This is a genomic window from Citrobacter sp. Cpo148 (genome assembly GCF_030332375.1).
GTDB lineage: Bacteria > Pseudomonadota > Gammaproteobacteria > Enterobacterales > Enterobacteriaceae > Citrobacter > Citrobacter portucalensis.
The window spans coordinates 1-56,915 of sequence record NZ_JAOWHY010000044.1 but is presented as its reverse complement, the minus strand read 5'-3'; the positions used below and the strand labels follow the sequence as shown (position 1 = coordinate 56,915).

The 56,915-nt window shown below is 52.4% G+C and carries 59 protein-coding genes and 1 pseudogene (1 of these 60 running past the window's edge); 34 read left to right on the top strand and 26 right to left on the bottom strand.

Annotation, left to right across the window (positions count from 1 at the left end; translation table 11 throughout):
* A protein-coding gene (gene yiiM, locus OGY10_RS14400; RefSeq protein WP_020996113.1) for a 6-hydroxyaminopurine reductase crosses the window boundary here: on the bottom strand, window positions 1-652 show its 5' portion. The gene continues 23 nt to the left of window position 1, outside the view; 652 of the gene's 675 nt are visible here — the first part of the coding sequence; its start codon is at window positions 650-652; its stop codon lies off the left edge, out of view.
* A 152-nt stretch (window positions 653-804) separates the two neighbouring features.
* On the opposite strand from yiiM, the gene OGY10_RS14395 reads away from it, so the two are divergent.
* Window positions 805-1,701, top strand: a complete 897-nt coding sequence (locus OGY10_RS14395) for a dihydrodipicolinate synthase family protein (protein WP_048237085.1) — start codon at window positions 805-807, stop codon at window positions 1,699-1,701.
* 41 nt (window positions 1,702-1,742) lie between these two features.
* Here OGY10_RS14395 and kdgT read toward each other — a convergent pair whose 3' ends face one another.
* Entirely contained in the window at window positions 1,743-2,726 is a 984-nt protein-coding gene (kdgT, locus tag OGY10_RS14390; RefSeq protein ID WP_286576929.1) for a 2-keto-3-deoxygluconate transporter, read from the bottom strand.
* Window positions 2,727-2,959: 233 nt separating this feature from the next.
* Window positions 2,960-3,580, bottom strand: coding sequence for a superoxide dismutase [Mn] (gene sodA / locus OGY10_RS14385; RefSeq protein ID WP_003825239.1), 621 nt, complete (start codon window positions 3,578-3,580; stop codon window positions 2,960-2,962).
* Window positions 3,581-3,869: 289 nt separating this feature from the next.
* On the opposite strand from sodA, the gene rhaT reads away from it, so the two are divergent.
* Entirely contained in the window at window positions 3,870-4,904 is a 1,035-nt protein-coding gene (gene rhaT, locus OGY10_RS14380; protein WP_003825242.1) for an L-rhamnose/proton symporter RhaT, read from the top strand.
* On the opposite strand, the gene rhaR is transcribed toward rhaT, so the two are convergent.
* Both rhaR and rhaS read right to left on the bottom strand, forming a co-directional pair.
* Window positions 4,901-5,749, bottom strand: a complete 849-nt coding sequence (rhaR, locus tag OGY10_RS14375; RefSeq protein WP_008787014.1) for an HTH-type transcriptional activator RhaR — start codon at window positions 5,747-5,749, stop codon at window positions 4,901-4,903. The two genes, rhaT and rhaR, sit on opposite strands and share 4 nt — an antisense overlap.
* A 147-nt stretch (window positions 5,750-5,896) precedes the next feature.
* Complete coding sequence (gene rhaS / locus OGY10_RS14370) at window positions 5,897-6,745, bottom strand: HTH-type transcriptional activator RhaS (protein ID WP_008787013.1); 849 nt, start codon at window positions 6,743-6,745, stop codon at window positions 5,897-5,899.
* Between the two features lie 303 nt (window positions 6,746-7,048).
* On the opposite strand from rhaS, the gene rhaB reads away from it, so the two are divergent.
* The 5 genes from rhaB to rhaM all read left to right on the top strand — a co-directional run bounded on the left by rhaB (window position 7,049) and on the right by rhaM (window position 12,279).
* A complete protein-coding gene (gene rhaB, locus OGY10_RS14365; protein ID WP_048237087.1) occupies window positions 7,049-8,518 on the top strand; it encodes a rhamnulokinase in 1,470 nt (489 codons plus the stop codon).
* Entirely contained in the window at window positions 8,515-9,774 is a 1,260-nt protein-coding gene (gene rhaA, locus OGY10_RS14360; protein ID WP_008787011.1) for an L-rhamnose isomerase, read from the top strand. The genes rhaB and rhaA overlap by 4 nt, the downstream gene beginning before the upstream one ends.
* Window positions 9,775-9,917: 143 nt before the next feature.
* Window positions 9,918-10,745, top strand: a complete 828-nt coding sequence (rhaD, locus tag OGY10_RS14355; RefSeq protein WP_191226587.1) for a rhamnulose-1-phosphate aldolase — start codon at window positions 9,918-9,920, stop codon at window positions 10,743-10,745.
* Between the two features lie 74 nt (window positions 10,746-10,819).
* Entirely contained in the window at window positions 10,820-11,968 is a 1,149-nt protein-coding gene (gene fucO / locus OGY10_RS14350; protein WP_191226588.1) for a lactaldehyde reductase, read from the top strand.
* The gene (rhaM, locus tag OGY10_RS14345; protein WP_003825253.1) at window positions 11,965-12,279 is read left to right on the top strand and encodes an L-rhamnose mutarotase; all 315 of its coding nucleotides are present in this window, start codon (window positions 11,965-11,967) and stop codon (window positions 12,277-12,279) included. Before fucO ends, rhaM begins: the two co-directional genes overlap by 4 nt.
* A 57-nt stretch (window positions 12,280-12,336) precedes the next feature.
* Here the strand turns inward: rhaM and OGY10_RS14340 are convergent, their stop codons facing one another.
* The gene (locus OGY10_RS14340) at window positions 12,337-12,885 is read right to left on the bottom strand and encodes a helix-turn-helix domain-containing protein (protein WP_003825255.1); all 549 of its coding nucleotides are present in this window, start codon (window positions 12,883-12,885) and stop codon (window positions 12,337-12,339) included.
* 101 nt (window positions 12,886-12,986) lie between these two features.
* On the opposite strand from OGY10_RS14340, the gene OGY10_RS14335 reads away from it, so the two are divergent.
* Window positions 12,987-13,646 (top strand): AzlC family ABC transporter permease, encoded by a 660-nt coding sequence (locus OGY10_RS14335; protein ID WP_191226589.1) that lies wholly within the window; start codon window positions 12,987-12,989, stop codon window positions 13,644-13,646.
* Entirely contained in the window at window positions 13,646-13,969 is a 324-nt protein-coding gene (locus OGY10_RS14330; protein WP_003825260.1) for an AzlD domain-containing protein, read from the top strand. The genes OGY10_RS14335 and OGY10_RS14330 overlap by 1 nt, the downstream gene beginning before the upstream one ends.
* A gap of 42 nt (window positions 13,970-14,011) precedes the next feature.
* Here the strand turns inward: OGY10_RS14330 and OGY10_RS14325 are convergent, their stop codons facing one another.
* A complete protein-coding gene (locus OGY10_RS14325; RefSeq protein WP_003825262.1) occupies window positions 14,012-14,224 on the bottom strand; it encodes a YdgH/BhsA/McbA family protein in 213 nt (70 codons plus the stop codon).
* 129 nt (window positions 14,225-14,353) lie between these two features.
* Between OGY10_RS14325 and OGY10_RS14320 the strand changes: the two genes are divergently transcribed.
* Both OGY10_RS14320 and OGY10_RS14315 read left to right on the top strand, forming a co-directional pair.
* Window positions 14,354-14,875: a Crp/Fnr family transcriptional regulator gene (locus OGY10_RS14320; protein WP_191226590.1), complete on the top strand. Its 522-nt coding sequence runs from the start codon at window positions 14,354-14,356 to the stop codon at window positions 14,873-14,875.
* Window positions 14,876-14,933: 58 nt separating this feature from the next.
* Window positions 14,934-15,440, top strand: a complete 507-nt coding sequence (locus tag OGY10_RS14315) for a YgjV family protein (protein ID WP_048237092.1) — start codon at window positions 14,934-14,936, stop codon at window positions 15,438-15,440.
* On the opposite strand, the gene fdhD is transcribed toward OGY10_RS14315, so the two are convergent.
* A complete protein-coding gene (gene fdhD / locus OGY10_RS14310; protein WP_191215275.1) occupies window positions 15,407-16,243 on the bottom strand; it encodes a formate dehydrogenase accessory sulfurtransferase FdhD in 837 nt (278 codons plus the stop codon). The genes OGY10_RS14315 and fdhD overlap by 34 nt on opposite strands.
* A 194-nt stretch (window positions 16,244-16,437) precedes the next feature.
* On the opposite strand from fdhD, the gene fdnG reads away from it, so the two are divergent.
* The 4 genes from fdnG to fdhE are packed head-to-tail and all read left to right on the top strand — an operon-like array spanning window position 16,438 to window position 21,961.
* Window positions 16,438-19,488 carry a formate dehydrogenase-N subunit alpha gene (gene fdnG / locus OGY10_RS14305; RefSeq protein WP_165755497.1) on the top strand — a complete coding sequence of 1,017 codons (3,051 nt, stop codon included), beginning with the start codon at window positions 16,438-16,440 and terminating at the stop codon, window positions 19,486-19,488.
* A gap of 12 nt (window positions 19,489-19,500) precedes the next feature.
* Window positions 19,501-20,403 carry a formate dehydrogenase O subunit beta gene (gene fdoH, locus OGY10_RS14300; RefSeq protein ID WP_003825273.1) on the top strand — a complete coding sequence of 301 codons (903 nt, stop codon included), beginning with the start codon at window positions 19,501-19,503 and terminating at the stop codon, window positions 20,401-20,403.
* A complete protein-coding gene (fdoI, locus tag OGY10_RS14295; protein ID WP_003028686.1) occupies window positions 20,400-21,035 on the top strand; it encodes a formate dehydrogenase cytochrome b556 subunit in 636 nt (211 codons plus the stop codon). The genes fdoH and fdoI overlap by 4 nt, the downstream gene beginning before the upstream one ends.
* Window positions 21,032-21,961, top strand: coding sequence for a formate dehydrogenase accessory protein FdhE (gene fdhE, locus OGY10_RS14290; RefSeq protein ID WP_191226591.1), 930 nt, complete (start codon window positions 21,032-21,034; stop codon window positions 21,959-21,961). Before fdoI ends, fdhE begins: the two co-directional genes overlap by 4 nt.
* Window positions 21,962-21,997: 36 nt before the next feature.
* Here the strand turns inward: fdhE and OGY10_RS14285 are convergent, their stop codons facing one another.
* A complete protein-coding gene (locus OGY10_RS14285; protein WP_191226592.1) occupies window positions 21,998-22,372 on the bottom strand; it encodes a type II toxin-antitoxin system VapC family toxin in 375 nt (124 codons plus the stop codon).
* Window positions 22,372-22,614 carry a ribbon-helix-helix domain-containing protein gene (locus OGY10_RS14280; RefSeq protein ID WP_020996119.1) on the bottom strand — a complete coding sequence of 81 codons (243 nt, stop codon included), beginning with the start codon at window positions 22,612-22,614 and terminating at the stop codon, window positions 22,372-22,374. Before OGY10_RS14280 ends, OGY10_RS14285 begins: the two co-directional genes overlap by 1 nt.
* A gap of 205 nt (window positions 22,615-22,819) precedes the next feature.
* Between OGY10_RS14280 and OGY10_RS14275 the strand changes: the two genes are divergently transcribed.
* From OGY10_RS14275 to OGY10_RS14265, 3 genes are all read left to right on the top strand, one after another.
* The gene (locus tag OGY10_RS14275; RefSeq protein ID WP_286576928.1) at window positions 22,820-23,749 is read left to right on the top strand and encodes an alpha/beta hydrolase; all 930 of its coding nucleotides are present in this window, start codon (window positions 22,820-22,822) and stop codon (window positions 23,747-23,749) included.
* 84 nt (window positions 23,750-23,833) lie between these two features.
* The gene (locus tag OGY10_RS14270; protein WP_167820804.1) at window positions 23,834-24,145 is read left to right on the top strand and encodes a type II toxin-antitoxin system HigB family toxin; all 312 of its coding nucleotides are present in this window, start codon (window positions 23,834-23,836) and stop codon (window positions 24,143-24,145) included.
* Window positions 24,142-24,588 (top strand): helix-turn-helix domain-containing protein, encoded by a 447-nt coding sequence (locus OGY10_RS14265; protein WP_191226594.1) that lies wholly within the window; start codon window positions 24,142-24,144, stop codon window positions 24,586-24,588. The genes OGY10_RS14270 and OGY10_RS14265 overlap by 4 nt, the downstream gene beginning before the upstream one ends.
* A 17-nt stretch (window positions 24,589-24,605) precedes the next feature.
* Here OGY10_RS14265 and fabY read toward each other — a convergent pair whose 3' ends face one another.
* From fabY to OGY10_RS14235, 6 genes are all read right to left on the bottom strand, one after another.
* On the bottom strand, window positions 24,606-25,547 hold the full coding sequence (gene fabY / locus OGY10_RS14260; RefSeq protein WP_003825286.1) for a fatty acid biosynthesis protein FabY: 942 nt from the start codon (window positions 25,545-25,547) through the stop codon (window positions 24,606-24,608).
* Between the two features lie 44 nt (window positions 25,548-25,591).
* Window positions 25,592-26,029, bottom strand: coding sequence for a D-aminoacyl-tRNA deacylase (dtd, locus tag OGY10_RS14255; RefSeq protein ID WP_003825289.1), 438 nt, complete (start codon window positions 26,027-26,029; stop codon window positions 25,592-25,594).
* Window positions 26,026-26,898 (bottom strand): virulence factor BrkB family protein, encoded by an 873-nt coding sequence (locus OGY10_RS14250; RefSeq protein ID WP_008786998.1) that lies wholly within the window; start codon window positions 26,896-26,898, stop codon window positions 26,026-26,028. Before OGY10_RS14250 ends, dtd begins: the two co-directional genes overlap by 4 nt.
* Complete coding sequence (gene yihX, locus OGY10_RS14245) at window positions 26,892-27,491, bottom strand: glucose-1-phosphatase (RefSeq protein WP_008786997.1); 600 nt, start codon at window positions 27,489-27,491, stop codon at window positions 26,892-26,894. The genes OGY10_RS14250 and yihX overlap by 7 nt, the downstream gene beginning before the upstream one ends.
* A gap of 105 nt (window positions 27,492-27,596) precedes the next feature.
* The gene (locus tag OGY10_RS14240) at window positions 27,597-28,400 is read right to left on the bottom strand and encodes a DeoR/GlpR family DNA-binding transcription regulator (protein ID WP_079935076.1); all 804 of its coding nucleotides are present in this window, start codon (window positions 28,398-28,400) and stop codon (window positions 27,597-27,599) included.
* Window positions 28,401-28,433: 33 nt separating this feature from the next.
* Window positions 28,434-29,330: a sugar kinase gene (locus OGY10_RS14235; protein WP_191226595.1), complete on the bottom strand. Its 897-nt coding sequence runs from the start codon at window positions 29,328-29,330 to the stop codon at window positions 28,434-28,436.
* Between the two features lie 166 nt (window positions 29,331-29,496).
* On the opposite strand from OGY10_RS14235, the gene yihU reads away from it, so the two are divergent.
* From yihU to ompL, 8 genes are all read left to right on the top strand, one after another.
* Window positions 29,497-30,393, top strand: a complete 897-nt coding sequence (gene yihU, locus OGY10_RS14230; protein WP_048227546.1) for a sulfolactaldehyde 3-reductase — start codon at window positions 29,497-29,499, stop codon at window positions 30,391-30,393.
* A gap of 10 nt (window positions 30,394-30,403) precedes the next feature.
* Window positions 30,404-31,279, top strand: coding sequence for a sulfofructosephosphate aldolase (yihT, locus tag OGY10_RS14225; RefSeq protein WP_043018880.1), 876 nt, complete (start codon window positions 30,404-30,406; stop codon window positions 31,277-31,279).
* A 12-nt stretch (window positions 31,280-31,291) separates the two neighbouring features.
* A complete protein-coding gene (gene yihS / locus OGY10_RS14220; RefSeq protein WP_128317280.1) occupies window positions 31,292-32,533 on the top strand; it encodes a sulfoquinovose isomerase in 1,242 nt (413 codons plus the stop codon).
* Window positions 32,534-32,551: 18 nt separating this feature from the next.
* Entirely contained in the window at window positions 32,552-33,394 is an 843-nt protein-coding gene (locus OGY10_RS14215; protein WP_191226596.1) for an aldose-1-epimerase, read from the top strand.
* Window positions 33,395-33,442: 48 nt separating this feature from the next.
* Window positions 33,443-35,479 (top strand): alpha-glucosidase, encoded by a 2,037-nt coding sequence (locus OGY10_RS14210; RefSeq protein WP_191226597.1) that lies wholly within the window; start codon window positions 33,443-33,445, stop codon window positions 35,477-35,479.
* Window positions 35,480-35,524: 45 nt separating this feature from the next.
* Window positions 35,525-36,907 (top strand): MFS transporter, encoded by a 1,383-nt coding sequence (locus tag OGY10_RS14205; RefSeq protein WP_048227542.1) that lies wholly within the window; start codon window positions 35,525-35,527, stop codon window positions 36,905-36,907.
* Between the two features lie 46 nt (window positions 36,908-36,953).
* Window positions 36,954-38,375: an MFS transporter gene (locus OGY10_RS14200; protein ID WP_079935083.1), complete on the top strand. Its 1,422-nt coding sequence runs from the start codon at window positions 36,954-36,956 to the stop codon at window positions 38,373-38,375.
* A gap of 66 nt (window positions 38,376-38,441) precedes the next feature.
* Window positions 38,442-39,134 (top strand): porin OmpL, encoded by a 693-nt coding sequence (gene ompL / locus OGY10_RS14195; RefSeq protein ID WP_060683033.1) that lies wholly within the window; start codon window positions 38,442-38,444, stop codon window positions 39,132-39,134.
* A gap of 68 nt (window positions 39,135-39,202) precedes the next feature.
* Here the strand turns inward: ompL and typA are convergent, their stop codons facing one another.
* Window positions 39,203-41,026: a ribosome-dependent GTPase TypA gene (typA, locus tag OGY10_RS14190; protein WP_008786988.1), complete on the bottom strand. Its 1,824-nt coding sequence runs from the start codon at window positions 41,024-41,026 to the stop codon at window positions 39,203-39,205.
* Window positions 41,027-41,405: 379 nt separating this feature from the next.
* Between typA and glnA the strand changes: the two genes are divergently transcribed.
* The 4 genes from glnA (at window position 41,406) to OGY10_RS14170 (ending at window position 45,790) form a co-directional block, all read left to right on the top strand.
* Window positions 41,406-42,815, top strand: coding sequence for a glutamate--ammonia ligase (gene glnA / locus OGY10_RS14185; protein ID WP_008786987.1), 1,410 nt, complete (start codon window positions 41,406-41,408; stop codon window positions 42,813-42,815).
* Between the two features lie 282 nt (window positions 42,816-43,097).
* Window positions 43,098-44,147: a nitrogen regulation protein NR(II) gene (glnL, locus tag OGY10_RS14180; RefSeq protein WP_008786986.1), complete on the top strand. Its 1,050-nt coding sequence runs from the start codon at window positions 43,098-43,100 to the stop codon at window positions 44,145-44,147.
* 10 nt (window positions 44,148-44,157) lie between these two features.
* Entirely contained in the window at window positions 44,158-45,567 is a 1,410-nt protein-coding gene (glnG, locus tag OGY10_RS14175) for a nitrogen regulation protein NR(I) (RefSeq protein ID WP_003825317.1), read from the top strand.
* A gap of 112 nt (window positions 45,568-45,679) precedes the next feature.
* Window positions 45,680-45,790 (top strand): YshB family small membrane protein, encoded by a 111-nt coding sequence (locus OGY10_RS14170; RefSeq protein WP_020996121.1) that lies wholly within the window; start codon window positions 45,680-45,682, stop codon window positions 45,788-45,790.
* An 87-nt stretch (window positions 45,791-45,877) separates the two neighbouring features.
* Here OGY10_RS14170 and hemN read toward each other — a convergent pair whose 3' ends face one another.
* The 3 genes and pseudogenes from hemN to OGY10_RS14155 all read right to left on the bottom strand — a co-directional run bounded on the left by hemN (window position 45,878) and on the right by OGY10_RS14155 (window position 48,310).
* Entirely contained in the window at window positions 45,878-47,257 is a 1,380-nt protein-coding gene (gene hemN / locus OGY10_RS14165; RefSeq protein ID WP_286576926.1) for an oxygen-independent coproporphyrinogen III oxidase, read from the bottom strand.
* A gap of 188 nt (window positions 47,258-47,445) precedes the next feature.
* On the bottom strand, window positions 47,446-47,955 hold the full coding sequence (gene yihI / locus OGY10_RS14160; protein ID WP_003028627.1) for a Der GTPase-activating protein YihI: 510 nt from the start codon (window positions 47,953-47,955) through the stop codon (window positions 47,446-47,448).
* A 169-nt stretch (window positions 47,956-48,124) separates the two neighbouring features.
* Window positions 48,125-48,310, bottom strand: a pseudogene (locus OGY10_RS14155) (hypothetical protein).
* Between the two features lie 209 nt (window positions 48,311-48,519).
* Here OGY10_RS14155 and yihA point away from each other — a divergent pair.
* Window positions 48,520-49,152, top strand: coding sequence for a ribosome biogenesis GTP-binding protein YihA/YsxC (gene yihA / locus OGY10_RS14150; protein ID WP_071845249.1), 633 nt, complete (start codon window positions 48,520-48,522; stop codon window positions 49,150-49,152).
* A 227-nt stretch (window positions 49,153-49,379) separates the two neighbouring features.
* On the opposite strand, the gene spfP is transcribed toward yihA, so the two are convergent.
* From spfP to OGY10_RS14140, 3 genes are all read right to left on the bottom strand, one after another.
* Window positions 49,380-49,427 carry a small protein SpfP gene (gene spfP, locus OGY10_RS23820; protein WP_071892919.1) on the bottom strand — a complete coding sequence of 16 codons (48 nt, stop codon included), beginning with the start codon at window positions 49,425-49,427 and terminating at the stop codon, window positions 49,380-49,382.
* 166 nt (window positions 49,428-49,593) lie between these two features.
* Window positions 49,594-52,380, bottom strand: coding sequence for a DNA polymerase I (polA, locus tag OGY10_RS14145; RefSeq protein WP_048237100.1), 2,787 nt, complete (start codon window positions 52,378-52,380; stop codon window positions 49,594-49,596).
* 215 nt (window positions 52,381-52,595) lie between these two features.
* Window positions 52,596-52,931 carry a hypothetical protein gene (locus OGY10_RS14140; protein ID WP_224759913.1) on the bottom strand — a complete coding sequence of 112 codons (336 nt, stop codon included), beginning with the start codon at window positions 52,929-52,931 and terminating at the stop codon, window positions 52,596-52,598.
* Between OGY10_RS14140 and yihG the strand changes: the two genes are divergently transcribed.
* Window positions 52,816-53,679: a 1-acylglycerol-3-phosphate O-acyltransferase, YihG family gene (yihG, locus tag OGY10_RS14135; protein WP_225624899.1), complete on the top strand. Its 864-nt coding sequence runs from the start codon at window positions 52,816-52,818 to the stop codon at window positions 53,677-53,679. The two genes, OGY10_RS14140 and yihG, sit on opposite strands and share 116 nt — an antisense overlap.
* A 13-nt stretch (window positions 53,680-53,692) precedes the next feature.
* On the opposite strand, the gene dsbA is transcribed toward yihG, so the two are convergent.
* From dsbA to OGY10_RS14120, 3 genes are all read right to left on the bottom strand, one after another.
* On the bottom strand, window positions 53,693-54,316 hold the full coding sequence (gene dsbA, locus OGY10_RS14130; protein ID WP_003028621.1) for a thiol:disulfide interchange protein DsbA: 624 nt from the start codon (window positions 54,314-54,316) through the stop codon (window positions 53,693-53,695).
* A gap of 16 nt (window positions 54,317-54,332) precedes the next feature.
* Entirely contained in the window at window positions 54,333-55,319 is a 987-nt protein-coding gene (locus OGY10_RS14125; protein WP_100271695.1) for a serine/threonine protein kinase, read from the bottom strand.
* Between the two features lie 76 nt (window positions 55,320-55,395).
* Complete coding sequence (locus OGY10_RS14120) at window positions 55,396-55,665, bottom strand: YihD family protein (RefSeq protein ID WP_003028616.1); 270 nt, start codon at window positions 55,663-55,665, stop codon at window positions 55,396-55,398.
* Window positions 55,666-55,734: 69 nt separating this feature from the next.
* Between OGY10_RS14120 and mobA the strand changes: the two genes are divergently transcribed.
* Window positions 55,735-56,319, top strand: a complete 585-nt coding sequence (mobA, locus tag OGY10_RS14115; protein WP_003028614.1) for a molybdenum cofactor guanylyltransferase MobA — start codon at window positions 55,735-55,737, stop codon at window positions 56,317-56,319.
* Window positions 56,301-56,819 (top strand): molybdopterin-guanine dinucleotide biosynthesis protein MobB, encoded by a 519-nt coding sequence (gene mobB / locus OGY10_RS14110; protein ID WP_100271696.1) that lies wholly within the window; start codon window positions 56,301-56,303, stop codon window positions 56,817-56,819. The genes mobA and mobB overlap by 19 nt, the downstream gene beginning before the upstream one ends.
* The last annotated feature ends 96 nt before the right edge of the window (window positions 56,820-56,915 follow it).

Here is a 56,915-nt window from a genome sequence, read left to right as displayed (position 1 = left end):
AATTGTCTTCGATCTTGCCGCTTAAACGGCGCTTTTGCATCGTTCTGGTCCAGCTTTTTGATAACCCAGCAGCCGACAGTAAACGGTGATATTGCGAATCATCAAACGGCATATGCCAGGCGATAGCAATGGCCTCCCGCACGCTGACGTCGCTCACGCGTGACGCCAGGATCAATGGCGCGTCTGCTGACACCTGACCAGGCGCGATGACGCTACACAGCCAGCCCGTCTTGCCCGCATCCTGCATCTGGCTGGCCATATCGCTGATGCCAAAATGGAAATTCAGCTTAAAGCACGGCGAGCGCGGCTGCGTGACCTGAATCAGCGCCTCTCCCCACTGGAAAATGTCGCCAATATACACATTATCTTCAGTCAGCCCCTCAGTAGAGAGGTTCTCACCAAACGCGGGGGCGACAAATAGCTCCGCCTGCTCCGGAAACGCTTGTCTCCAGTGCTGATAGTGTTCACGCGGATAGTGACACAGCGCGCGATCCGGCCCGCCGTGAATTTTCGTTTCCGCTTGTTCATCCCCCGTCAGCCCCAGTTCGGTCAGCATCAACTCACCGTCAATCTGGACTTTAGCAATCGCGCTGGGACGGCTTCCCGTGTAGTCCCGAACTTTGCCTGTAAAAACATCGACCGGATATCGCATCTGTTCCCTCTCCCGATAAATTTCCCCCATTACACCACATTTATTTTACCCCAGTCGCTCAAAATGAGAGCACGGTTCACATGAAACTTAGGGACACATGCTATCAATGTAATCTGGTTTTGAAACATCATTTCAAATAAGGAGTCGACAACGTGACTGGTCAATCGCAATTTGCTGGCGTCTGGTGTCCTTCCATTACGCCAATGGACAATGATGGCAAGATCGATCTCAACGGTCTAAGCCAACATCTCAAACGCCTTACCGAGGCCAAAATCGACGTGATTTTGCTGATGGGCAGCATCGGGGAATTTGCCTCCTTCACGCTCGAAGAAAGACTGCTGCTGATCCGCGAGGCCCGCGCCATGAGCTCGCTGAAGATGGTCGCCAACGTCTCATCCACCTGCCAGAATGATGTTTTATTGATGGCGCAGGAAGCGTATCGCTCAGGTTACGATGCCGTGATGATCCTGCCGCCCTACTACTACGGACAAACAGCGAAACAGCTGCTGAGCTACTTCCGTCAGTTGGGGCAGACACTCAGCGGCAAATGGTTTGCTTATAACTTCCCGGCACGCACCGGCTGCGATTTAACTCCCGAACTGGTAGCCACCCTCGCCGCCGAGTTCCCGAATTTCGCTGGCATTAAAGACACCGTCGACTGCCAGTCCCATACCCGCAGTATGATTCAGACCACCCGCGCCGTGCGGGAGGATTTTGCCGTGCTGTCCGGCTATGACGAATACTACATTCCCAACCTGTTAGCAGGTGGCGCGGGGATTATTTCAGGGTTGAACAACGTCATGCCGGAACTGTTTGTCAGCGCGCGGGAAGCGTTCAAACAGGGCGACCTGGCAGCGCTTCGCGATATTCAGGACCAGATTGGCACCTACATGTCCATCTATGCCATCGGCGAAGATTTTGTCACCACCATCAAAACCGTGGTATCGCGTAAGTTTGGCTATTGTACCAGCGTGTCACGTAATGCCGGTGGAGAGTTGAACGAGAGTGAGTGTCGAACAATCGATGAGGTGTTTGTCGTCAAAGGGTAAATAATTAAGCCGGATGGTGCAGACCATCCGGCTTAAGAGACTTACTTCACGGTGCCACGAATATCAATTTCTGCCGCCCTTGCTTTGGCCCTTTTCGACCAGATAGACGTGATAATCGGCACCAGAATGGAGGTCACAATCACCGACGTGGCGACCAGGGAAGTTGCTGCCGGTGCCATCGGTTTAAATGCCGGAACCATTTCAGCAATCAGCACAGGCGTAGCAACCGCCGCCCCCGCAGAACTGGAAGCGGCAATCCCCGCCGTACCATCGCCACCACCAATCAGTTTATCGGCGATAATCAATGGAATACCAGTGATAATAATCACCGCCACGCCCAGCAGAATACCCAGCACGCCGGTCTGCGCAATCACGCTCAAATCAATGGTGTTACCTAATGCGAAGGCAAAGAACGGGATCAGCGTCTGCACCGCTTTGCTGAAGAACTCCCGCAGTTCAGGGTCCAGATTCCCCAGCGCAAAGCCAATCAGGAACGGCAATACCGCACCAACAAATACGTGTGGTTCAAACGACGCGATCCCGGCGGTTCCCAGAATCACCATGGTCATCAGCGGGCCAGACTCCAGCGACATCAGGACAAACGCCCCGGCCTCTTCTTTGGTGCCGTACTGCTGCATAATCGAGGCATACAGCCCGCCGTTGGTCATATCCATCGCGGCCACCAGCGCCAGCGTAGACAACCCAGCGAAGAATCCGACCTCTACACCATGTTCCGGCAGAATGCGTGAAGCAATCGCTGCAACCACCCACGCCACCAGAATCTTGGTTATGACTAACGTACCTGATTTGAGCAGCACGGTGCCGGTGGCGCTTAGCTTGATCGACGCCCCCATGCAAAAGAACCAGACTGCCAGGATAGGCACCGTACCGGTGATCATACCGTTGGTAAAAGAGCCGAAATATTTCCCGGCGCCGGGGGAAAAGGTGTGACACAACGCGCCCAGGAAAAGCGGCACCAGCATCATACCACCTGGGATTTTCTCTATCGTACGTTTGATCTGCATTTCCATCACCTGTAGACATAAAAATGGGGCAATTTTTATGGGCGATTGCATCTTGCTTTGAGATGCGCCCGTCTTGATGAAAAGAAGATAGACATTCATAGAGACTATAAAAGTGATCCCACTCGCATAATAAAACCTTGTTTCAATTTAAGTGGATCATTGTTTTTATATTGAGTTTGATCACAAAAAAACCCCACAAGCATCGCTTGCAGGGCTTTGTTAAAGCGTAGAACTTATTTTTTTGCTGCGAAACGCGCGGCAGCTTCGTCCCAGTTCACGACGTTCCAGAACTCTTTGATGTAGTCCGGGCGACGGTTCTGGAATTTCAGGTAGTAAGCGTGTTCCCAAACGTCCAGGCCCACGATTGGGAAACCGGAAGCGCCAGAGATAGCTTCACCCATCAGCGGGGAATCCTGGTTGGCGGTGGAAACAACAGCCAGTTTGTCACCTTTCAGAACCAGCCACGCCCAGCCGGAGCCAAAGCGGGTTGCCGCTGCTTTTTCAAATTCAGCTTTGAAGTTGTCAACGGAGCCGAAGTCACGTTCGATAGCCGCTTTCAGGTCGCCCTGCAGCGTAGTACCGGTTTTCAGGCCTTTCCAGAACAGGCTGTGGTTAGCGTGACCGCCCGCGTTGTTACGCAGTACGGTTTTCTTGTCTGCTGGCAGTTGATCCAGTTTGGTGATCAGCTCTTCAACGGACAGGCTGGCGAATTCAGGCAGGCTTTCCAGCGCAGCGTTGGCGTTATTTACGTAAGCCTGGTGGTGTTTGGTGTGGTGGATTTCCATCGTCTGCTTATCGAAGTGCGGTTCAAGGGCATCATAAGCGTACGGCAGGGATGGCAGTGTATAACTCATAATCATCTCCAGTATTGTCGGGCGGCCAGTGTTAACGCCGCGTAAGCAGTTGGGTCATTATAGTTAATTAAATGATATTGAAAATGATTATCAATGCCGTACTTTTTACATGGTCTTAATGAATCAAACCCATTGTTAAAGATGTGAGCCGAATCACCCACTTAACGTGATAATTGCCAACATGCGCAAAAGGGCGGCAATCGTCAAAAGGTTAACCACCTGCGTAATTTTTAAACTCGTTAGGTCGGAGGGGTCATTACCGACGATAAAAAATAACGAGGATTAAGTCATGAGTAACGCGATTACGATGGGTATCTTTTGGCATTTGATAGGGGCAGCCAGTGCCGCCTGTTTCTATGCCCCGTTCAAGCAAGTCAAACATTGGTCATGGGAAACGATGTGGTCGGTTGGCGGGATCGTCTCCTGGATAATCCTGCCGTGGACCATCAGCGCCATGTTACTTCCCGATTTCTGGGCCTACTTCAGCTCCTTCAGCCTCTCCACGCTGGCGCCGGTATTTCTGTTTGGTGCAATGTGGGGGATTGGCAATATCAACTATGGCCTGACCATGCGCTATCTCGGTATGTCGATGGGTATCGGGATTGCGATAGGTATTACGCTGATTGTCGGCACGCTGATGACCCCGATTATCAACGGCAATTTTGATGTACTGATCAATACCTCTGGTGGCCGCATGACGCTGCTTGGCGTACTGGTCGCGCTGATTGGCGTGGGTATTGTTACCCGTGCCGGTCAGTTAAAAGAACGCAAAATGGGCATCAAAGCGGAAGATTTCAACCTGAAAAAAGGTCTGGTTCTGGCCGTCATGTGCGGTATTTTCTCCGCCGGGATGTCCTTTGCGATGAACGCGGCGAAACCGATGCACGATGCCGCCGCCGCGTTGGGCGTCGATCCGCTGTATGTCGCCCTGCCTAGCTATGTGGTCATTATGGGCGGTGGCGCGCTTGTTAACCTGGGCTTCTGCTTCATTCGTCTGGCAAAAGTGAAGAACTTGTCGATAAAAGCCGACTTCTCGTTAGCCAAACCGCTGATTATCACCAACGTGCTGCTCTCTGCGCTTGGTGGCTTGATGTGGTATCTGCAATTCTTCTTCTACGCCTGGGGCCACGCACGTATTCCGGCGCAGTATGACTATGTAAGCTGGATGCTGCACATGAGCTTCTATGTTCTGTGCGGCGGGATTGTCGGTCTGGTATTGAAAGAGTGGAAAAACGCGGGTCGTCGTCCGGTCAGCGTGCTAAGCCTCGGCTGCGTAGTGATCATTGTCGCGGCAAACATTGTCGGTCTGGGAATGGCCAGCTAAGCATGCTGAGTACTGAGATGACGCCACTGGCTCGGCGTCATCCCGGTTTCCCGCGTAAATACCACCGAAAAGTAGTTACTGTCCTCAAAGCCGCAGCGCATGGAAATCTCGCTAATCATCAACCGACTATGTTTGAGCAGATACTGCGCATGGCAAACCCGCACCTGGCGGAGATACTGGTTGATGGTCATCCCGGTCTGGCTGCGAAACTGCTGGCGCAAAACGCGCTCGCTGCATTGTTCGCGCTCGCAAAACGTATCCAGTTCAAACGCATGCTCATGGCTACCGGCTAACGCGGTGATCAGTTTATCCAACAGCGTTTCACTGGAGGTCGCCGGGAGCGTATCCGTGGCATAACGATGCCGCTTAAGGTGTGTCACCAGTTGCCCGAACAGCAGCTCAGCCATGGTAAAAGCCTGTGCATCACGTTGATTACTTTCATGTTCAAGCTGGCTTATCACCTGTCGGACCTGGCTCATGCCAACGCTGCCGAGTCGCCAATGCGGCTGCCTCGGCGTACCGTTAAATCCGGGGATCGCCCCTTGCCAGTCAACATTCAGCGTCAACCGCTCCGGGCAGTAGATGATATTTTGCAACACCAGGTCGTTCACGGAGGTGTAGGAGTGTTTATCTTCGGCGCGAATGTAAAACAGATCGCCACGGGTTATCCGGTACGGGCGATCGTTAAGGACATGCAGACCATTACCGCGCCAGACCATGACCAGCTCGCAAAACTCGTGGGTATGCTCAGCAAAGACATCCTGCGGATAACGGTCAGCCACGGCCACAGCCTGCTGCTCATGCGCAAAGAAGTCTGATTTCAGAAGGACCAGATGATTCGCCATCACAATATTCCCTGTCGGATGGCGGCTACGCCTTATCCGACCTACAGATTACGTGACACGTAGGCCGGATAAGGCGTAGCCACCATCCGGCGTTAAGGGACATGATTATCTGAGATTCGGCGGTAAAAAACGTTGATAGCTTTCGCGTTACTGGAGGCGGCTTGCCACAACGAGATCGCGCCCCTGACGAATATCGCGTGGTGACCACTTGAACTCACGGCGAAAAAGCGTCGAAAAGTGGTTACTGTCGCCGAATCCGCAGAGATAAGCGATGTCTGTCACGCTGTCATCACTGTGGCGAAGCAGATGCCGGGCCTTGATCAGCCGCAAGCGGTTAAGGTAGCGCTGCGGCGTCAATCCGGTTTGCTGTTTGAGCTGGCGATGCAGAGTGCGCAAAGAGAGGGAAAACTTCTCAGCCAGCGCCTCCCAACACACCTCGTCGGCAAAGTTATCTTCCAGCCACGCCATCAGGAGGTTAAGCCGCGCGTCGTTATCGGTCGCTGCTTCCATCAGGCTGCTTTTACGCAGCAGCACCAGCAGTTGCATAAACAGGATCTCGCGATTTGCCGCCGTTGGTGTATCCATCCCCTCACCGAGCGCTTCCATCTGCCCCACCAGTTGTCGAACCTGCTGCAACACCCCCTGATTCACCCGCCAATGGGAGGGATACTGCCCGTTCTGTTCCTGAGGTAAAAGCTGATTCAGCCCAGCCAGAAATTGAAACGCATCCGGAGAGCGATACAACACATTGGTCAGGCACAGATTGTCAGTATGTTCATATAAATGCCGGTCATGATCGCGAACGAAACACACCGTACCGCCGCTGATGGTGTAAGGCTGCCCGTTGAACACATGGATCCCCGTTCCATGTTCGACCACCACAATTTCATGAAAATCATGATGATGCTCTGGAAACGCAGGTTGAGGAAGCCGCGGTTCAATAGCCACTGGCGCTTTACCTGTCGGAAAAAAATCCACGCAATGCAATACCGTCATGATGACATCCTTCCCGATCAAATGAACATGGCTGAATAGTAATTAAGGGTTATCACCCTCACCTTAAATTTTTGACGCCAAAGTGCGTAAACACGGTCAATTCTTCAAGAAATGGCGGGAAAGATCGCGAATTGCGGAAGGCGTCACATCCGCTAAAACAGGTCCTATTAATAGAAATTGTGAACAGCGTCACGTTCACCTTTGCCATGTTGCCAGCCGCTAATTGTGGCTGTCACTGTCAAGAAGGTACGCTTTATCTGGGGTTCTTAGACTGAGTGCAATAAAACTCAGAAGGACCTCGCTATGACTTTTCGCCATTGTGTCGCAGTCGATCTCGGCGCATCCAGTGGGCGCGTAATGCTGGCGCGTTACGACAGTGAACACCGCTCCCTGACGCTACGTGAAATCCACCGCTTCATGAACTGCCTGCAAAAAACAGACGGTTTTGACACCTGGGACATCGACAGCCTGGAAAACGATATTCGTCTTGGCCTGAAAAAAGTCTGCGATGAAGGCATTCGGATAGACAGCATCGGCATTGATACCTGGGGCGTGGATTACGTTCTGATCGATAACATCGGTCAACGTGTCGGTCTGCCGGTCTCTTACCGTGACAGCCGCACGACCGGCATTATGGCGCAGGCGATGGAGCAGCCGGGTAAAGGTGAAATTTACCGCCGTAGCGGCATTCAGTTTCTGCCCTTTAACACCCTGTATCAACTGCGTGCGCTGGTTGAACAGCAGCCAGAACTGCTCCCGCAGGTGGCCCACGCCCTGCTGATCCCCGACTACTTCAGCTTTCGCCTGACCGGCAAAATGAACTGGGAATACACCAACGCCACCACCACCCAGCTCGTCAATATCAATACCGATGACTGGGATGACACACTGCTGGCGTGGACCGGGGCAGACAAAGCCTGGTTTGGTCGCCCGACGCATCCAGGGAACGTGATCGGCCACTGGATTTGCCCACAGAAAAACCAAATTCCGGTTGTCGCCGTCGCCAGTCACGACACGGCCAGCGCGGTCATTGCTTCTCCGCTGGCCGACAAAAACAGCGCCTATCTCTCTTCCGGGACCTGGTCGCTGATGGGCTTTGAGAGCAGAACACCGTATACCAACGATGCGGCGCTGGCGGCGAATATTACCAACGAAGGCGGCGCGGAAGGACGCTACCGTGTCCTGAAAAATATTATGGGGCTGTGGCTGCTCCAGCGCGTATTAAAAGAGCGCCAGATTACCGACCTGCCAACGCTTATCAGCCAAACGCAAGCGCTGCCGGCCTGCCAGTTCCTGATAAACCCGAACGACGATCGCTTTATCAACCCCGACGATATGAGTGCAGAAATTCAGGCAGCATGCCGTGAATCAGGCCAACCCGTTCCCCTGCAAAACGCCGAACTGGCGCGCTGTATCTTCGACAGCCTGGCGTTGCTGTACGCCGACATCCTGCAAGAACTGGCACAACTGCGTGGTGCAGCATTTAGCCAACTGCACATTGTCGGTGGCGGCTGCCAGAACACCTTACTGAACCAGCTGTGTGCGGACGCCTGCGGTATTCGCGTGATGTCCGGGCCGATTGAGGCCTCCACGCTCGGCAATATTGGCATCCAGCTGATGACGCTGGACGAGCTGAACAACGTCGATGATTTCCGTCAGGTGGTGCGCGCCAACTACGAACTGACCACCTTCATTCCCAATCCTGAAAGTGAAATTGCCCGCTACCAGGCGCAGTTTCAATCACTACGACAGACAAAGGAGCTTTGCGCATGACCACTCAACTTGAACAAGCCTGGGAACTGGCAAAACTGCGTTTCGCCGCGGTAGGTATTGATGTCGAGGCGGCCTTACGCCAGCTCGATCGTCTGCCGGTCTCCATGCACTGCTGGCAGGGCGATGATGTCGCCGGTTTCGAAAATCCGGAAGGCTCGCTCACTGGCGGTATTCAGGCTACCGGTAACTATCCGGGTAAAGCGCGTAACGCCACCGAACTGCGGGCCGATCTGGAGCAGGCGCTGAGCCTGATTCCTGGTCCAAAACGTCTGAATTTGCACGCGATCTATCTGGAATCTGATACGCCGGTTGCCCGCGACCAAATCAAACCTGAGCACTTTAAAAACTGGGTGGAGTGGGCGAAAGCGAACCAGTTAGGGCTAGATTTCAACCCATCCTGCTTCTCACACCCGCTGAGCGCCGACGGTTTCACGCTGGCGCACGCCGACGACACCATTCGCCAGTTCTGGATCGATCACTGCAAAGCCAGCCGTCGCGTCTCGGCGTATTTTGGCGAGCAGTTGGGTACACCATCGGTGATGAACATCTGGATCCCGGATGGCATGAAAGACATCACCGTTGACCGTTTAGCGCCGCGCCAGCGTCTGCTGGACGCACTGGACGAAGTGATCAGCGAGAAACTCGACCCGGCGCACCATATCGATGCCGTCGAAAGCAAGCTGTTTGGCATCGGTGCGGAAAGCTACACCGTGGGCTCTAACGAGTTCTACATGGGTTACGCCACCAGCCGCCAGACCGCACTGTGTCTGGATGCGGGCCACTTCCATCCGACTGAAGTGATCTCCGACAAAATTTCCGCCGCCATGCTGTATGTACCGCGCCTGCTGCTGCACGTCAGCCGTCCGGTGCGCTGGGACAGCGATCACGTGGTGCTGCTGGATGATGAAACTCAGGCGATTGCCAGCGAGATCGTTCGCCACAACCTGTTCGACCGCGTACACATTGGCCTCGACTTCTTCGACGCCTCCATTAACCGCATCGCCGCGTGGGTGATCGGCACCCGCAATATGAAAAAAGCCCTGCTGCGCGCGCTGTTAGAACCCACCGAGCAACTGCGTCAGCTCGAAGCCAGCGGCGACTACACCGCACGTCTGGCCCTGCTGGAAGAGCAAAAATCGCTGCCGTGGCAGGCCGTCTGGGAGATGTATTGCCAGCGCCACGACACGCCTGCGGGCAGCCAGTGGCTGGACAGCGTGCGCGCTTATGAAAAAGAGATTTTGAGCAAACGTAGCTAACCGTGACGCCAGGCTTGTAGGCCGGATAAGACGCCCCGCGTCGCCATCCGGCAATAAATGAAACACGATTGCCGGATGGCGCTTCGCTTATCCGGCCTACGTAAGACCCGATAACGTTCGGGCAATAAACAGGAACACCGAACATGCAAAAAATTACGACTTCCTGGTTCGTCCAGGGGATGATCAAAGCCACTTCTGATGCGTGGCTGAAAGGCTGGGACGAGCGTAATGGCGGCAACCTGACGCTGCGTCTTGATGAAGCAGATATCGCGCCGTTTAGCGCCGATTTCCACGAAAAACCACGCTATATTGCGCTAAGTCAGCCGATGCCGCTGCTGGCAAACACACCGTTTATCGTCACCGGTTCCGGTAAGTTTTTCCGTAACGTCCAGCTCGATCCCGCGGCAAACTTGGGCGTGGTACAAGTAGACAGCGACGGTGCGGGCTACCACATCCTCTGGGGCCTGACCCACGAGGCCGTGCCGACCTCTGAACTGCCGGCTCACCTCCTCTCTCACTGCGAACGCATTAAAGCGACGAACGGTAAAGACCGCGTGATCATGCACTGCCATGCCACCAACCTGATCGCTCTGACCTACGTACTGGAAAACAACACAGCGCTGATTACCCGCAAGCTGTGGGAAGGCAGCACCGAGTGCCTGGTGGTGTTCCCGGATGGCGTTGGCATTCTGCCGTGGATGGTGCCGGGTACAGATGAAATTGGTCAGGCTACCGCCGAGGAAATGCAGAAACACTCGCTGGTACTTTGGCCGTTCCACGGCGTGTTCGGAAGCGGACCTACCCTCGACGAAGCGTTCGGTTTGATAGATACCGCAGAGAAATCCGCCGAAGTTCTGGTCAAAATCTTTTCGATGGGCGGTATGAAGCAGACCATCTCACGTGAAGAGCTGGTCGCACTTGGCAAACGCTTTGGTGTTACGCCGCTGGCAAGCGCCATAGAGCTGTACTGATACCTCCCAACTCAACGCCGGATGCGGCTTCGCCTTATCCGGCCTACAGGATTTTATTATTAAGGAGAATAGTGATGAGCTTTATGTTGGCACTACCAAAAATTAGCCTGCATGGCGCCGGCGCGATTGCCGATATGGTGAATCTCGTGGCGAATAAACAATGGGGCAAAGCGCTGATCGTCACCGATGGTCAACTGGTAAAACTGGGCCTGCTGGATAGCCTGTTTGCCGCGCTGGATAAACATCAAATGTCTTACCACCTGTTTGATGAAGTATTCCCGAACCCGACAGAAGAGTTGGTACAGAAAGGTTTTGCAGCCTATCAGAACGCAGAATGTGACTACATCATCGCCTTCGGTGGCGGCAGCCCGATCGATACCGCCAAAGCGGTGAAAATCCTGACAGCCAACCCTGGCCCTTCTACCGCTTACTCCGGAGTGGGCAAAGTGAAAAATGCTGGCGTCCCGCTGGTCGCCATCAACACTACCGCCGGTACGGCAGCAGAGATGACCAGCAACGCGGTCATTATCGATTCTGCCCGTAAGGTTAAAGAGGTGATCATCGACCCGAATATCATCCCGGACATCGCTGTGGATGATGCCAGCGTCATGCTGGAAATCCCGGCCTCCGTCACCGCCGCAACCGGTATGGACGCCCTGACCCACGCGGTGGAAGCCTATGTTTCCGTTGGTGCTCATCCGCTCACCGACGCTAACGCACTGGAAGCGATTCGCCTGATCAACCTGTGGCTACCAAAAGCGGTCGACGACGGTCATAACCTCGAAGCTCGTGAGCAAATGGCGTTTGGTCAGTATCTGGCGGGGATGGCATTTAACAGCGCTGGTCTGGGTCTGGTGCATGCGCTGGCGCACCAGCCGGGCGCAACCCATAATCTGCCACACGGCGTCTGCAACGCCATCCTGCTGCCGGTAATCGAAAACTTTAACCGTCCGAATGCCGTGGCGCGTTTTGCCCGCGTGGCGCAGGCAATGGGCGTCGATACCCGTGACATGAGCGATGAAGCGGCAAGTATAGAGGCCACCAACGCGATTCGTACACTCAGCAAGCGTGTTGGTATTCCTGCGGGCTTTAGTTCCCTTGGCGTGACGAAAGAGGATATTGAAGGCTGGCTGGATAAAGCGTTGGCCGATCCGTGTGCGCCGTGCAACCCGCGCACCGCCAGCCGCGACGAGGTCCGCGAGCTGTATCTGGAGGCGTTATGATCCGCAAGGCCTTTGTGATGCAGGTGAATGCCGACGCGCACGTTGAATATCAACGTCGGCACAATCCCATCTGGCCAGAGCTGGAAGCGGTGCTGAAAGAGCACGGCGCCCATCACTACGCGATTTATCTCGATCAGGCGCGCAATCTGCTGTTCGCCACCGTTGAGATTGAGTCCGAAGAACGCTGGAATGCCGTTGCCAGCACCGACGTTTGCCAACGTTGGTGGAAGCATATGCGTGACGTAATGCCAGCAAACCCGGACAACAGCCCGGTTAGCGCTGAGCTAAAAGAAGTGTTTTATTTGCAATAGACTTGTAGGCCGGATAAGGCGCTAACGCGCCGCATCCGGCACAACGTAACAGAACAGTTAGTTCTGCTCAGAAACCAGAATCGCCTGGGTGTCAGGCTCCAGCGCTTTAAAAATATGCGCCCGATCGGCGGGGTAACAAATATAGTCCCCCTCGCCTAACTCCTCCGGGGCTTCCGTCAATCCTACCATCGCCTTACCCTGCGTCACGATGATGTGTTCAACCGATCCAGGTGGATGCGGCTGTGAAATACGATCCGCGCCCGGCTGCGTCAGCAGCAGATAGATATCCCGCCGCGCCCCCGGCGGGCAGGCGGCCAGTAAAATGGCCTGGTAGTGGGCCTGCTCAGCCACCACCTTTGTCCCTTCTCCGCGACGAATCACCTGCGTTTTTTGTTCCTGCGGCTCCAGCAGGCGAGCAAAGGGAATATCCAACGCCACACACAGCGACCAGAGCGTTTCCAGGCTAGGATTGCCATTGCCCGCTTCCAATTGCGAGAGTGTCGATTTTGCAATCCCTGCGCGACGGGCAATCTCTGCCAATGACAAACCGGTGCGCTGACGTTCACGCACAAGGCTTTTCGCGATCATACTGATGGGCTGGGTCATTCACGACTCCATGTTCTTTATATCGAACGATTCGTTCGACTTGTAATATTAACTGGTCGCGTTCATTATAATGGAAATTCGTTCGATATGGCTAAAACGGTATGAAACATTATTTTTCCAGTCTCAAAGGCGACACGATAAAAGCAATTTTTTTAGTCTGTCTGGCCGTCGGCGTAGTCGGCATGTCATACGGCTCGCTGGCGATGGCCTACGGCTTCCCACTGTGGGTGCCGTTTGTGCTTTCGATTACGGTACTGGCGGGTGCGTCCGAGTTTATGTTTATCGGCATCGTCGCCAGTGGCGGTAACCCACTGGCGGCTGCGGCTGCCGGCTTACTGGTCAACGCCCGACACGTGCCGTTTGGCGTCACGGTGCGCGATCTGGTGGGCTTGCGGGCTGCGAGTTTCCTCGGCTGTCATATCATGAACGACGAAAGCGTAGTCTTTGGCCTGTCGCAAAAAACGCCCGAACAACGTAAAGCCGCCTTCTGGCTGTGCGGTCTGGGCGTCGCGCTTTTCTGGCCTGTTGGCACACTGATCGGCGCGGGCGTCGGCAAACTGCTCCCCGCCCCGGAAACCATCGGTCTGGATGCCGTCTTCCCTGCAATTTTATTAGCCTTAGTGGTCCCGGCCTTTAAAAACCGCACCACGCTGATTCGCGCCTGTAGCGGCGCCGGGTTGTCGCTTGCCGCCATCCCCTTTGCGCCGGTCGGTTTACCTGTTTTGCTCTCACTGTTTGGCTTACTGACGAGGAAAAAATAATGGGCAACATGACGCTGTTTATCGTCGGTATCGCCATGTTATCTCTGGGAACATATTTAATGCGTTTAGGAGGAGCGAAGCTTGGGAGCCGTTTAGCGTTCTCGGAACGCTCGCAGGCGCTGCTTTCCGACGCCGCAACGGTATTACTGTTCTCCGTTGCGCTGGCGACTACCTTTTACGAAGGCGAACACTTCGCTGGCATGGCGCGCGTGCTGGGCGTGGCTTTTGCGGTATTTCTCGCATGGCGCAAGATGCCGCTAATCGTGGTGATCGTCGCTGCCGCAGTGGTGACCGCATTGCTGCGAATGGCGGGTATAAACTAAAAAAGCGCCTCAAGGGCGCTCTTTCGACAGTACTAAGGTATCTTATTTCAGCAGTTCGGCGGTCATGTGCACGCGGTTACCGGTGTATGCCTGAGTGATTTTGTAATCGCTGGCGCCTGCACGTTCAGCCTGAGCGGCGATTTTTGCTTCAGCGCTTTCCAGCGTAGAACCGGTTGCGGTCACTGTCTGAGCAGCGAAAGAACCAAAAGAAGTAGCCAGAGCGATAACTGCGACAAAAGTTTTGATGCTTTTCATGATATAAACCCTTTAACTTAGTTGTTTGAGTAAGGCACCGTGCCTTGATGTGATAAATAATAGGCTGATACCCGAACAACTGAAAGCGGAATGATTTGCCAGTCTTATTCAAATTATTTGAGAGATAAGATGTTACGTAATCAGGAATCACAATGGCTTGCTGGAAGCCGTAGAAAAACGCAACCGGCGGGTAATTGGTTACTTCGTCAGGGTGAACCACAAAGTAAAATTCATCTTTTACATCATGGTGTGGCTCGTGCGGTTTATCACGCTGACAACGGCGTTGAAAGAGTTAAAGAGTTCTACTTTGCCGGGGAATACTGCTTTCTGTACCTGAACTGGCTAACTAACACACCTGCCGATTACAGCCTGCAAATGATCGCCGCTGGAGAAACCACTGAAATTCCCTTGGCTTTGCTTGATGCGCCGGGAAATCGGGATATTAAGACTCAGCTACTGGTCCAGCAATTGATCTACAAAGAGAAAAAAGAGCAGATGCTGCTGCTCAATACCCCAGAGCAACGCTATCAGTACGTACAAACACACTTCCCGGACTGGGAGTCACAGCTCACCCAGCGCGATCTTGCCAGCTATATCGGTATTACCCCCGTTAGCCTGTCCCGTATTCGCCAGCGTCTTAACAAAGGTTAACGCCTTACGGTGATGCGTCGATTATTGTCCCGTCACTCTTTAATAGATGGCGACCACAATGAACGCATTTCTTCTTTCTCAGATGCTGGCTGGCATCAGCTTCTTACTGGATATTTCCGCTTTTCATTTTCAACGCCGGGCTATCACTTTAACGCTGCTCACCAGTTCTACGTCTCTGTTAGCTATCCATTTCTATCTTTTGGATCAACACGCTGCGGCTGGGTTAATGATCATTGCCGCATGCCGCTACGCGACAGCCATCGTCACCTTTCACCGCTGGGTGATGTGGGGATTTATGCTGGGGTCGCTGCTGTGTAGCATTTATCTTTGGCAAAATCTGTCGAGTATTTTGCCGCTGATGGGAAGCCTGCTGATGACATTTGCGTCATTTCAAAAACGCAGCGGAAAATTACGGGGATACACCTTGTGTGGCAGCCTGTGTTGGCTGCTGAACAATGTGATTGTTGGCTCGCCAGTTGCCGTAATCATGGAACTGGCATTTTCCGGCAGTATTCTGGCCGCCTGGTGGCGTCACTGCGCGACCAGACGTTGCGGATGCGTATAGATCGTCGCCCTGCCCGGTTTGCAAAAACCCACCAGCGTCAGGTTACAACGTTCGGCAACTTCCACGGCGAGCGTTGTCGCCGCAGAAACAGCAAACAGGATCTCCACACCGCACATCGCCGATTTCTGCACCATCTCATAACTGGCACGGCTGGAGACTAATACCGCGCCCTGTTGCCAGGTTTCCCCTTCGATTGCACGTCGTCCCAACAGTTTATCCAACGCAACATGACGTCCAACATCTTCATGCCCGCCCGCCAGATGACCTGACGGCTGTACCCAGGCAGCCGCGTGCGTGCAGCCTGTCAGTTGCCCCACGGGTTGAAAATCGTTGAGATGTCGTAAAGCGTTATCAAGATTCGCCAGATCGAATGTCTGGGTAAACGGCAGCGGCTGGACCGGCTTGCCAATGTCATTGAGCTGCTCCACGCCACAAACGCCGCAACCGGTGCGACCGGCCAGCGCGCGACGACGCTCCTTCAGCCCCATAAAGCGACGGCTGGACAGTTCAACCTGCACTTCCAATCCGTTGCAGGAAGGCACTACGTCCATTCCGTAGATATCCTGCGGGGACTCAATAATGCCTTCAGAAAGTGAAAAACCCACCGCGAAGTGCTCAAGATCTTTCGGTGATGCCATCATCACCACGTGCGAAATCCCGTTGTATACCAGCGCAACAGGCACTTCTTCAGCTACCTCATCAGGCTGAGGATGTTGCAAATCCTCGCGCTTCCAGAGGGTCAACTGGCGCGATCCTGTCGAAGATGTCACATTCTTGATGTTTTCTTGAATAATCTTATTCACTTTCTTTTAACCATATTGGAACACGCATACCAACATTGTGGTATTCTTTACAAATCCCTCCTGGACGGAGGGAAATTCACCCAATTCTGGACCTTTGCGGTCCCGTCCGCAAAGAAAAATAACAACCACTTCCCTCGCGTTCGCGTTACAGAAAAGCGAAGGGAACGTGACAATGTCGAAACAAGGAGCAAACCATGCAGGTCAGCAGAAGGCAGTTCTTTAAGATCTGCGCTGGCGGTATGGCAGGCACCACGGCAGCGGCACTGGGCTTTGCACCCGGCGTAGCGCTCGCGGAAACACGGCAATATAAACTGCTGCGCACCCGCGAAACCCGTAACACCTGCACCTACTGTTCCGTTGGCTGTGGACTGTTAATGTACAGTCTCGGTGACGGAGCAAAAAACGCCAAAGCATCCATCTTCCATATTGAAGGGGACCCGGATCACCCGGTGAACCGCGGCGCGCTGTGCCCGAAAGGGGCAGGACTTGTGGACTTCATCCACTCCGAAAGCCGCCTGAAATTCCCGGAATATCGCGCACCAGGCTCAGATAAGTGGCAACAGATTAGCTGGGATGAGGCATTTGACCGCATCGCTAAGCTGATGAAAGAAGACCGCGACGCTAACTACGTTGCACAAAACGCTGAAGGCGTAACCGTTAACCGCTGGCTTTCCACCGGAATGCTGTGTGCTTCCGCTTCCAGTAACGAAACCGGCTATTTAACGCAAAAATTCTCCCGCGCGCTCGGTATGCTCGCGGTCGACAACCAGGCACGCGTCTGACACGGACCAACGGTAGCAAGTCTTGCTCCAACATTTGGTCGCGGTGCGATGACCAACCACTGGGTCGACATTAAAAACGCCAACCTCGTCGTGGTGATGGGCGGTAACGCCGCTGAAGCTCACCCGGTCGGATTCCGCTGGGCGATGGAAGCCAAAATTCACAACGGCGCGAAGCTGATTGTTATCGATCCACGCTTTACGCGAACCGCTGCGGTGGCTGATTTCTATGCGCCGATTCGTTCCGGTACTGACATTGCTTTCCTGTCAGGCGTTTTGCTGTACCTGCTGAACAACGAAAAATTCAACCGCGAATACACTGAGGCCTATACCAACGCCAGCCTGATCGTGCGTGAGGATTACGGTTTCGAAGATGGCCTGTTCACCGGCTACGACGCGGACAAACGCAAGTATGACAAAACCAGCTGGAACTACGAGCTGGATGAAAAAGGCTTCGCCAAACGCGATGTCACCCTGCAACATCCGCGCTGCGTGTGGAACCTGCTGAAACAGCACGTCTCCCGCTACACGCCGGACGTCGTAGAAAACATCTGCGGTACGCCAAAGGCCGACTTCCTGAAGGTCTGTGAGTACATTGCAGAAACCAGTGCCAAAGATAAAACCGCGTCGTTCCTGTACGCCCTGGGCTGGACACAACACTCCGTGGGTGCGCAGAACATCCGTACCATGGCGATGATCCAGTTGCTGCTTGGCAACATGGGGATGGCAGGCGGCGGTGTTAACGCCCTGCGCGGTCACTCCAACATTCAGGGCCTGACCGACTTAGGCCTGCTGTCACAAAGCCTGCCAGGCTATATGACGCTGCCAAGCGAGAAACAGACTGACCTGCAAACCTACCTTGCCGCCAACACGCCAAAACCGTTGCTGGAAGGTCAGGTGAACTACTGGGGCAACTACCCGAAATTCTTCGTTTCGATGATGAAAGCCTTCTTTGGCGATAAAGCAACAGCGGAAAACAGCTGGGGCTTCGACTGGCTGCCGAAGTGGGATAAAGGGTACGACGTCTTGCAGTACTTCGAGATGATGAATCAGGGCAAAGTGAATGGCTATATCTGCCAGGGCTTTAACCCGGTCGCGTCATTCCCGAACAAAAACAAAGTTGTGGCTTCACTGTCCAAACTGAAGTTCCTGGTCACTATCGACCCACTCAACACTGAGACTTCCACCTTCTGGCAGAACCACGGTGAGTCGAACGATGTTGATCCGTCGAAAATCCAGACCGAAGTATTCCGTCTGCCGTCCACCTGCTTCGCCGAAGAGAACGGTTCTATCGTTAACTCCGGTCGCTGGCTGCAGTGGCACTGGAAAGGCGCGGACGCCCCGGGGATTGCCGTTACCGATGGCGAAATCCTCGCCGGTATCTTCCTGCGTCTGCGCAAGATGTATGCCGAGCAAGGTGGCGCGAACCCGGAACAGGTGCTGAGCATGACCTGGAACTACTCCACCCCGCACGAACCAGCTTCGGAAGAAGTGGCGATGGAGAGCAACGGTAAAGCGCTGGCCGACATTACCGACCCGGCAACCGGTGCGGTTATCGTCAAGAAAGGCCAACAGCTTAGCTCGTTCGCCCAACTGCGTGACGACGGCACGACCGCCAGCGGCTGCTGGATTTTTGCCGGTAGCTGGACGCCGGAAGGCAACCAGATGGCACGTCGCGATAACGCCGACCCGTCAGGCCTTGGTAATACGCTGGGCTGGGCCTGGGCATGGCCGCTGAACCGACGCATTCTGTATAACCGCGCCTCCGCTGATCCGCAGGGGAATCCGTGGGATCCAAAACGTCAGATCCTGAAATGGGATGGGGCGAAGTGGAGCGGGATGGATATTCCGGACTACAGCGCCGCCGCACCTGGCAGCAACGTAGGGCCGTTCATCATGCAGCCGGAAGGGATGGGACGCCTGTTTGCTATCGATAAGATGGCGGAAGGTCCGTTCCCGGAACACTACGAGCCGTTTGAAACACCGCTGGGGACTAACCCACTGCACCCGAACGTTATCTCTAACCCTGCCGCGCGCATCTTTAAAGGTGACGCAGAAGCACTGGGTAAAGCAGATAAGTTCCCGTACGTCGGTACAACCTACCGTCTGACCGAGCACTTCCACTACTGGACCAAGCATGCGCTGCTGAATGCCATCGCTCAGCCGGAACAGTTTGTGGAAATTGGCGAGAAACTGGCGAATAAGCTCGGTATCTCCCACGGCGATACCGTCAAAGTCTCCTCTAATCGCGGCTACATTAAGGCCAAGGCGGTGGTGACCAAACGTATTCGCACGCTGAAGGCTAACGGTAAGGATATCGACACAATCGGTATTCCGATTCACTGGGGCTACGAAGGTGTGGCGAAAAAAGGCTTTATCGCTAACACGTTAACGCCATTCGTCGGTGATGCGAACACGCAGACGCCGGAATTTAAGTCCTTCCTCGTGAACGTGGAAAAGGTGTAACGGAGACGACCTATGGCTTATCAATCGCAAGACATCATTCGTCGTTCCGCCACTAACGGTTTCACCCCCGCGCCTCAGGCGCGGGACCATCAGGAAGAAGTGGCGAAGCTTATCGACGTCACCACCTGTATCGGCTGTAAAGCGTGTCAGGTGGCGTGTTCTGAATGGAACGACATCCGTGATGAAGTGGGCAACAACGTTGGGGTGTACGACAACCCGGCCGATTTGACCGCCAAATCCTGGACGGTGATGCGCTTCTCGGAAGTGGAACAAAACGACAAACTGGAATGGCTTATCCGCAAGGATGGCTGTATGCACTGCGCCGATCCGGGCTGCCTGAAGGCGTGTCCGGCTGAAGGCGCAATCATTCAGTATGCCAACGGTATCGTCGACTTCCAGTCTGAGCAGTGCATCGGCTGTGGCTACTGCATCGCGGGCTGCCCGTTCGACGTGCCGCGCCTCAATCCGGAAGACAACCGCGTCTACAAATGTACGCTGTGCGTTGACCGTGTTGTGGTCGGGCAAGAACCGGCCTGCGTGAAAACCTGTCCAACCGGCGCCATTCATTTCGGCACCAAAGAGTCGATGAAAACGCTGGCAGGCGAGCGCGTGGCGGAGCTGAAAACGCGTGGTTACGAAAACGCGGGTCTGTACGATCCGGCGGGTGTTGGCGGTACGCACGTAATGTACGTATTGCACCATGCGGACAAGCCAAATCTGTATCACGGCCTGCCAGAGAACCCGGAGATCAGCGCTACCGTTAAGTTCTGGAAAGGCATCTGGAAACCCCTCGCAGCCGTCGGCTTTGCAGCGACATTTGCGGCCAGCATCTTCCACTACGTCGGCGTAGGCCCGAACCGTGCGGAAGAGGAAGAAGACAATCTGCATGAAAAAGACGACGAGGTGCGCAAATGAAACGACGTGACACCATCGTGCGCTACACGGCGCCGGAACGCATCAACCACTGGATCACCGCCTTCTGCTTCATTCTGGCGGCGGTGAGCGGGATGGGCTTTCTCTTCCCGTCTTTTAACTGGCTGATGCACATCATGGGCACTCCACAACTGGCGCGAATTGTGCACCCGTTTGTCGGCGTGATCATGTTTGCCTCGTTTATCATCATGTTTTTCCGTTACTGGCACCACAATCTAATCAATCGGGATGATATCTTTTGGGCGAAGAATATTCGTAAGATTGTCGTCAACGAGGAAGTAGGTGACACGGGACGTTATAACTTCGGCCAGAAATGCGTATTCTGGGCGGCGATTATCTTCCTGGTCCTGTTGCTGGTGAGCGGAGTGGTCATCTGGCGTCCGTATTTTGCGCCTGCTTTCTCAATCCCGGTGATCCGATTCGCGTTAATGCTGCATTCATTTGCCGCAGTAGCGTTAATTGTGGTTATCATGGTGCACATTTACGCCGCCCTTTGGGTGAAAGGCACCATTACCGCGATGGTGGAAGGATGGGTTACCAGTTCATGGGCGAAGAAACATCACCCGCGCTGGTACCGTGAAGTCCGCCAGAAACAGGAAAAGTCATCTGAATGAGTATTCGCATAATCCCGCAAGATGAGCTGGAGAAGAGCGAGAAACGCACGGCGGATATGATTCCGCCGTTATTATTCCCCAGACTCAAAAATTTGTATAACCGCCGCGCTGAGCGCCTGCGCGAGCTGGCCGAGAACAACCCGCTGGGCGATTATCTGCGCTTTGCCGCGCTGATCGCACACGCGCAGGAAGTGGTGTTGTACGACCATCCGCTGCAGATGGATCTGACCGTTCGCATCAAAGAAGCGAACGATCAGGGCAAACCGCCGCTGGATATCCACGTTCTGCCACGCGACAAGCACTGGCAAAAACTGCTGCAGTCGTTAATTGCTGAGCTGAAACCAGAAATGAGCGGTCCTGCGCTTGCCGTGATCGAAAATCTGGAAAAAGCCTCAGAGCAGGAACTTGAGCTGATGGCCAGCGCGCTGTTTGCCTCTGATTTCGCCTCCGTCAGCAGCGATAAAGCGCCGTTTATTTGGGCTGCCCTGTCGCTCTACTGGGCGCAGATGGCAAGCCTGATCCCCGGAAAAGCCCGTGCGGAATACGGTGAACAGCGTCAGTACTGCCCGGTGTGTGGTTCAATGCCGGTCTCCAGCATGGTGCAAATCGGTACCACTCAGGGGCTGCGTTATCTGCACTGCAACCTGTGTGAAACCGAGTGGCACGTGGTACGCGTGAAATGCAGCAACTGCGAGCAAAGCCGTGATTTGAACTACTGGTCGCTGGATAACGAACAGGCGGCAATTAAAGCTGAAAGCTGCGGCGACTGTGGGACTTACCTGAAGATTCTCTATCAGGAAAAAGACCCTAAAGTTGAGGCCGTGGCTGACGATCTCGCTTCACTGATGCTGGACGCGCACATGGAGCAAGAGGGCTTTGCCCGCAGCTCCATCAACCCGTTCCTGTTCCCAGGTGAAGGGGAGTAAGTACTCCGCACCACCGGGCGGCGTAAGTCGCCCGGGTTATAACGTATACGGCGTGACCGCGCCTGATATGCCTGCAAAATCCTTGGTATTACGCGTAACCAGTGTAAGACGATGAATCTGCGCAGTGGCCAAAATAATGGCATCCGGCAATTTCATCCCATGCTCCTGCCTGATACTCACGCTTCGTTCAGCAATATCCTGTGAAACGCCGATCACGTTAAAAGCGCCTAGCGCAACGCGAGTACGGGCTTCCTGATGGTATTTTTTTGCGCCCACCATCACCTCCATCCATGTAATGAGGCTGATTGCATTCTGCGGCGGCCATGTTTCTATCGCTAGTTTTGCTTCATTTCTACCGCTAAACAGATCGATGAGGATGTTGGTATCAAAAAGCGCTGATCCTTTGACCATTACCATTCCTCACGGAGTTTACGCTGGTATTCAACACCATCTTCCTCACAGCCTTGCCACAGCCCAAGAGCGCGTGAAATTGTTGTTTCAGCCTGATCCTGCCTCTCAAGATACTGTTCAACGGCCTCCCGTAAGAGTTCTGCTCGTGGCAGATTGCGCTGAACCTTGAGGTCATCAAGACGTTTAATCACCTCATCTGATAAATCGAGTAAAATTCTGCCCATATCCATCCCAACCATCATACTCACATATACCTCCAGTATATCATCGGCGATTAATTTCTACACAACATACACCTGAGAAAAGCGGGAAAGTAGCCTTCACACGAACAATTTTTACTTTTGCGAGCCGCTTTCCAGAATCATAACCACCCCCATTTTTCCCATTTTCATTCTTAGTTATCCAGGTTATAAACTTGTATATCCATACAGATAAGAAGATGTGAAAATGGCACTGGAAAGCGGGATTGCACAGCTGGTTGAAGCATTTATCGTGGCGGGACGCCCTTCTTCGCGCGAGCAGAATATTGATGACCGGAGAGCAGGCTATATCGCCAGCACGGTCCTGGCCGGAGACACTGAAACCCGCGTACAAGTTGAAGATATTGAGCTCGATGCCATGATGTTTCGCGTAGTTTCGCCGCGGGGCAGCACGGGAAATCTCCCCTGCGTTATCTATTATCACGGCGGCTGCTTTGTCAGCGGCGGATTTACCACTCATGATAACCAGCTAAGGCAACTCGCCTGGTACAGCGGCTGTCGGGTCATTGGGGTGCAGTATCGCCTCGCACCAGAGCACATCTTCCCGGCAGCACATAACGATGCTGAATCGGGGGCCAATATTATCTGGAAGTATGCCAAGAAACTGGGAGTAGACCGGGACAACATTACGCTGGCTGGCGACAGCGCTGGCGGGCATCTGGCGCTGGTCACCGCACTACGCCTGAAAGCTACCAGGCAATGGCAACCTGCGCAGCTTATGCTGATCTACCCGATGCTGGATGCAACCGCCAGCTTTGCGAGCTATGACCATAATGGACAGGATTACATTATCACCCGCGACACACTGCTGTCGGGCTACGAGATGTATATGCCGCAAACCGATCCATTGCATCCCGAAGCCAGCCCGCTCTGGCGTGAAGACTTCAACGGTTTACCGCCCACGCACATCATTACAGCTGAATTCGACCCACTGCGAGATGAGGGTGAGGCCCTGTATCAACGGTTCCAGGAGCAGGGCGTGGATTGCACCTGCCAACGCTATCTCGGTGTTATCCACGGATTTTTCCAGCTAGCAGGGGTGAGTCAAGCGGCACGAAGCGCAATGCGGGATGTTGCCTGGCGCGCCATAAATTCTACAGCAGTAAGACATGCTTAATTAATATAGTGTTTTCATCTTGTAAACTTAATTGCGTTGCGTTATTTTGTTTTCAGGTTGAAAACCTTGTAATGGAACTACACCGTGCATGTTATCAGCCGAATACCTTTTAACGAGGCAATGCTCATGTATCCAAATCATCAGCTTGCTCTCGCTGATTTACTGAATGTTTTGGAGAAAAAAACATTCATTCAGCCTGAAGAGATGAAGCAGTATATTCCTTCACTGGATAATTTTAAGTACAGAGATAAATGGTGGGTGATTGATGTTTCTGGTAACAGCCTAAGACTCATCTCCTACATAGATTTCAGGTCACATAAGATATTTGTCAAACATATCGTTTCCCATGCCGAATATGACAAACTGACAGCATATTATCGGGGTAATAAAGAATGAGAACGCATCGTCATATGGATACAGCCAGCGCAAAAAAGATTGTTGATACCTTCAGCGATGCGGTAAAAACCATCCCACTGTTGGGGGAAGACCGAAATGACACTGAGTATCGCAGGGCACTTGTGCTAGTGGAGTATCTGGTCGACCACGACGATCTTGAAAACCCACTATTTGAATTGCTCTGTGCCCGAATCAGTAAATATGAAAAACATGCGCCGGAATTCAAAGCACTCAACCAACACCTGGAGAAAACACCCTCTGGCGTTTCAGTATTGCGTACGCTCATGGACCAATACAGTCTCAAAGCAGCAGACCTTGCCAACGAACTCGGTTCAAAATCGAACGTCAGCAACATCTTAAATGGTCGCAGAGCACTGACTGTAAGCCATATTAAAGCGCTTGCAGAACGCTTTAATCTTCCGGCAGACGCATTCATCGAGTAGAGAAGATACCCTCTGACTTACTCTTCCTCGTTCCCGCCTTCTTCATATGCGCCAAACGGTTTTGCGGGTAGCACAATGTAAGTGCCTTCAAACACCACGCCCGGCGTGTCGTCGCCAAATACCCCGACCTGCATCTGAACGCGCGCCTTACGACCTCTTGCCAGACGATCCAGGTCTCCGCTCAGCGAGCCCAGATCGGCGATAGCTGTAGGTTTCCCGGTGATCGGCCTGCTGTACCGTATATGCGCGTCAGCAAGGATTATCGTCCCGCCGAGATGACGCTCGCGTAGCATCAGCCAGATTAGCCCCCAGCCCGTTAGCGTCGCCAGTGAAAACAGGCTCCCGGCAAACAGCGTATGGTGCGGGTTCTGATTGCCCGTCTCGGGCATCGTGGTGATAAATTTCTGCCCGGTATATTGCTGAATGCGCACACCCATTTTCTCACTCAATGGAATATGTTCGTACCAGGCTTGCTGTAGCTGTCCGCACCAGTCGCCGCGATGGAGAATATCGTCCAGCGTCGCGATGGGTTTAATCATCAAAAAGTGACGCACCGGCGTGGTTTGCGGCGTGGTGATTTCTCCCTGGCTCACAAACCCCAGTTTGGCGAAAAATTCGACCGCATCTTCACGGGCGCTACAGGTTACGCGCTTTACCCCTTCCTGACGCGCCACAGACTCCAGGGTCATCGCCATCAGCGTGCCCAACCCCTTCTCCTGCACGGAAGGGTCAACGGCCATAAAGCGTATGGAGGCTTCGTTATCCGCATTGATATACAGACGTCCTACTGCGACCAAATTCCCCTCTTCGTCCACCACCATCTGGTGATGCGCCATCGCATCCCAGGCATCCCGTTCGGAGCCTTTAGGCTGGTGCAACGGTTTACGCAGCATCTCCCAGCGAAACTGGTAGTAACGCTCCAATTCTTCTTCTGTTTGCGGTACTCGAAGGTGATACATCGTCGTATTCTCTCTTGTTGTCCGCGGCCACACCGGTAGCTGGTTCATACTTGTAACCAGAACGTCACGGGGCCATCATTAACCAGTGAAACCTGCATATCCGCAGCGAATCGACCGGTTTGCGTATTCATTTCCTGTTGGCGGCAACGCTCAACAAAGTACTCATACAGCGCCTCTGCACGATCGGGCGCAGCCCCTTTTGAAAACCCCGGGCGCATGCCGCGTTCGGTATCTGCCGCCAGCGTGAACTGTGAAACCACCAGCACGCTGCCCCCTGACTGCTGCACGTTAAGGTTCATTTTGCCTTCGGCATCGCTAAAGATTCGATAGCCGAGTACGCGCTCGCACAGGCGGTTCGCTTTCTGTTCGTCATCATCCCTTTCGACACCTAACAGGACCAAAAGTCCTGGGCCAATTTCACCCGTCACCTCGCCCTCCACGGTGACGCTGGCACGGGTTACGCGCTGAATTAATGCAATCATGGTTGCTCTGCTTCTTCTTGTTCTGCGGCTTGTTTAAGTTTGCGGTATTCCCCGAGAGTGACAGTTATTTCCGCGCCTAGCAAGACGATACACCAGGTCCAGTATACCCAGACGAATAAAATGGGGATCACAGCCAGGACACCGTAAATGAGCTGATAAGACGGGAACATCGTGATATAGAGCGCAAATCCTTTCTTTCCGGTTTCGAACAACACAGCGGCCACAAAGGCGCCAATAACCGCATCACGGTTAGGTACACGCGTAGTCGGTACGATGCTGTAAAGCAGCCAGAACGAGAGCCAGGAAAGCACCAGCGGGAAAATACGCAGGACGTTATCGATCACCGTGTTGAGATCGCTGGCCCAGCGCAATGACAACAGATAAGAGCTGATCGCCAGACTGGCCCCCGCCAGCAGTGGCCCCAGCGTTAAAATCATCCAGTAAACGGCGAAAGAGTAAACTTTAGGCCGAGTACGCTTGCTGCGCCAGATAGTATTCAGCGCGTTATCAATGGAATACATCAGTAATAGCGCTGTCACAATCAGCCCACACGCCCCAACGGCGGTCATTTTGTTCGAGTTGGCAACGAACTGTTCGATATAACGCTGAATGACATCTCCCGTCGCCGGGATAAAGTTTGCGAAAATGAAATGACGTAGCTGGACGCTGACGTCAGAAAACATCGGAAATGCGGCGAAAAGCGCAAAAACTACGGCAATAAGCGGCACTAATGAGAGTAATGAGACATAGGCAAGATTCCCTGCCAGCGTCGTCATATTGTCCTCATCAATCCGCTGCCATAGTAGCTTCAACCAGGCCCGAACAGGACGCGTATGGTGCCTGGCTTGTTGCTGAACATTTTTTAGCATAGCAACTTCGCGAAATAGTCCGGAATGGTCGTTTTATCGACAACCTGGATGCTGGTAATCCCTAACCGATTAGCCCCTTCAATATTATCGGCGTTGTCGTCGAAAAATACCGCCTCATGCGCAGAAAAACCTTCAGACTGCAGGACATGCTGGTAAATCCGCGCTTCCGGTTTACGCATGCCCAGATCCTGGGAAAGGTAAATATGGTCAGCAGCCTGACGGATTTCGGGGTATTCGTCCGGCCAAAACGTCGTGTGCAGACGGTTAGTATTCGACAAGACGACCACCCGATGCCCCTGCTCACGCAGCTTTTGCATGATGTCGATGACTTCAGGACGCAAGGCAACAAAAACGGCCTGCCAGCCGTGGGAGAACTGCTCATAGCTTAGCGGTAGCGCCATGTCATGACATAGCGCTTCGGCAAAGGCTTCATCCGTTATTTCACCTCGCTCGTGCTGGTGAAAAGCCTCTCCCATGGTGAAACTTTGCTTTAACGAAGCCAGCGGTACACGGCTCAGATCGCTCCAAGTACCTAACACGCGATTGAAGTCGATATCGACAATCACATTACCCAAATCAAAGATATAGAGCATGCCCTTCTCCTTATTCGCCGTGGATGAATAACTGTAGCGGGAAAGGAGAAGTTTGACTATGCGAGAGTGATGGCTACGAACCTATCTAGCCATCATTGGGGAGAATTACACTGCCAGAGCATCATCTTGTGAAGGACTCACTTGCACAATTTCCACCTGCTGTGACTGGAGTAAATTATGCAGTGCCGGGCCAGGGTATTCATCGGTAAATAGCGCGGTCACCTGAGACACGTTACCAATTTCTACCGCGGCAGAAGCCGTGTATTTCGTATGATCCGCAGCCAACAGAATATGCCTTGAATGGGCCATCATCGTCTTCACTACGCTGGCCTCGTTGACATCAAACTCCAGCAACGCACCATCACTTTCGATCGCGCCAACGCTGGTAACCAGGTAGTCGGCCCGAAAATCAGCGACAAATGCCGAGGCAGAAGGGCCAATGATGCCACTGTTATGCGGGCGTAACGTTCCCCCCGGTACCATGACTTCAAAACGCGGATTGTTATACAGAATGTGCGCCACACGCAGGCTATTGGTGATAATGCGCAAATGATTATGGTTTAACAGCGCGCGTGCCACCTGCTCAACGGTGGTGCCAATGGTAATAAACACCGTTGACCCATCGGGAATGTAATCAGCCACCGCTTCCGCAATGGCTTTTTTCTCTTCCGTCCAGGAGACTTCACGCTGCTCAAACGCCGTATTCACCACGCTGGAAGCTCTGCCCGCGCCACCATGATGACGCGTAATTAATCCCTGCTCGCTGAGTTTACGAATATCACGACGCACGGTTTGCGTGGACACGTCCAGCAGGCTGGCCAGCTCGTCGATATTCATATAACCGCGCTCGCTAATCAGCATAAGCAGTTGATCGTGTCGCGGGTTACCGGTCAGTTCGGTAAGACTCATGAAATTTCCTCGAAAAACCATTGCCCTGGCATTTTATACAAAAAGTGACAGAAAAGATCGGGTTTGATCACAGTCAGGGATTCCGGCCCTTCCTCCAGGGCGAGTGCATTTTAACGCAGCAACCCCACTGGCAAACCTGACGGCCTCTTCTGGAGCATCGCCGCCGGCCAGGCTGAATGCGAACGCACCGTGGAAAACATCTCCAGCTCCCGTAGTATCCACAACATCGACTTTAAATCCAGATTGATGCTGCAACGTATTATTTTTTATCCAGTCACAGCCTTCGCTCCCTCGTGTCACATAAACATGACCATTTGTGAGCGTTTGTGCTTGTTTTAGTCCAGCTCCAGAATCATTTATCCCGGTTAAACGCGCCAGACCAGGTTCAGAGAACGCAGCATGATCGCTTAACGCCACCAGCTCGCTGATATCTTGTGGTGTTACGTCGCCATCCAGTACCGTCATCACTCCCGCCTGACGCGCCAGCGCGAACGCCTGCCTGGCCCCTTCGTGCCAGCGAACATCCGCCAACACCACATCCCACTGGGAAAAATCGATCTCATTGAGCCAATCAGCATCCGGCAATAAATCCGGGCTGGGATAGTTAACGATAATCCGTTCCCCTTGCGCATCAACCATAATTGCCGATTGCGAAGACTTCGCCCCTGCGTAACGCCGGGTGTAACGGGTATTTATCCCCAGGGATTCCAGCTCCGCCAGCAGGCTATTTCCGGTGTCGTCATCGCCCACACGGCCAATAAAGTCCACCTGCGCGCCCAGCTTCGCTGCAGCCACAGCGGCCGTTGCAGCAGGCCCGCCGCCCACTTCCGTATAACGCTTAGCCACATACTTACCTCCTTCGGTCGGTAAACCTTCCACGTAATAGATGCGATCCATCACGGCAATACCTACACAAGCAATACGAATCATGGTCATTCCTTAGGCATTTCAAGATGGGATCATTTTAATTTCACAAAATGTTTAAAAAGTGACGGCTGTCAATTTTTTGACCATAAATTACAAATACGATCAAAAACAGACAAAAACAAACGACCTTAAATGACAAAAAATGACATCCACGTCTCAGGAGAACGTTATGGCAGTTATAGCATTTATCGGATTAGGTCAGATGGGTTCACCCATGGCGAGCAACTTGCTGAAGCAGGGTCATCAACTCAGCGTCTTTGACGTTAACCCGGATGCTGTTCAGCGCCTGGTGGAAAAAGGAGCACAGCCTGCCAGCAACCCGGCTCAGGCAGCAAAAGGGGCCGAATTTGTCATCACCATGCTGCCAAACGGCGATCTGGTGCGTAGCGTACTGTTCGGAGAGCAAGGTATCTGTGAAAGCCTCTCCCCACAGGCATTAGTGATTGATATGTCGACCATTCATCCACTGCAAACCGACAAGCTTATCGCTGATATGCGTGCCAAAGGTTTCGACATGATGGATTGCCCGGTTGGACGCACCTCCGATCACGCTATCGCGGGAACACTGTTGCTGCTGGCAGGCGGAACGGCACAGCAGGTAGAACGCGCCGCACCGGTTCTGATGGCGATGGGTAATGAATTGATCAATGCAGGGGGTCCCGGCATGGGGATCCGCGTGAAACTCATCAACAACTACATGAGTATCGCACTGAACGCTCTTTCTGCCGAAGCAGCCGTGTTGTGCGAGGCACTTGGCCTCTCCTTTGATGTGGCCTTGCAAGTTATGAGCGGCACCCCCGCCGGGAAAGGCCACTTCACCACCTCCTGGCCAAACAAAGTGCTGAAAGGCGATCTTTCCCCGGCCTTTATGATCGATTTAGCTCACAAGGATCTTGGCATCGCCCTGGACGTTGCCAACCAACTGCATGTGCCGATGCCACTCGGTGCTGCCTCCCGCGAAGTCTATAACCAGGCGCGTGCCGCTGGCCGTGGCCGTGAAGACTGGACGGCCATTCTTGAACAGGTTCGCGCATCCGCCGGGCTAAATAAACATACAGATAAGTAAGGACTGAACAATGACGAAGTACACCCTGAAAGATATCACCCGAGCTTCTGGCGGATTTGCCATGCTGGCAGTCGATCAGCGCGAAGCCATGCGCTTAATGTTTGCCGCAGCAGGTGCAAAATCCCCGGTCAATGACAGCGTGCTGACCGATTTCAAAGTCAATGCGGCGAAGATCCTGTCCCCCTATGCCTCCGCCATTCTGGTCGATCAGCAGTTCTGCTACCGCCAGGTTGTAGAGCAAAACGCGGTCGCTAAAAGCTGCGCCATGATTGTGGCCGCTGATGAGTTCATTCCGGGTAACGGTATTCCGGTCGATAGCGTGGTGATTGATAAAAAAATCAACCCGCAGGCCGTGAAGCAAGATGGTGCTAAGGCTCTCAAACTGCTGGTGCTATGGCGTAGCGATGAAGATGCCCAACAGCGTCTGGACATGGTGAAAGAATTCAATGAGCTATGCCATTCCAATGGCTTACTGAGCATCATCGAGCCGGTTGTTCGTCCGCCGCGTCGTGGCGATAAGTTTGATCGCGAACAGGCCATTATCGATGCCGCAAAAGAGCTGGGTGATAGCGGAGCCGATCTCTACAAGGTCGAAATGCCGCTGTACGGCAAAGGTACCCAACAAGAACTGCTTAGCGCCTCTCAACGCCTGAATGAGAACATCAACATGCCGTGGGTCATTCTCTCCTCTGGTGTGGATGAAAAACTGTTCCCGCGCGCAGTCAGCGTAGCAATGACCGCAGGCGCATCTGGCTTCCTGGCCGGACGTGCGGTCTGGTCATCGGTTGTTGGCCTGCCAGATACCGAACTGATGCTGCGTGATGTTTCCGCGCCTAAATTACAACGCCTGGGCGATATCGTCGACGAAATGATGGCCCGGCGCTAAGAGGATCTAAGAATGAAATGGTTCAACACCCTAAGCCACAACCGTTGGCTGGAACAAGAAACCGACCGCATCTTTAACTTTGGTAAGAATGCGGCGGTACCCACCGGATTTGGCTGGCTGGGAAACAGTGGTCAGGTCAGAGCAGATATGGGGACACATCTGTGGATCACCGCCCGCATGCTGCACGTCTACTCCGTTGCCGCGTCAATGGGTCGTCCTGGCGCATATCAGCTAGTCGATCACGGCATTAAAGCACTGAACGGTGCGTTACGCGACACTCGCTACGGCGGTTGGTACGCCTGCGTAAATGATGAAGGCGTTATGGACGCCTCCAAACAGGGCTATCAGCATTTCTTTGTTTTGCTCGGTGCGGCAAGTGCGGTCACCACCGGTCATCCGCAGGCCAGACAATTGTTGGATGACGCTATCGACGTGATTGAAAAGTACTTCTGGAGCGAAGAGGAGCAGATGTGCCTGGAATCCTGGGACGAAGCTTTTAGCCAGACGGAAGATTACCGCGGCGGTAACGCCAACATGCACGCGGTCGAGGCTTTCCTGATCGTGTATGACGTTACCCATGACCGTAAATGGCTCGATCGCGCACTGCGAATTGCTTCGGTGATTATTCACGACGTAGCCCGCAGCGGGGAGTATCGCGTTAACGAACACTTCGATTCACAGTGGAACCCAATCCGCGATTACAACAAGGATAACCCAGCTCACCGTTTCCGCGCCTACGGCGGCACGCCGGGCCACTGGATCGAATGGGGCCGCCTGATGCTGCATCTGCATGCCGCGCTGGAAGCCCGTTTTGAAACGCCTCCCAAATGGCTGCTGGAAGATGCCAAAGGCTTGTTCCACGCCACCATCCGTGATGCCTGGGCACCGGACGGCGCAGATGGTTTTGTCTATTCGGTGGACTGGGATGGTAAACCCATCGTTCGCGAAAGAGTGCGTTGGCCGATAGTCGAAGCCATGGGTACCGCCTATGCCTTGTATACCCTCACCGGCGACAGCCAATACGAAGCCTGGTACCAGAAGTGGTGGGATTACTGCATCACATATCTGATGGACTACGAGACCGGTTCATGGTGGCAGGAGCTGGACACCGATAACAAGGTGACTACCAAAGTCTGGGACGGTAAGCAGGACATTTATCACCTACTGCACTGCCTGGTGATCCCGCGTCTACCGCTGGCTCCGGGCCTTGCTCCGGCAGTGGCTGCCGGTCTGCTGGATATCAACGCTAAATAAGTAACAAGGTGAGCAGCCATGCATAACGGTGGAAAAACCATTCATCTTCAAGCCGGAAACTTCCAGGCGAAAATCGTCACGGTTGGTGCTGGACTAGCAGAATTGACGCACCTTGGGCGTCACATTGTGATTCCACATAAGCCGGAAGAGATGCCGCTGGCACATTTAGGAAAAGTGCTGGTTCCCTGGCCAAACCGCGTTGCAGATGGCTGCTATCAACATAACGGCAAGACCTTCCAACTTGCCGTTAACGACCCTGTTTCACATACCGCCATCCATGGATTGCTGGCCTGGCGGGACTGGCAGATTAATCAACTGTCGAACACGGAAGTGTCGTTGACGATTTTTCTTCCGCCCTCTTATGGCTATCCCTTTGCGCTGGTTTCAGAGGTGATTTACCGACTGGAGGCAGACAGCGGATTGCACGTCATTATTCGGACACAGAATGTGGGTGACGAAATTGCACCCTATGGCGCGGGAGCACATCCCTACTTGACCTGCAATCTGCACCCTATCGATGACTGTGAATTAACACTCCCAGCGAGTGAAGAAACATGCGATGAACGGGATTTCACAACGCAGCGACGCATTGCGCAGACCACTATCGATCATACGTTCAGGGCCATGCCACCTGACGCTGAGTGGGAAGTCAGGATAACCAGTCCATCGCAAAACATGTCCACTTTTTTACGCAGCCACCAGCCCTGGCTACAGGTGTACACCGGCGAAAAATTAGCACGGCGTGGCCTGGCGGTTGAACCGATGACCTGCCCGCCAGACGCCTTTAACTCCGGAATTAGCCTGATTCATCTCGCGCCCGGAGAAACACATCAAATGCATTTTTTAATCGGCAGTGAATAACAGATTTCCGACAAATTACCGAATTACCCTATTTTTACGGAGACGATAATGAATTCGCTACAACAACGGTCAACCGCCTTAGAACTCACATCATTACCTGATGGATTTGCTTTAACGTACCACCAGCGCCTGATTTTACGTCACAGCACAGAAACCCCCTGTCTGTGGATCGGCACTGGCGTTGCCGACATTGACATGTTTCGCGGCAACTTCAGCATCAAAGACAAGCTCAATGAGAAGATTGCTCTGACCGACGCCACGGTTAGCGAGTCACCTGATGGCTGGCTGGTACATTTCAGCCGCGGTAATACCATCAACGCCACGCTACACATCTCTACCGATGATCAGGGTCGTTTGAAGCTCGACCTCCATAACGAGGAACTCAGCCATAACCGTATCTGGCTGCGTCTGGCGGCCAACCCAGACGATCATATTTACGGCTGCGGCGAACAGTTCTCTTATTTCGACTTACGCGGTAAACCGTTCCCGCTGTGGACCAGCGAACAGGGCGTGGGCCGCAACAAAAACAGCTATGTCACCTGGCAGGCCGACTGCAAAGAAAATGCCGGCGGTGATTATTACTGGACCTTCTTTCCGCAGCCAACCTTCGTCAGCACACAGAAGTACTACTGCCACGTTGATAACAGTTGCTATATGAATTTCGATTTCAGCGCGCCGGAGTATCACGAACTCGCTCTGTGGGAAGACAAAACCACTCTGCGTATTGAGTGCGCCGAAACCTATATCTCTCTGCTGGAAAAACTGACTGCGCTGTTAGGACGCCAACCGGAGCTGCCGGACTGGATCTACGATGGCGTCACGCTCGGTATTCAGGGCGGTACTGAAATTTGCCAGAACAAACTGGACACCATGCGTAACGCAGGCGTGAAAGTAAACGGCATCTGGGCGCAGGATTGGTCCGGGATCCGCATGACCTCCTTTGGCAAGCGCGTGATGTGGAACTGGAAGTGGAACAGCGACAACTATCCGCAGCTGGATAACCGTATTAAGCAGTGGAAAGAAGAAGGTGTACAGTTCCTCTCCTATATCAACCCGTACGTCGCCAGCGATAAAGATCTCTGTGCCGAAGCGGCTGAACGCGGTTATCTGGCGAAAGATGCCTCAGGCGCTGACTATCTGGTTGAGTTCGGCGAGTTTTACGGCGGTGTGGTCGATCTGACCAACCCCGAAGCCTACGACTGGTTCAAAGAAGTCATCAAAAAGAACATGATTGAGCTGGGCTGCGGCGGTTGGATGGCCGACTTTGGCGAATATCTGCCAACCGATACGTATCTGCACAACGGCGTCAGCGCTGAAATTATGCATAACGCCTGGCCCGCACTGTGGGCGAAATGCAACTACGAAGCGTTACAGGAGACCGGCAAACTCGGCGAAATCCTGTTCTTTATGCGTGCGGGCTACACCGGCAGCCAAAAGTACTCCACCATGATGTGGGCAGGCGATCAGAACGTTGACTGGAGCCTCGACGACGGTCTGGCTTCCGTCGTTCCTGCGGCGCTGTCGCTGGCGATGACCGGTCACGGTCTGCACCACAGCGATATCGGCGGCTACACCACCCTGTTTGACATGAAACGCAGCAAAGAACTGCTGCTGCGCTGGTGTGACTTCAGCGCCTTCACGCCGATGATGCGCACCCACGAAGGTAACCGCCCTGGCGATAACTGGCAGTTTGATGGTGATGCTGAAACCATCGCCCACTTTGCCCGTATGACCACCGTCTTTACCACCCTGAAACCGTATCTAAAACAGGCTGTCGCGCAAAACAGCACTACCGGTCTGCCGGTGATGCGCCCGCTGTTCCTGCATTACGAAGACGATGCTCGGACCTATACCCTGAAATATCAGTATCTGCTGGGACAAGATTTGCTGGTCGCGCCGGTTCACGAACAGGGCCAGCAAAACTGGACGCTGTATCTGCCAGAGGATAGCTGGGTAAACGTCTGGACTGGGGAAACTTACCAGGGCGGTGAAATTACCGTAGATGCGCCTATTGGCAAGCCTCCGGTGTTTTATCGCGCGAAGAGTGAATGGGCGTCACTGTTTGCCACTTTACGCAACATCTAACACGGCTCGCCCGCGGGGCAACTCGCGGGCAAATGGAGAATAATAATGAGTCAGAATTCCTCTAATCCGGCAACCCTACGCTTGCCGTTCAAAGAAAAACTCGCCTATGGGATGGGTGATTTAGGCTCCAATATCCTGTTGGACATTGGTACCCTCTATTTACTCAAGTTTTATACCGATGTCCTTGGTTTACCAGGAACTTATGGCGGCATCATTTTCCTTATCGCCAAATTTTTTACCGCGTTTACCGATATGGGCACCGGGATTATGCTCGATTCCCGCCGCAAAATCGGCCCGAAAGGTAAATTCCGTCCGTTCGTTCTTTACGCCGCATTTCCAGTTACCTTGCTGGCGATTGCCAACTTTGTCGGTACACCGTTTGAAGTAACCGGTAAAACGGTGATGGCAACGGTGCTGTTTATGTTGTACGGACTGTTCTTCAGCATGATGAACTGCTCCTATGGTGCAATGGTTCCCGCGATTACGAAAAATCCGGACGAGCGCGCTTCACTGGCAGCCTGGCGACAAGGGGGCGCAACCCTGGGTTTGTTGCTATGTACAGTCGGCTTTGTACCGGTAATGAACTTGATCGAAGGCAATTCACAGCTGGGTTATATCTTCGCTGCCACGTTGTTCTCGCTGTTTGGCCTGCTGTTTATGTGGCTGTGCTATGCCGGGGTAAAAGAACGCTACGTGGAAGTGAAACCCGTGGATGCCGCGCAAAAACCGGGATTATTGCAATCCTTCCGCGCCATCGCCGGTAACCGCCCTCTGTTTATTCTGTGCGTTGCCAACCTTTGTACGCTTGGCGCATTTAACGTTAAGTTGGCAATTCAGGTCTATTACACCCAGTACGTACTGAATGACCCAATCCTCCTTTCCTGGATGGGCTTTTTCAGCATGGGCTGTATCTTCATCGGCGTCTTCTTGATGCCAGGAATGGTTAGGCGTTTCGGCAAGAAAAAAGTCTACATTGGCGGTTTGCTAATTTGGGTTGCAGGGGATTTGCTTAACTACTTCTTTGGTGGCGGTTCCGTCAGCTTTGTCGCCTTCTCCTGCCTGGCGTTCTTCGGCTCAGCATTCGTTAACAGCCTGAACTGGGCGCTGGTCTCCGATACGGTGGAATATGGCGAATGGCGAACCGGCGTACGCTCTGAAGGCACGGTATACACCGGTTTCACCTTCTTTCGTAAAGTGTCACAAGCGCTGGCAGGATTCTTCCCCGGCTGGATGCTGACGCAAATCGGCTACGTTCCCAACGTGGTGCAATCAGCAAGTACGGTCGAAGGTTTGCGTCAGTTGATCTTTATTTATCCCTGCGCTTTAGCGGTGATCACCATTGTGGCTATGGGCTGTTTCTACAACCTTAACGAGAAGATGTATGTCCGCATCGTTGAAGAGATAGAAGCGCGTAAACAACCCGTTTGATAATAATAATGAATAGCGCTCTACGGGGCGCTATTGAGGAGCGATTATGTCTTTTCATGATCCGCTAACGCTAAAACTGAGCCTGCGTGAAAAATTCGCCTACGGAGTGGGTGACTTCGGCTCAAATTTGATGCTGTGTATCGGCACACTGTATCTGCTTAAATTTTATACCGATGAACTAGGGATGCCGGCGTATTACGGTGGGATTATCTTTCTGGTGGCGAAGTTCTTCACCGCCTTCACTGATATGTTGACCGGTGTATTGCTGGACTCAAGGCGTAATATTGGCGCAAAAGGTAAATTCAGACCTTTTATTTTGTATGCGTCATTTCCTGTCGCAGTCGTTGCCAGCGCGCAGTTTTTAGCGACTGATTTTACGCTAACGGTGAAAACCGGACTGGCAACGGTGTTGTTTATGCTGTTCGGTCTGTTCTATAGCCTGATGAACTGCTCATACGGCGCGATGGTGCCTGCGATCACTAAAAACCCGCATGAACGCGCTCAGCTCGCTGCCTGGCGTCAGGGCGGCGCTACCGTAGGTCTGTTACTGTGCACCGTTGGCTTTATGCCAATTCAGGCTCTATTTGTCAGTTCGCCTTCGCTGGGTTATCTGATTGCCGCACTGATCTTTTCAGTCTGCGGGCTGTTCAGCATGTGGTGGTGTTTCAGCGGAGTGAAGGAACGCTATATCGAAATCGTGCCGGATCACCATAAGCCCAGCATTCTCAAATCGTTCTGTGCCATTTTCCGTAACCCTCCCCTGCTGGTGCTGTGTGTCGCCAACTTATGCACGCTGGCGGCATTCAACATCAAGCTGGCAATCCAGGTGTACTACACCCAGTACGTGCTCAATGATATTCATCTGCTGTCGTGGATGGGGTTCTTCAGCATGGGATGCATTCTGGTTGGGGTACTGCTGGTTCCCGCTGCGGTGAAACGCTTCGGTAAAAAGCAGGTTTACCTCGGCGGTCTGGCATTATGGGCTATCGGCGATGTACTGAACTTTTTCTGGGGCAGCACATCATTTTTGTTCGTGACATTCTCCTGTATGGCCTTCTTCGGAACCGCTTTTGTTAACAGCCTGAACTGGGCGCTGGTTCCGGATACGGTCGATTATGGCGAATGGAAAACAGGGATCCGCGCGGAAGGTTCGGTGTATACGGGTTATACCTTTTCGCGCAAAATTTCCGCTGCGCTCGCTGGTTTCCTGCCAGGCATCATGCTGACGCAAATCGGTTATATCCCCAACATAACTCAAAGCGATGCAACTTTGCTCGGCCTGCGTCAGCTTATTTTCCTTTGGCCTTGTGGATTGGCCATTATCGCTGCATTCACGATGGGTTTATTTTATAAGCTCAACGAAACTCGCTTTGCTTTTATTATTGAGGAAATCAGCCAACGGAAAAAAAACAATGCTCTATCGGATCCTGTTACCACTAAAAATAATACCTCTGCTGTAAACGTATAAAAATAATAGCCGCCTATTCCATCTTAATGGATGGCGGCCTCCCTACGCTTAAATAATGGATTTATTATGAAAAAGTTAACAACAATAATTCTCTTATCTTCGGTTGCTTCTACCTCTGTTTTTGCGGGTGCCTATGTCGAGAACCGCGAGGCATATAATCTGGCGTCAGATCAGATAGAAGTGATGATGCGCGTTGGCTATAACTCCGATATGGGCGCGGGTATCATGCTCACCAACACCTACACCATGCAACGCAAGGATGAGTTAAAACACGGCTATAATGAAATAGAGGGCTGGTATCCGTTATTTAAACCGACAGATAAATTAACTATCCAGCCAGGTGGGTTGATAAATGATAAGAGTACGGGTTCCGGTGGTGCGGCTTATCTGGATGTTAACTATAAATTTACCCCATGGTTTAATCTTACCGTGCGTAACCGATATAACCATAATAACTACAGCTCAACCGATCTAAACGGTGACCAGGACAATAATGATACCTATGAAATAGGCAACTACTGGAATTTTACTATCACCGATAAATTTTCCTATACCTTTGAGCCGCACTATTTTATTCGAGTGAATGACTTCAATAGCAGTAACGGAAAAGATCATCACTGGGAGATTACGAATACCTTCAAGTATCGTATTAATGAACATTGGTTACCCTACCTGGAACTACGCTGGTTAGATCGCAATGTAGAACCTTATCACCGCGAACAAAATCAAATTCGTGTCGGGGCTAAGTATTTCTTCTAATCTTTCCGAAATAAAAAAGCCGCTGATAATCAGCGGCTTTTTTGTGCTTACCTGAAAAAGAGTGTTAATTACTCTTCTTTCGCGCCACGCATTGCACGGCGACGATCGTTTTCAGTCAGGTGACGCTTACGGATACGGATAGAGGTTGGTGTTACTTCTACCAGTTCGTCGTCATCGATGAATTCCAGAGCCTGCTCCAGAGTCATCTTAACCGGCGGAACCAGAACCGTTGCTTCGTCAGTACCAGACGCACGCATGTTGGTCAGTTTCTTACCGGTCAGGCAGTTTACAGTCAGGTCGTTAGAGCGGCTGTGAATACCGATGATCTGGCCTTCGTAAACTTCAGCACCGTGACCCAGGAACAGCTTACCGCGGTCCTGCAGGCTGAACAGTGCGAACGCAACTGCTTTACCCTGGCCGTTGGAGATCAGTACGCCGTTCTGACGCTGACCCACATCACCCGCACGAACGTCGTCGTAGTGGCTGAAGGTGGAGTACAGCAGACCGGTACCGGAAGTCATGGTCATGAATTCTGAACGGAAGCCGATCAGACCACGGCTTGGGATCACGTAGTCAAGACGTACGCGGCCTTTGCCATCTGGATTCATGTTTTTCAGATCGCCTTTACGCTCGCCCAGAGCCTGCATCACAGAACCCTGGTGCTGCTCTTCAACGTCCAGCGTTACGTTTTCGAACGGCTCTTGTTTACGGCCGTCGATTTCGCGGAAGATTACTTTCGGACGGGAAACCGCCATTTCGAAACCTTCACGACGCATGTTTTCGATCAGAACAGACAGGTGCAGCTCACCACGACCGGATACACGGAACGCATCCGCATCTTCGGTTTCTTCAACGCGCAGCGCAACGTTGTGCACCAGCTCTTTGTTCAGGCGGTCAAGGATCTGACGAGAGGTAACATATTTACCTTCTTTACCGCAGAACGGAGAGGTGTTTACGCAGAAGAACATGGTAACGGTCGGTTCATCAACGGACAGAGCTGGCAGCGCTTCAACATTCTGCGGGTCGCAGATGGTGTCGGAGATGTTCAGTTCGCCCAGACCGGTGATCGCGATGATATCGCCTGCTTCAGCAATATCACTCTCGATACGTTCCAGACCCAGATGGGTCAGAACTTTACCGACTTTACCGTTACGGGTTTTGCCTTCGCTATCGATGATAGTGATCTGCTGGTTCGGTTTAACTTTACCGCGTTTGATGCGGCCGATACCGATTACGCCAACGTAGTTGTTGTAGTCCAGCTGAGAGATTTGCATCTGCAGCGGGCCATCAAGATCTACGCTCGGAGCCGGTACACGATCAACGATAGTCTGATACAGCGGAGTCATGTCTTCAGCCATGTCTTCGTGATCCAGACCCGCGATACCGTTCAGCGCAGAAGCGTAAACGATCGGGAAGTCCAGCTGCTCGTCGGTAGCGTCGAGGTTAACGAACAGGTCAAATACCTGATCAACAACCCAGTCAGGACGCGCGCCAGGACGGTCAACTTTGTTGATAACAACAATTGGCTTCAGGCCATGGGCAAAGGCTTTTTTGGTCACGAAGCGCGTCTGCGGCATCGGACCGTCCATTGCATCCACCACCAGCAGCACAGAGTCGACCATGGACATTACACGTTCAACTTCACCACCGAAGTCGGCGTGCCCCGGGGTATCAACGATGTTGATACGGTAGTCATTCCATTTGATAGCGGTGTTTTTAGCGAGGATGGTAATCCCACGCTCTTTCTCCAAATCGTTGGAGTCCATCACGCGCTCTTGGGTTTCAGCACGTGCATCGAACGTACCGGATTGTTGGAGCAGCTTGTCTACCAGGGTCGTTTTACCATGGTCTACGTGCGCGATGATGGCGATGTTACGCAAATTTTCGATCACAACTTTGCCTCAGGCATTTTAGAAATAGCGCGTTATTGTACACGGATTAATCGCAGTACAAAACAGGATCACAAACATCCTCCGCAAACAAGTATTGCAGAGTTTCTTTGTGATCACATTCACGGAGCGTTAAAAGGGGTAATCTGACATGCTTTGCACCAATATGGTGCTTAATGTTCACATTAAAGCACTATAATGGTGCAATACAACCTTCATGGTGCAGCCCCTTTGCACGATGGTGCGCATGATAACGCCTTTTAGGGGCAATTTAAAAGTTGGCACAGATTTCGCTTTATATTTTTTATGGCGACACGGCCAATTTTTGCAGAATTGAAGACTTCGTTACCACGACGACAATGACCAATCCGGGAGAGTAAGTATGTCCGCTGAACACGTTTTGACGATGCTGAACGAACACGAAGTGAAGTTTGTTGATTTACGCTTCACTGATACCAAAGGTAAAGAACAGCACGTCACTATTCCTGCTCATCAGGTAAATGCCGAATTCTTTGAAGAAGGCAAAATGTTTGACGGCTCCTCAATCGGTGGCTGGAAAGGCATTAACGAATCAGACATGGTTCTGATGCCAGATGCGTCTACTGCTCTCATCGACCCGTTCTTTGAAGAGTCTACCCTGATCATCCGTTGCGATATCCTGGAACCAGGTACGCTGCAGGGCTACGACCGTGACCCGCGCTCCATCGCTAAACGTGCTGAAGAGTATCTGCGTTCTACCGGCATCGCAGACACCGTTCTGTTCGGGCCAGAGCCAGAATTCTTCCTGTTTGACGACATCCGTTTCGGCGCAACTATTTCCGGTTCCCACGTGGCTATCGATGACATCGAAGGCGCATGGAACTCCTCCACCAAATACGAAGGTGGTAACAAAGGTCACCGTCCAGGCGTGAAAGGCGGTTACTTCCCGGTTCCTCCGGTAGATTCTTCTCAGGATATCCGTTCTACCATGTGTCTGATCATGGAAGAAATGGGCCTGGTTGTTGAAGCGCATCACCACGAAGTGGCGACTGCCGGTCAGAACGAAATCGCGACCCGCTTTAACACCATGACCAAAAAAGCGGACGAAATTCAGATCTACAAATATGTCGTTCACAACGTCGCTCACCGTTTCGGTAAAACCGCAACCTTTATGCCAAAACCAATGTTTGGCGATAACGGTTCCGGCATGCACTGCCACATGTCCCTGTCCAAGAACGGCGTAAACCTGTTCTCCGGTGACAAATATGCGGGTCTGTCTGAGCAGGCGCTGTACTACATCGGTGGCGTAATCAAGCACGCTAAAGCGATCAACGCCCTGGCTAACCCGACCACCAACTCCTACAAGCGTCTGGTCCCGGGTTACGAAGCACCGGTAATGCTGGCTTACTCTGCCCGTAACCGTTCTGCGTCTATCCGTATCCCGGTGGTTGCTTCTCCGAAAGCGCGTCGTATCGAAGTGCGTTTCCCGGACCCGGCTGCTAACCCATACCTGTGCTTCGCAGCGCTGCTGATGGCTGGTCTTGACGGTATTAAGAACAAGATCCACCCGGGCGAAGCAATGGACAAAAACCTGTACGACCTGCCGCCGGAAGAAGCGAAAGAGATCCCACAGGTTGCTGGTTCTCTGGAAGAAGCACTGAAAGAACTGGATCTGGACCGCGAGTTCCTGACCGCAGGCGGCGTGTTCACCAATGAAGCGATCGATGCGTACATTGCGCTGCGTCGCGAAGAAGATGACCGCGTGCGCATGACTCCGCACCCGGTAGAGTTTGAGCTGTACTACAGCGTTTAATCGTTTGAGTTGCCGTGGAACTTTTAGCCTGCTCAGGCAGGCTTGAGATCGATGGTGAATGATAGGACGCCTGATGGCGCAAACTTATCAGGCCTGGAGGGTAACATTACCTTGTAGGCCGGATAAGGCAAAGCCGCCATCCGGCATCTATGTTTGCCAGTCATCTGTAGCCCATCTCTGGATGGGCTTTTTTCTCCACTAACAACCTGCTTTTTCGCGCTTTTTTGATGTAAAAAGCTATAATGCACTAAATTGGTGCAACACTTTTCAGGAGACTGCTGAATGGCAACCGGCACGCTGCCCGATGCTGGGCAGATCCTCAATTCTTTAATCAACAGCATCTTACTCGTCGACGATGAGCTGGCTGTACATTACGCCAACCCGGCGGCACAGCAGTTGCTCGCCCAAAGCTCCCGCAAACTGTTTGGTACACCGCTTCCCGATCTGTTGAGTTATTTCTCCTTAAACATCGGACTGATGCGAGAGAGCCTGGAAGCAGGCCAGGGCTTTACGGATAACGAAGTGACGCTGGTGATAGACAGCCACTCACATATCCTCTCTGTGACCGCTCAGAGGCTGCCTGATGGCCTTATCTTGCTGGAGATGGCCCCTATGGATAACCAGCGCCGTCTGAGTCAGGAACAGCTCCAGCACGCCCAGCAGATTGCTGCCCGCGATCTGGTGCGTGGTCTGGCACATGAAATTAAAAACCCGCTGGGCGGATTACGCGGTGCGGCGCAACTTCTCAGTAAAGCGCTTCCGGACCCGGCACTGACCGAATATACCAAAGTCATTATTGAACAGGCGGACCGCCTGCGTAATCTGGTCGACCGTCTGCTGGGGCCACAACAGCCCGGCATGCACATCACGGAAAGTATTCACAAAGTGGCGGAACGCGTGGTGGCGCTGGTCTCGATGGAGCTGCCGGAAAACGTCACGCTAATCCGGGATTACGACCCAAGTCTGCCCGAATTACTGCACGACCCGGACCAGATCGAGCAGGTTTTGCTGAACATCGTACGCAATGCTTTGCAGGCGCTGGGACCGGAAGGCGGCGAGATCATTCTGCGCACCCGTACTGCGTTTCAGCTCACGCTACACGGCATGCGTTACCGTCTGGCGGCACGAATTGATGTAGAGGATAACGGTCCAGGTATTCCCTCGCATTTGCAGGATACGCTGTTCTACCCAATGGTTAGCGGTCGCGAAGGCGGTACCGGCCTTGGATTATCTATCGCCCGTAATTTGATTGATCAACATTCCGGCAAAATTGAATTTACCAGTTGGCCGGGTCATACCGAGTTCTCGGTTTACCTGCCTATCAGGAAATAAGGTGACGTTTATGCAACGAGGAATAGTCTGGGTCGTTGATGACGATAGTTCCATCCGTTGGGTGCTTGAACGTGCGCTCGCAGGGGCAGGGCTAAGCTGTACCACATTTGAAAGTGGTAAAGAGGTACTGGATGCGCTGGCCAGCAAAACGCCGGACGTGCTGTTGTCGGATATCCGCATGCCGGGTATGGACGGCCTGACGCTGTTAAAACAGATTAAACAGCGGCATCCGATGCTTCCGGTCATCATAATGACCGCGCACTCCGATCTGGATGCCGCCGTCAGCGCCTATCAGCAAGGAGCGTTTGATTATCTGCCCAAACCTTTTGATATTGATGAAGCGGTGGCGCTGGTCGAGCGCGCCATCAGTCATTATCAGGAACAGCAGCAGCCGCGCAATGTTCAGATTAACGGCCCCACAACCGATATCATCGGCGAAGCGCCAGCAATGCAGGACGTCTTTCGCATTATTGGTCGCCTGTCCCGGTCTTCAATCAGCGTATTGATTAATGGGGAGTCAGGAACCGGTAAAGAGCTGGTCGCCCATGCGTTGCACCGTCATAGCCCGCGCGTCAAAGCGCCGTTTATCGCGCTGAACATGGCGGCAATCCCGAAAGATTTGATCGAATCTGAGCTGTTTGGCCACGAGAAAGGCGCGTTTACCGGGGCGAATACCATTCGTCAGGGGCGCTTTGAACAGGCAGACGGCGGTACGCTGTTCCTCGATGAAATTGGCGATATGCCGCTGGACGTGCAAACGCGTTTATTGCGCGTATTAGCCGACGGACAGTTTTACCGCGTTGGCGGTTACGCGCCCGTAAAGGTAGATGTACGCATTATCGCCGCCACGCACCAGAATCTTGAACTGCGCGTGCAGGAAGGCAAATTCCGTGAGGACTTATTCCATCGCCTGAACGTCATTCGGGTACATCTGCCGCCACTGCGCGAACGTCGGGAAGATATCCCCCGCCTGGCGCGTCATTTCCTGCAGGAGGCCGCCCGCGAACTGGGGGTGGAAGCCAAACAATTACACCCGGAAACCGAGGCTGCGCTCACCCGTCTGGCCTGGCCAGGTAACGTGCGTCAGCTTGAGAATACCTGCCGCTGGTTAACCGTAATGGCCGCCGGGCAGGAAGTACTGATTCAGGACTTACCAACCGAGCTGTTTGAAACCTCTGTGCCAGATGCACCGTCCCATATGCAGCCGGATAGTTGGGCAACGCTATTGGCACAGTGGGCGGATCGGGCATTACGCTCCGGTCATCAAAACTTGCTTTCTGAGGCCCAACCAGAGATGGAGCGCACGCTGTTGACTACCGCGCTACGTCATACCCAGGGGCATAAACAGGAAGCGGCACGCTTGCTCGGTTGGGGTCGTAATACCTTGACGCGTAAGCTAAAAGAACTCGGAATGGAGTGATATATCGTCACTGTGTAAAGATTAATAATTGAGCGCAAATAGCTGCTATTTTGCGCTTTACTGTTCCGATGAGTTAAGTATGATCGTGCCCGACTAACGGGGGGAAGTCATCATGCTGGAATCAATCATTAATCTGCTGTCGAGCGGTGCAGTCGAAAGCCATACGCCACAAACTGCGGTCGCCGCAGTATTGTGCGCAGCGCTGGTTGGACTGTTCAGCTAGCGGGTTCGCCGGGTAGCGCTTCGCTTACCCGACCTACGTATTGAGATTTTCGTAGGCACGATAAGCGAAGCGCCACCCGGAAAAGCGTTAAATCACCCGCGAGAATTGCTGCATCCGCGCTTTCTGGCGCAGATACGCATCGAAGCACATGCAAATATTACGGATCAGCAGACGGCCCTTCGGCGTGACCTGAATCCCCTTCTCATCGACATCCACCAGCCCATCCTTCGCCAGCGGTGCCAGCAGTTTCAGGTCTTCGGCAAAATAGTCAGCGAAGTTCAGATCCCATTGCTGTTCCACAGCGGCATAGTCGAGGCGGAAGTTGCAGATCAGGAGCTTGATAACATCCCGACGAATGCAGTCGTCACGGGTCAGGGCAATTCCGCGCCACAGCGCGTCCCCCTGCTCGTCTACCTGCTGATAATAGCGCTTCAGCTCTTTCTGGTTCTGCGCGTAGTTGTCACCAATCATACTAATGGCTGACACGCCCATTCCCAGCAGATCGGTATCACCCTGGGTGGTATAACCCTGGAAATTACGATGCAGCACACCCTTACGTTGAGCAATGGCCAGTTCGTCATCCGGGCGGGCAAAGTGATCCATGCCAATAAACTGATAGCCAGTTTCGGTCAGTGAAGAGATGGTTTCCTGCAGGATATCCAGCTTCTGCTGCGCGCTGGGCAGGTCGGCATCTTTAATTTTGCGCTGAGCGGCAAACAGCGTCGGCAGGTGCGCGTAGTTAAAGACACTCAGTCGGTCTGGATTCAGCTCAGCAACGCGTTTCAGGGTGAAGGCGAAACTTTCTGGCGTCTGTTTTGGCAAACCATAAATCAGATCGATATTCGTTGAAGTAAAACCGATCTCACGCGCATGATTCAGCAGCGCAAAGATGAATTCCTCATCCTGCTCACGGTTCACCAGGCGCTGAACTTCTTTATTGAAGTCCTGCACCCCCATGCTCAGGCGGTTAAAACCTTCAGCGCGTAAATGATCGAGCACATCCAACTCAATTTCTCGCGGATCCACTTCGATCGAAATTTCGGCGTCGTCGTTAAAGTTAAAGTTAAAGTTGCTACGCAGCAGCGACATCAAACGGCTGATTTGCGCTTTATTCAGATACGTTGGCGTGCCACCGCCCCAGTGCAACTGACTGACATGGCGTCCGGCGAACAGCGGTGCGCGATGAATAATTTCTTGTTCTAAGACATCGAGGTATTGGTCGGCTTTATGCTGCTGGCGAGTCACGACCTTGTTACAGCCGCAGAAATAACACAGCTTGTGGCAGAATGGGATGTGAACGTACAGCGAGAGAGGACGCTCAGGATAACGCGCCACGGCCTTTAGAAATGCCTCAGTGCCGTAGTCTTCAGAAAACTCCAGCGCGGTCGGGTACGAGGTATATCGTGGCCCGGAATAGTTATATTTCTGGATCAGGGCCAGGTCCCAGTCTATTAACTGCTCTGACATGCTCACTCCTTCCGATGGCGTCTCTGGCGGGTACGGCGTACCGACTTAACCCCAGTACGGGTGATAAGTCGGTTGCGCAGCCACTTCTGTCGCCGCGACAACCTCTGTAGTTTAACGAATAACCACACCAGATAACATATAACCGGAAGGGTTATAAGCAGGACGGGAAGACCCACGGTGTAAAACCGTTAGTTGCCGCCTTTCAGCAGGCGCATCATGTCTTCCTGCTTTTCTTCTTCTTCCTCTTCTTCCTCGTCATCGTAGGAAAGACCCAGCTTTTGCATCAGCTCATCTATGCGGTCCAGCTTGGCATCAACCCAGGACTGATCTTCCGCGCTCAGGGTTTCTCCTGCTTCAAGACGCTCCAGCAGCGCATCCAGGCGCTCATCCGTTTCCAGTAAATCCAACTCAGCCTGTGGTGAAAGCATAGGTTTCTCACTCTTCGGTTTGTGCTGTTTGGTGACTTTTTCGGTCACGCCCAATGGAATGGGGGTTTTGCTGCCAATACGAGGATCTTTTTGCTTATTTTGGTTTCCGCCACCAGATGCGCCTTCGCTACCGGACGCACGGCTGCCTGCCGCATGACCACGGTGTTTTTTCTGGCGCTTACGGTCGCGAGCTTCCTGGTTAATTTCTTCGCGTGTTTTACGACGCGCTTTTGCAGGACCTTTACCGCGTGGTGTAGAAGTTGGTTTCATCATGATTCGTCTTTGGCTGTTTTTATTCAGTATATAATTGCGCCGGAATCTAGCAGAAATAAAGAAAAAAGGCGACAGAGTAATCTGTCGCCTTTTTTCCTGACTCTCAACCCTTACGGGCTCTACAATCCCTGTTGGCTATCAACACACCCTGTTTTTCCCTTAGCCTCTAACATTCCGTGTTGTTTCCATTTCCTTTTACTAACGTCTCCGGACGTTTGTCTTCCTGACAATCCTGTGTCTTCGCCTCCTGGCGCTCCTGACCCTCATCCTGAGTCGTCTATCCTTTCAGCTTCCTCGCTATGGACGCTACTTTACCGTTTTGGTTTAAACGTACAAGTAACCTGGGTAACAATTTCTGATTTTAAGAATAGCGCCCAAATGTAACCATATGATTTATTTTAGTTCTGTCATTTTTTACTCTGTCATCTCGTATAGAAACTGTCGGCAATGTCTCACAAAGCGCGAGGTTTTTACTTACACAGCCCACTCGTCGAAAAACCAGCCTTTTGCTGGGGTTCAGGTATAATCGCTGCAAAGCCCTGATTGATGGAGAGGACTGCTTTGACTAACTTGAATTATCAACAGACGCACTTTGTGATGAGTGCGCCTGATATTCGCCACTTACCTTCCGATACCGGTATCGAAGTGGCTTTTGCTGGCCGTTCCAACGCAGGCAAATCCAGTGCGCTAAATACCCTGACGAATCAAAAAGGTCTGGCGCGTACATCTAAAACGCCGGGTCGTACTCAGCTCATCAACCTGTTTGAAGTCGTTGACGGCAAACGCCTGGTCGATTTGCCAGGATACGGTTATGCCGAAGTTCCAGAAGAAATGAAGCGTAAATGGCAACGCGCGCTGGCTGAATATCTGGAAAAACGTCAGAGCCTGCAAGGTCTGGTAGTGCTGATGGATATTCGTCACCCGTTAAAAGATCTCGATCAACAGATGATCCTGTGGGCAGTTGAGAGCAACGTTCAGGTTCTGGTACTGCTGACTAAAGCAGATAAGCTGGCCAGCGGTGCACGCAAAGCGCAGCTGAATATGGTACGTGAAGCCGTACTGGCATTTAATGGTGATGTGCAGGTAGAAGCATTTTCATCGCTGAAAAAACTGGGTGTGGACAAACTGCGGCAAAAACTGGATAGCTGGTTTAGTGAACTGGCACCGGTTGAAGAGGTGCAGGAAGAGGAATAACTCACCGATATGCCGGATGACGCCGCTGCGCGTCTTATCCGGCCTACAGATCTTTATTTTTGCTCTAAATAATTCGAGTTGCATAAAGGCGGCGACGCAGCAAATCCCAGGAGCTTACATAAGTAAGTGACTGGGGTGAGCGAGGAAGCCAACGCGTATGCAGCTTGAAGTATGACGAGCAAAATAAAAAACGCCCCAGTCATTACTGACTGGGGCGGCTAAAATATTCAGCCAAATCCGATTACGTGAAGTAAAAGGTCTGAAAGATAGAACATCTTACCTCTGTACCCTACGAGAATAACTTTACTCTTTTTTGAGCAGCTCAGAAAGCACTTTTTGTAATTTTTTTTCATTCCTTACATAGGGAATTCTAATGGACATCACAAAAAGCTCTCTCTTATGTTGCTTAGTTACGAAAAAGGAGCGTTATTAAGTAAACCCTTAGTGCGCCTGATCCCAGTTTTCACCACTCCCGACTTCCACCAGCAACGGCACGTCAATCTGAGTCTCGTTTTCCATCAGTTGGTGGATCTTTTTGGAGACGCTTTCCAGATCATCTTTGTGCACTTCAAACACCAGTTCATCGTGTACCTGCATGATCATGCGCACGCGCGGTTGCTCGGTTTGCAGCCATCCATCCACGGCAATCATGGCTCGTTTGATAATGTCTGCAGCAGTTCCCTGCATCGGGGCGTTAATGGCCGCACGTTCAGCACCAGCGCGACGAGCACCATTACTGGATTTAATATCCGGTAAATAGAGACGGCGACCTTCCAGCGTTTCTACATAGCCTTGCTCCTTCGCCTGCGCTCGGGTGCGTTCCATGTATTCCAACACACCAGGGTAGCGTTCAAAGTAGAGATCCATGTACTTCTGTGCTTCTTTGCGCGGAATATTCAACTGGCGCGCCAAACCAAAGGCGCTCATCCCGTAGATCAAACCGAAGTTAATGGCTTTAGCGCTGCGGCGTTGCTCGCTGGTCACAGAATCAAGCGGTAAACCAAAGACTTCTGCCGCCGTTGCGCGGTGAATGTCTTTCCCTTCGGCAAACGCGGTAAGCAGACCTTTATCACGTGAAAGGTGCGCCATGATACGCAGTTCAATCTGTGAGTAGTCCGCAGAGACAATCAGGTAGTCTTCTGGCGCAATGAACGCCTGACGAATACGACGACCTTCATCATTACGTACCGGGATGTTTTGCAGGTTTGGATCCGTTGAAGACAAGCGCCCGGTGGCAGTAACCGCCTGATGGTATGAGGTGTGCACGCGCCCGGTTTTCTTGTTAATCATCAACGGAAGCTTATCCGTATAGGTCGACTTCAGTTTTGCTAAACCACGATATTCCAGGATAACTTTCGGCAATGGGTAATCCAGCGCGAGCTCTTCCAGTACCTCTTCCGACGTTGATGGCGCGCCGCCAGGGGTTTTCTTCAACGGCTTAATACCCTGCTTTTCAAACAGGATAGTTTGCAGTTGCTTAGTGGAAGAGAGGTTAAACGCTTCTCCGGCGATCTCGTGCGCTTTTTGCTCCAGCTCATTCAAACGCAGCGTCAGCTCTTCTGAATGCTTGTGCAGAACAGCCGGATCGATTTTCACACCGTTGCGCTCAACGCGAGACAAAACCGGCACCAGCGGCATATCGATATTTTCAAAGACGTTCAACGGCCCTTTATGCTGCTGCAATTCTGGCCACATTTTCAGATGCAGCTGTAGCGTAACGTCGGCGTCTTCCGCAGCGTAACGGCCAGCCTCTTCCAGTGCTATCTGGTTAAAGGTCAGCTGGTTTTTGCCTTTTCCGGCGATCTCTTCAAAGGTGATGGTTTTATGTTTCAGCCAGCGGTCCGACAGGCTGTCCATATCGTGTCGTCCAGCGACGCTGTTAAGAATGTAGGATTCGAGCATGGTGTCAAAGGTGATGCCGCGCAGCTCGATGCCATAGTTCGCCAGGATGCCGCGATCGTACTTCAGGTTTTGCCCGACTTTGTGCGCGTTCTCATCTTCCAGCAGCGGCTTTAGCAGCTCCAGCGCACGGTCGCGCGCGATCTGGTCAGGGGCATCCAGGTAATCGTGGGCAACAGGAACATACGCCGCCACACCCGGTTCAATGGCAAAAGACAGGCCAACCAGATTCGCGGAAATGTTGTCCAGGCTGTCAGTTTCAGTATCGAAGGCAAAGACAGGTGCTTTTTTCAGCTTAGCGATCCACTCTTCCAGCGTCGCTTCGTCCAGAATCGTCACATAGTTTTCATACGAAAGAACCGTGGCCGGCTCCTCAGGCGTTTCATCGACGACAATAGTTTCTTGCGGTTTTGCCGCCGGTTTCGTCCCTTTCGCCTGTAGCCATTTACCCGCTTCAACGTCGGTAACCCAACGTTTAAATTCATACTGTTTAAACAGGCCAAGCAGTTCTTCTGCAGCGGGCTGACGGACTTCCAGCTGCTCACAGGTCAATTCCAGCTCAACATCCGTTTTGATGGTAGCCAATTGATAAGAGAGGTACGCCACCTCTTTGTTCTGCTCAAGTTTGCCCGCCATGGTTTTCGCACCACGGAAGGTCAGCCCCGCTATTTTGTCTGATTCGGCATAGAGGGTATCCAGCCCACCCAGCCCCTGCAGCAGTGCCTGAGCGGTTTTTTCGCCTACGCCTGGAACGCCAGGAATGTTATCTGAGGAGTCACCCATTAGCGCCAGGAAATCGATGATCAGTTCCGGCGGGACGCCGTACTTATTTACCACTTCATCCGGGCCGAGGATCGTATTGGTCATGGTGTTGATAAGGGTGATATTCGGCGTCACCAACTGAGCCATATCTTTATCACCGGTGCTAATCAGCACCGGGCGACCGATCTTCTCTGCTTCCCGCGCCAGCGTACCGATAACATCGTCCGCCTCCACGCCAGAAACAGCCAACAGTGGCAGCCCCATCGCCTTTACCATCGCATGCAGAGGTTCAATCTGCGCACGCAGATCGTCCGGCATCGGTGGGCGGTGAGACTTATAATGTTCGAATAATTCATCACGGAAGGTTTTACCCTTGGCGTCGAATACCACCGCTGCATGGGTTGGTTGATATTGCAGAATCAAGCTACGCAGCATGTTGAGGACACCGTACATCGCGCCCGTAGGTTCTCCTGCGCTGTTAGTCAGCGGTGGGAACGCGTGGTATGCGCGATACAGGTAAGATGAGCCATCTACAAGGATAAGTGGGTTTTCTGGGATCTGAACCATAATGTCCGTGCCTGTTTATCAGATTATGGGTAAAGGATGCCACAGACAGGATGAAAACATGAGTTTTTCGCCGCATTTGTCGAAAAACTTTTGCAGATCTTCTGCTTTGCTCGCAAACACGGCTGTGGATAACTTTGTGAGTAAATAATTTTCAGTTCTTTAAATATAGCAAGGCAATTAGTGCTTCATTGTATTTATACATATTTTTCATAAACTTAATTTAGCGCGCAGCATTTTATTCCATTTTTACAGCTTATATCCTGATGTGGATAGATATTCTCTTTTTTTCTATTCAGGGAAGATCCATCATTTGGTTCGTTTTCTGATAAAATCAGCCCCTTGCGCCTCTTTCGCGCACTGTCTATGGCTAACCTTTTGAATAATTTAATTATGACGAGAATACTCGCTGCGATAACGCTGTTGCTGAGTATCGTATTGACCATATTGGTCACAATTTTTTGTTCTGTGCCGATCATCCTTGCCGGGGTTGTGAAACTCCTTTTGCCCATTCCTGTCGTCTGGCGCAAGGTTTCTGTCTTCTGTAATTTCATGATGTACTGCTGGTGTGAAGGTCTGGCGCTACTGCTGCACCTTAATCCACGGCTGAAGTGGGATGTTGAAGGACTGGAAGGTCTTAGCAAGAAAAACTGGTATCTGCTCATTTGTAATCATTACAGCTGGGCCGATATCGTTGTGCTTTGCGTTCTGTTACGTAAGCACATCCCGATGAATAAATATTTCCTCAAGCAGCAGTTGGCCTGGGTGCCCTTTATTGGCCTGGCTTGCTGGGCTCTGGATATGCCGTTTATGAAACGCTATTCACGTGGCTATCTGCTTCGCCATCCGGAACGCCGTGGTAAAGATGTCGAAACGACGCGTCGTTCCTGCGAGAAATTTCGTGCGCACCCGACAACCATTGTGAATTTTGTCGAAGGTTCGCGGTTTACTCATGAGAAGCGTGAGCAAACCCGTTCTCCTTATCAAAACCTGCTCCCACCCAAGGCGGCCGGTATTGCGATGGCATTAAATGTGCTGGGGTCACAGTTCGATAAAATGCTGGATGTCACGTTGTGCTATCCGGAAAACAGTAGCCGACCGTTCTACGATATGCTGAGCGGTAAGCTAACGAGGATTGTCGTGCGGGTGAATCTGGAGCCAATCCATGAAGAGTTACACGGTGATTACGTGAACGATAAGGCATTCAAGCGCCGCTTTCAGCTGTGGTTGAATACGCTGTGGAGTGAGAAAGACGCGCAGCTCGACGCGATTAAAGCCGCAAATAAAAAAGCCGGTCAGTGACCGGCTTTTGCTTTTACTTCTGACCGACCAGGTATTTCACGGTATCCGCATACTGTTGTACAAAGATATCCATGCTGCTGGTATCCATGCCCTGCGGGTTGACCTGATATTTGCCATTCACGAACATAGCCGGAACGCCCTGCAGCTGTAAATCAGCCGCTGCTTTTTCCTGCTGTGCCACGAGAGATTTCACTACGAAGCTGTTCCATGCCGCATCATAGTCTTCGCCTTTAATACCCGCATCGACAAACACTTTACGGATATCAGCAACAGACTGAACGGTCTGGGTTTTCTGAACCCCTTCAAACAGCGGAACAGTGACCTGATCTTCAACGCCCAGCGCCATTGCAACCGCCCATGCCTGCGTCAGATCTTTGCCCAAAGGCCCGAGAAACTCGACGTGGTATTTGGTCATCTTGGTGCCTTCCGGCAGTTTTTTCTTCACGTTATCAGACACATGAAGCACTTCTTCAAACTGGTAGCAGTGCGGGCAGTAGAAGGAGAAGAACTCCAACACTTGCGGTTCACCCGCAACAGGCTTCTCCAGGGTGATGTATTGTTTACCATCCTGGAACTGCGCTGCAGATGCGCTAAAAGCTAAGACCATACCAGCCAGCGCCAGCCATATTTTTTTCATGTTCAAGTTTCTCCGATTAATACATTGGCGTTAATTGTAAGGGGGGCTCTTGCAGAATTTTTGCCTGCTCAATAAAGGTCGCGGTCTGACGATGCCAGTAATCTTCCCCGGTTAACCACGGGAAGTTTTTTGGGAACGCAGGGTCAGCCCAACGTCGAATCAGCCAGGCAAGATAATAAACTAAACGCATAGCGCGTAAAGGTTCTATCAGTCCGATTTCAGAGATGTCGAACTCACTAAACTCTTCATAAGCCTCGATAATGGTTTCTAGCTGCATGCGTTGTTCAGCTTTATCACCATTGAGGAGCATCCATAAATCCTGAATAGCCGGACCATTGCGGGCATCATCTAAATCGACAAACATCGGGCCATCGCGCCACAGAATATTACCGGCATGACAATCACCGTGCAGGCGTAACGCAGTAAAACGCGTATGCCAGCGTTCGGTAACCACCGCGATAAGCGCATCCGTTGCCTTCAGGAAAGCCGCTTTTTGCCCTGATGGGATAAGCTGTGCGTGTTCAAAAACTTTACGCGGCTCAGTCAGGTATTCTTCAAGGCCAATCGTCGGTCGGAAGGCAAAAGTACACTTGGATCCGGTCTGGTGCATACGCCCGAGATAGCGCCCGACCGCCTCCATCTGATCGATGTTGTCGGCCTCAAACTGGCGCCCACCGACGCTGGGGAAGATCGCATAATGGAAACCCTGGTGACTTAACAGCGTTTGGCCGTTCAGTACCAACGGCGCAGCTACCGGGACTTCATCGCTTACCAGTTCCAGAGCAAACTGGTGCTCTTCCTGGATCTGATCGACAGACCAACGTTCAGGGCGATAAAACTTAACGACAAAGCGTCGACGGTCTTCGTCCTGGAATTGATAGACACGGTTTTCATAGCTGTTAAGCGGGGTAAGCCCGGAATCCACCCGGATCCCCTGCTCAAACAGTGCATCCATGATGGTATCCGGGTGTAGCGTCTGGAAATTAAAAGCGTTGTCGTTCATCCCATCATCCGGAAAATACTACGAATGATTCAGGATATCATTTCGCAGCGCTTTCGGTGGCGGCGATTACAAGCTTTTACTCTTTAATTACGCCACGAGCGCGGAGTAGTGCGGTTTTAAAATCTTCTTCATAATCTTTCTGAATACCTGGGATGACAGCATCCTTCGCTGAGTCTCGCATTTTCAGGTGATAGATCAGAATGTCATCAGTTAAATCCGCCAGTTCGCCGTCAAAACCTGACTCTTGCGCCAGTTTCTGCAAAAATTGCATCAGGTTAAGATCGGGTTCCTTCTGCCAGGCAGGCTGGAGGAGTTCAATAACTTCATTCAGACGTTTACATTTCATGGTTGTGCTCCTTAGGCTCAATACAGATACGTTAGCAGGGTCAATCCCACATTAAAAGAGGCGATATCAGTGATTCTGGATAGTGCAATAACAGGGGTTGTGCTGGCTGGCGGTAAGGCCAGACGGATGGGTGGAACCGATAAAGGTCTGCTTGAACTGGACGGTAAACCTCTTTGGCGGCATGTGGCCGACATTCTCGCTTTGCAGGTCGAAACCGTGGTGGTTAATGCCAATCGCCACCGGGATATATACCAGCAAAGCGGCCTGAAAGTTATTCCCGATTCCTTGGCCGATTTCCCTGGCCCACTGGCCGGGATGCTATCGGTATTCCTGCAGCAAACGGGGGAGTGGTTTCTGTTTTGCCCGTGCGATATGCCCTATATTCCTCACGATCTGGTCGCTCGTTTAAAAGAGCAACGTAAAGCTGCACCCGTTGTTTGGGTGCATGATGGGGAAAGAGATCACCCAACCATTGCGCTGATGCACCGCTCTATGCAGCCTTTGCTGCAGGATTATCTTCAGTCCGGTGAACGACGCGTTATGGTCTTTATGCGTCTGGCTGGCGGTCATGCTGTCGATTTCAGCGATCATAAAGATGCGTTCGTAAACGTGAACACCCCCGAAGAGCTTGCAAAATGGCAGGAAAAATCATGATCCCATTACTCGCCATTGCGGCATGGAGCGGGACGGGAAAAACCACGCTGCTCAAAAAGTTGATCCCGGAATTACGTGCCAGAGGTATACGTCCCGGATTGATTAAACATACTCATCACAATATGGATGTCGACAAGCCCGGTAAAGATAGCTATGAACTGCGCAAAGCCGGTGCAGCACAAACGCTGGTCGCCAGCCAGCAACGTTGGGCATTAATGGTAGAAACACCGGAAGAGCCCGAACTGGATTTAGCGTATCTGGTAAGCCGGATGGATGCAGCAACGTTGGACCTGGTGCTGGTTGAAGGGTTTAAGCATGAACCTGTCGCTAAGATCGTGCTTTTTCGCGACGGTTGCGGGCATAGTCCTGAAGAATTGGCGATAGACGAATATGTTATCGCGGTTGCCAGTGATGTTCCGCTGGCGGTGGATGTTCCATTGTTAGATATTAACGACATACAGCAAATTGCTGATTTTGTTACGCAATGGATAAGATGGTAACCGTGGTGTTGTGATGTGCCTGATGCGCTGCGCTTATCAGGCCTACAAAATACGTTCAGCCCGGCCCCTGTAGGCCGGATAAGGCGGCACGCCGCA

Coding starts and splice junctions, on each gene's coding strand:
- fdhE (WP_191226591.1), top strand. CDS start 21,032: ATGAGTATTCGCATAATCCCGCAAGATGAGCTGGAGAAGAGCGAGAAA.
- OGY10_RS14210 (WP_191226597.1), top strand. CDS start 33,443: ATGAATTCGCTACAACAACGGTCAACCGCCTTAGAACTCACATCATTA.
- yihS (WP_128317280.1), top strand. CDS start 31,292: ATGAAATGGTTCAACACCCTAAGCCACAACCGTTGGCTGGAACAAGAA.
- polA (WP_048237100.1), bottom strand. CDS start 52,380: ATGGTTCAGATCCCAGAAAACCCACTTATCCTTGTAGATGGCTCATCT.
- OGY10_RS14335 (WP_191226589.1), top strand. CDS start 12,987: ATGAAACATTATTTTTCCAGTCTCAAAGGCGACACGATAAAAGCAATT.
- OGY10_RS14240 (WP_079935076.1), bottom strand. CDS start 28,400: ATGAGTCTTACCGAACTGACCGGTAACCCGCGACACGATCAACTGCTT.
- kdgT (WP_286576929.1), bottom strand. CDS start 2,726: ATGCAGATCAAACGTACGATAGAGAAAATCCCAGGTGGTATGATGCTG.
- OGY10_RS14205 (WP_048227542.1), top strand. CDS start 35,525: ATGAGTCAGAATTCCTCTAATCCGGCAACCCTACGCTTGCCGTTCAAA.
- rhaA (WP_008787011.1), top strand. CDS start 8,515: ATGACCACTCAACTTGAACAAGCCTGGGAACTGGCAAAACTGCGTTTC.
- rhaT (WP_003825242.1), top strand. CDS start 3,870: ATGAGTAACGCGATTACGATGGGTATCTTTTGGCATTTGATAGGGGCA.
- OGY10_RS14200 (WP_079935083.1), top strand. CDS start 36,954: ATGTCTTTTCATGATCCGCTAACGCTAAAACTGAGCCTGCGTGAAAAA.
- OGY10_RS14285 (WP_191226592.1), bottom strand. CDS start 22,372: ATGGTCAAAGGATCAGCGCTTTTTGATACCAACATCCTCATCGATCTG.
- dtd (WP_003825289.1), bottom strand. CDS start 26,029: ATGATTGCATTAATTCAGCGCGTAACCCGTGCCAGCGTCACCGTGGAG.
- yihX (WP_008786997.1), bottom strand. CDS start 27,491: ATGCTCTATATCTTTGATTTGGGTAATGTGATTGTCGATATCGACTTC.
- OGY10_RS14215 (WP_191226596.1), top strand. CDS start 32,552: ATGCATAACGGTGGAAAAACCATTCATCTTCAAGCCGGAAACTTCCAG.
- ompL (WP_060683033.1), top strand. CDS start 38,442: ATGAAAAAGTTAACAACAATAATTCTCTTATCTTCGGTTGCTTCTACC.
- mobB (WP_100271696.1), top strand. CDS start 56,301: ATGGCAGGAAAAATCATGATCCCATTACTCGCCATTGCGGCATGGAGC.
- OGY10_RS14325 (WP_003825262.1), bottom strand. CDS start 14,224: ATGAAAAGCATCAAAACTTTTGTCGCAGTTATCGCTCTGGCTACTTCT.
- OGY10_RS14140 (WP_224759913.1), bottom strand. CDS start 52,931: ATGAAATTACAGAAGACAGAAACCTTGCGCCAGACGACAGGAATGGGC.
- fucO (WP_191226588.1), top strand. CDS start 10,820: ATGAGCTTTATGTTGGCACTACCAAAAATTAGCCTGCATGGCGCCGGC.
- OGY10_RS14320 (WP_191226590.1), top strand. CDS start 14,354: ATGTTACGTAATCAGGAATCACAATGGCTTGCTGGAAGCCGTAGAAAA.
- dsbA (WP_003028621.1), bottom strand. CDS start 54,316: ATGAAAAAAATATGGCTGGCGCTGGCTGGTATGGTCTTAGCTTTTAGC.
- OGY10_RS14235 (WP_191226595.1), bottom strand. CDS start 29,330: ATGATTCGTATTGCTTGTGTAGGTATTGCCGTGATGGATCGCATCTAT.
- fdoI (WP_003028686.1), top strand. CDS start 20,400: ATGAAACGACGTGACACCATCGTGCGCTACACGGCGCCGGAACGCATC.
- rhaR (WP_008787014.1), bottom strand. CDS start 5,749: ATGGCGAATCATCTGGTCCTTCTGAAATCAGACTTCTTTGCGCATGAG.
- OGY10_RS14340 (WP_003825255.1), bottom strand. CDS start 12,885: ATGACCCAGCCCATCAGTATGATCGCGAAAAGCCTTGTGCGTGAACGT.
- OGY10_RS14120 (WP_003028616.1), bottom strand. CDS start 55,665: ATGAAATGTAAACGTCTGAATGAAGTTATTGAACTCCTCCAGCCTGCC.
- OGY10_RS14250 (WP_008786998.1), bottom strand. CDS start 26,898: ATGCTAAAAAATGTTCAGCAACAAGCCAGGCACCATACGCGTCCTGTT.
- OGY10_RS14265 (WP_191226594.1), top strand. CDS start 24,142: ATGAGAACGCATCGTCATATGGATACAGCCAGCGCAAAAAAGATTGTT.
- fabY (WP_003825286.1), bottom strand. CDS start 25,547: ATGTATCACCTTCGAGTACCGCAAACAGAAGAAGAATTGGAGCGTTAC.
- fdoH (WP_003825273.1), top strand. CDS start 19,501: ATGGCTTATCAATCGCAAGACATCATTCGTCGTTCCGCCACTAACGGT.
- glnA (WP_008786987.1), top strand. CDS start 41,406: ATGTCCGCTGAACACGTTTTGACGATGCTGAACGAACACGAAGTGAAG.
- rhaB (WP_048237087.1), top strand. CDS start 7,049: ATGACTTTTCGCCATTGTGTCGCAGTCGATCTCGGCGCATCCAGTGGG.
- yihU (WP_048227546.1), top strand. CDS start 29,497: ATGGCAGTTATAGCATTTATCGGATTAGGTCAGATGGGTTCACCCATG.
- OGY10_RS14125 (WP_100271695.1), bottom strand. CDS start 55,319: ATGAACGACAACGCTTTTAATTTCCAGACGCTACACCCGGATACCATC.
- glnG (WP_003825317.1), top strand. CDS start 44,158: ATGCAACGAGGAATAGTCTGGGTCGTTGATGACGATAGTTCCATCCGT.
- OGY10_RS14330 (WP_003825260.1), top strand. CDS start 13,646: ATGGGCAACATGACGCTGTTTATCGTCGGTATCGCCATGTTATCTCTG.
- yihT (WP_043018880.1), top strand. CDS start 30,404: ATGACGAAGTACACCCTGAAAGATATCACCCGAGCTTCTGGCGGATTT.
- yihI (WP_003028627.1), bottom strand. CDS start 47,955: ATGAAACCAACTTCTACACCACGCGGTAAAGGTCCTGCAAAAGCGCGT.
- rhaD (WP_191226587.1), top strand. CDS start 9,918: ATGCAAAAAATTACGACTTCCTGGTTCGTCCAGGGGATGATCAAAGCC.
- rhaM (WP_003825253.1), top strand. CDS start 11,965: ATGATCCGCAAGGCCTTTGTGATGCAGGTGAATGCCGACGCGCACGTT.
- rhaS (WP_008787013.1), bottom strand. CDS start 6,745: ATGACGGTATTGCATTGCGTGGATTTTTTTCCGACAGGTAAAGCGCCA.
- glnL (WP_008786986.1), top strand. CDS start 43,098: ATGGCAACCGGCACGCTGCCCGATGCTGGGCAGATCCTCAATTCTTTA.
- OGY10_RS14275 (WP_286576928.1), top strand. CDS start 22,820: ATGGCACTGGAAAGCGGGATTGCACAGCTGGTTGAAGCATTTATCGTG.
- hemN (WP_286576926.1), bottom strand. CDS start 47,257: ATGTCAGAGCAGTTAATAGACTGGGACCTGGCCCTGATCCAGAAATAT.
- OGY10_RS14315 (WP_048237092.1), top strand. CDS start 14,934: ATGAACGCATTTCTTCTTTCTCAGATGCTGGCTGGCATCAGCTTCTTA.
- sodA (WP_003825239.1), bottom strand. CDS start 3,580: ATGAGTTATACACTGCCATCCCTGCCGTACGCTTATGATGCCCTTGAA.
- OGY10_RS14170 (WP_020996121.1), top strand. CDS start 45,680: ATGCTGGAATCAATCATTAATCTGCTGTCGAGCGGTGCAGTCGAAAGC.
- OGY10_RS14280 (WP_020996119.1), bottom strand. CDS start 22,614: ATGATGGTTGGGATGGATATGGGCAGAATTTTACTCGATTTATCAGAT.